Below are 57,671 nucleotides of genomic sequence, written 5' to 3'. Positions count from 1 at the left end.
GGATGCCGAGGTTATCCTTCTGGCCCTGGATTTCTATGCCAAGCTGGGTCTTAAGGACTTGACGGTGGAGCTGAACAGCATCGGTTGCCCGGTCTGCCGCACCGAGTATCGCCAGGCTTTGGTCGGCTACCTCCGTGCCCATGAAAAGGAGCTTTGCACCAGCTGCCTGGACCGTCTGGAACGCAATCCCCTGCGCGTGCTTGACTGCAAGGAAGAAGGCTGCCGGACGGTGACCCAGGGTGCGCCCGGACTGGCCGAATACCTGTGCCCGGACTGCCGGGAGCATTTTCGTCTGGTGCAGGAGTGCTTAAAGTCCGTGGGCGCCAGGTATGTGCTCAACCCGGCCTTGGTGCGCGGGCTTGACTATTACACGAAGACGGTGTTTGAGATTACCTGGGCCGGGCTCGGTGCGCAGACGGCTCTCTGCGGTGGTGGGCGCTATGACGGCCTGGTGGAGGAGTGTGGCGGCCCGCCTACCCCAGGGGTGGGTTTTGCCATGGGACTGGAACGGCTGCTGCTGGCGCTGGAGCAGGCCGGGATAGAGCTGCCGGGCAAAGAAGCCCCCGAGGTGTTTGTGGCCGCCGTCACCCCGGAGGAGAACCCGGCTGCCTTCAACCTGGTGACAAAGCTGCGCCGGGCCGGTCTGGCGGCCGAAAAGGACTACCTGCAGCGCAGCCTCCGGGCGCAGCTTAAGCAGGCGAACCGCCAGGGGGCAAGAGAGACCGTGATCGTCGGTGGCGAGGAGGCCGCCCGCGGCAACGTCTCATTGCGCAACATGGTAACCGGCACCCAAGAAGAGGTCCCGGTGCGGGAGTTGGTGGCCGTCCTGAAGGGGCGGCTGGGTAAATAGACTGCAAGGCTTGGATGGGAGTGAAAGAGCGTGACGATGGCACAAAAAGAGCCCTGGCAGCGTACCCGCACCTGCGGGGAACTCGGCCTGGACACTGTCGGGGAGGTTGTGGTGCTTGACGGCTGGGTGCAGCGGCGCCGGGACCACGGCGGGCTGATCTTCATTGACTTAAGAGATCGTTCCGGCATCGTGCAGGTGGTCTTCAGCCCGGAGCGGAGCAAGGACGCCTTTCATAGCGCCGAACAAGTGCGCAACGAGTATGTCCTGGCGGTGCGGGGCAGCGTGCGGCGGCGCCCGGAGGGAACCGCCAATCCAAAACTTTCTACCGGTGAGGTTGAGGTGCTGGCGGATGCCGTCTGGGTGCTGAACGCGGCCAAGACACCACCCTTTTACATTGAAGAGAAGGTGGACGTGGATGAATCCGTTCGCCTGCGCTACCGCTACCTGGACCTCAGGCGGCCGGAGCTGAAGCGCAACCTGATGCTCCGGCACCGGGCGGCCAAGGTGGTGCGCGATTTCCTTGACGCCCACGGGTTCCTCGAGATTGAAACCCCGATGCTGACGCGCAGCACACCGGAGGGCGCCCGCGACTTCCTCGTGCCCAGCCGGCTGAACCCGGGTGAATTCTACGCTTTGCCCCAGTCGCCCCAGCTTTTTAAGCAGCTGCTTATGGCGGCGGGCATGGAAAAGTACTTCCAGATTGTACGCTGTTTCCGGGACGAAGACCTGAGGGCGGACCGTCAGCCGGAGTTCACCCAGATCGATATCGAGATGTCCTTTATCACCCCGCACGACATCCAGCAGCTGATGGAAGAGATGATGGCAGCAGTCTTTAAAGAGACCATCGGGCGTGAGCTTGCGTTGCCCTTCCCGCGCATCAGCTACCATGAAGCGATGGAGCGCTACGGCAGCGACAAGCCGGACCTGCGCTTTGGGCTGCCCCTGGTGGATGCAGCGCCGGCTTTTGCCGGAACGGAGATTAAGGTCTTCCAGACGGTTCTGGCCCAAGGCGGCCGCATCAAGGGAATCAATGCCAAAGGCTGCGCCGGCTTTACGCGCCGGGAAATTGACGAGCTGACGGCGGTGGTGACGCAGCTGGGAGCCAAGGGCCTGGCCTGGATCGCCCTGGAAGGCGATGGGCACCTGCGTTCACCTCTGGCCAAGGTACTGCGCGCGACCGAGGCGGCGGAGCTTAAGCGCCTCTTTGCCGCGGAGCCGGGCGATCTGCTCCTCCTCGTTGCCGCTGACGCGCACACAGTTGCGTTGGCTTTAGGGCAGCTGCGGCTTTTCCTGGGACAAAAGCTCGGCCTGATCGACCCGCAGGCCCTGGCCTTCACCTGGGTGACCGATTTCCCGCTCTTCGAGTGGAGCGAAGAAGAGGGGCGCTATGTGGCCATGCACCATCCCTTCACCTCTCCCCGGGAAGATGACCTGCCCTTCCTCGAAAGCGAACCCGGTAAGGTGCGCGCCAAGGCCTACGACCTGGTCCTCAACGGTGTGGAGGTAGGGGGCGGCAGCGTCCGCATCCATACCCGGGCGGTGCAGGAAAAGATGTTCCGCGCCCTGGGGATAACCCCGGAGGAGGCGCAGGCGAAATTCGGCTTTCTCCTTGAGGCCTTCGAGTATGGCACGCCGCCCCACGGCGGCATCGCCTTCGGCTTTGACCGCTTGGTGATGCTCCTGGCCGGCGAGGAGAGTATCCGCGACGTGATCGCCTTCCCGAAAACCGCCTCCGGCACCTGCCTCCTCACGGGTGCCCCGGCCTCGGTCGAGCCGCGCCAGCTGGCCGAACTACACATCAAGACCACGCGGTCCTAAGGAAGCCGAGGCGTTTCCACCTCCCTCCCCTTGAAAAGAGACGCGTAATGTGCTAAGATAGGCCCAGAAACAAAAGATCCCTGCTGTGTGCGTGGCAGTCGGCATGTTTTGAGCCAACACCTTTGAAGCGGGAGCACAGTCTCTGATAGCGGCGTACATGCCCCGGTGGGGAAGTATAAGGCTGTCAGGCTGGCACCCACGTGCTTGAGAGAGCAGCTTCAAAAACGGTCGACCCACGGCATGGTGGGGTTTTTTTGTAGGGGGAAGCACCTTTTGCGTGCAGAGTTTAGTCGCAGCGCCCTTCTTATTGGTGAAGCGGGCCTAGCGCGCCTGGCCAGGGCCCGCGTCGCCGTTTTCGGCATCGGCGGGGTCGGGTCCTGGGCCGTCGAAGCCCTGGCCCGGGCCGGCGTGGGCCGCCTGGTGCTGGTGGACCACGACCGGGTAGCCGTAAGCAACCTTAACCGGCAGCTGGAGGCCACCTGGGCCACCATCGGCCAGCTCAAGGTAAAGGCCATGGCGGAGCGCCTGCACAGCATCAACCCGGAGGCCGATGTTGAGGCTCTGGCCGCCTTTTACCGTGCGGAAACGGCCGCACAGCTTGTGCGCCCGGATTACGATTACATCCTTGATGCCATGGACACGCTGAGCGCCAAGGTCGACCTGATCAGCCGCGCTTTGGCGCTGGGCGTACCCCTGATCTCCAGCATGGGCGCAGGCAACCGCCTGGAAGCGGGCGGCTTTCGCGTCGCCGACATCAGCGAAACATATGGGTGCCCGCTGGCGCGGTCGGTGCGCCGGGCGCTCAAGGCGCGCGGGATAACCCGCGGCGTAAAGGTGGTCTTTTCGCCCGATCCACCGCTGAAGCCCCGGCCGGCAGCGGAAGAACCGGCGCCGGGACGGCGGAGCATTCCGGGGAGCATCTCCTTCGTTCCGCCGGTGGCCGGGCTCCTCATGGCCGGGGAGTGCGTGCGCACCCTGCTGCGCGCGGCGTCTCTACCCGGGGAAAAGGGGGATACACTGTGACGCAGGAAGCAAAGGCCGAACTGCGGCGTAGGGTGCTGGCGCGGCGCGACGCTCTGGCGCCGTCCGAACGCCGAAGGTTGAGCCGCGCCATCACAGAACGGCTCCTGGCCTGGCCGCTATTCCAAAACGCCCGGGTGGTGCTGCTTTACGCCGGGGTACGTTCGGAGGTGGCCACGGAGGAGCTGACCAGGTCTTCCTTGGCGCTGGGCAAAGCGGTTCTGATGCCGCGCTGCCTGCCGGCGACACACGAACTCGTCCTTGTACCCATTGCCGCCTGGGAAGAGCTTGAACCTGGTTTTTGCGGGCTCCTCGAGCCGCCGGCGCCGGCTGAGCCGCCGGAGACGCCGCCCGACCTGGTGGTGGTGCCGGGGGTTGCCTTTGACCTTTCAGGCTACCGCATCGGCTACGGCGGCGGCTATTACGACCGGCTGCTGGCGCGTCTGGGCCGGGTACCCAGTGTGGGCCTGGCTTTTGAGGTGCAGGTTTTAGACCGGGTGCCGCACGGGGAGCATGACCGGCCGGTGGCCTTCGTTGCCACCGAAGCGCGGCTGGTCCCCGGCAGGGATTGGCCGGCGCACGTCGAAGCCATAAGATAAAGCAGCACGGAAAGGGAGAAGAGAGACAGTGCTAAAAGAGCCCGTTGACTTAAGAAGCGATACGGTTACCAAGCCGACGCCTGCGATGCGCCGGGCGATGTACGAGGCCGAGGTAGGTGACGATGTCTACCGGGAAGACCCCACGGTGAACCGCCTGGAGGAGGAAGCGGCCGCCCGCCTGGGCAAGGAAGCCGGCCTCTTTGTTACCAGCGGTACGCAGGGGAATCTGATCTCGGTGCTCACCCACACTGCGCCCGGCCAGGAGGTTATTTTAGAGAGCGAAAGCCACATCTTTTACTATGAGGTGGCAGGCAGCGCCCTCATCGGCGGTGTGCAAATGCGGCCCTTGAAGGGGAAGGCGGGCGCTTTAGACCCGGCGGAAGTGGAGGCGGCCGTCCGCCCGGAGAACATCCACTACCCGCCCACCGGTCTCATCGCCTTGGAAAATACGCATAACCGCGCCGGCGGGGCCGTCTTACCCCCGGAAAATGTTCAGGCCATCGCACAGGTGGCAGCCCGCCACCAGCTGCCCCTCCACCTGGACGGCGCCCGGATTTTCAACGCGGCGGTGGCTCTGGGCCTTAGCGCCGCGGAGCTGGCCGCTCCTTTCACCTCCGTTATGTTCTGCCTCTCCAAGGGTCTAGGCGCTCCCGTGGGATCGGTGATCGTCGGGCCGCGGGACTGGATTGAGCGGGCGCGGAAGTGGCGCAAGCGGCTTGGCGGCGGCATGCGCCAGGCCGGGGTGCTGGCGGCGGCCGGCCTGGTTGCCCTGGATCAAATGGTCGAGCGCCTGGCGGAGGATCACGCCAATGCCCGTCGGCTGGCGGAAGGTTTGGCGAATCTGCCTGGCTTGGAAGTGGTGCCGCCGCAAACGAACATGGTGCTGGTGGATGTGGCGGGGACAGGTTTGAGTGCCTCGGCCTTTACGGCTCGCCTGGCGGAGCACGGCGTGCTGGCAGGCGACACCGCTCCGACCAAGGTGCGCTTTGTCACCCACAAGGACGTTGACCGGAAAGGAATTGAGTACACACTGGCCGTAGTGGCAAAACTGATTAAGGGTGAGTAGGATGGATCTCTTTCAAGCTCAAGCGGCTCCCCGGGCACCTCTAGCGGTACGGATGCGGCCGCGGACGCTGGCGGAGTTTGCCGGCCACCAAAACGTGCTCGGCCCCGGGCAACCTTTGCGCCTGGCGCTGGAAAAAGACCGGGTGCCTTCGCTCATTCTCTGGGGGCCGCCGGGCTGCGGTAAGACCACGCTGGCCCGCATCCTTGCTCAGCACACGCGCGCGCATTTTCAGCCCCTCAGCGCGGTAAGCGCGGGGGTGGCCGAGGTGCGCCGGGCGGTGGAAGAGGCCCGCGAGCGCCGGCGTGCTTTTGGCCAGGAGACGATCCTGTTCCTCGATGAGATCCATCGCTTCAACCGTGCGCAGCAGGACGCCCTTCTTCCCCATGTGGAGGAAGGGCTTCTCACCCTCATCGGGGCCACCACGGAAAACCCGCACTTTGCCCTCACGGCACCCCTTTTGTCGCGCTGCCAGGTGATACGCCTGGAACCGCTCACCCCGGCGGACATCGCGACCATCTTAGAGCGGGCGCTCAAGGACAGCGAGCGAGGTCTCGGCGGCGAAGAGCTCACCTTGGCCCCGGAAGCGCAGGCGGCCATTGTCAACCTGGCCGCGGGAGACGCGCGCGTGGCCCTCAACATTTTAGAACAGGCGGCAGCGGTGCTGCGGCAGGAAGGGCCGGAGCGCACCGTCGGCCGGGAGCTGGTTTTGCGCGTGGCGCAGAAAAACCTGCCCTACGACCGGGCGGGGGACCAGCACTATGACACCATTTCGGCCTACATCAAGAGCCTGCGCGGCTCTGATCCCGATGCGGCCCTCTACTGGCTGGCGCGGCTTTTGAGCGCGGGTGAAGACCCGCTTTTCATTGCCCGGCGCCTGGTGATTGCGGCCGCCGAAGATGTAGGGAACGCCGACCCGCAGGCGCTCCCGGTGGCCGTAGCGGCGGCACAGGCTGTGCAGCTGGTCGGCATGCCGGAGGGACGTATCCCGCTGGCACAGGCCACGGTGTACGTGGCGACGGCACCCAAGAGCAACGCCAGCTACCTGGCTCTGGAGGCGGCCCTGAAGGACGTCAAGGAGCTGCCGGCGGAGCCGGTGCCGCTGCACCTGCGTAACCCGGCTTTCCGTGGGGCGGAAAAGCTCGGCTTCGGCACGGAATACAAGTACCCGCACGACTTCCCCGGTCACTTTGTGGTCCAAGAGTACCGCCCGGCGCAGGCGGCCGGCCGCGTCTACTACCGGCCCAGCAACAACGGCTATGAACGGGCGATTAGAGAGCGCCTGGAAAAATGGTGGCGAAGGTAAGAGGGTGTGCCGTGTACCGGCCTGACTTGACAAGGCCCGGCCGGCATGCTATCCTAAAATCGAGAAAGCAGAGAGGTTTACTTGGGATTGGGAGGTGGTGCGGTGCGGCTTTCCACCAAGGGGCGGTATGGCATGCGGGCGATGCTGGCCTTGGCTCGCTGGTATGGTGAAGGACCGGTGCCGCTCAAGTCAGTGGCAGAACAAGAAGGGTTGTCCGAACCCTACCTGGAACAGCTCATGAGCGAGCTGCGCAAGGCCGGGTTGGTAAAAAGCGTGCGCGGCGCGCAGGGCGGGTACCTGCTCGGCCGGGAACCGGCCGCCATTACCGCCGGCGACATCATTCGCGTCCTGGAGGGGCCCATCGGTCCGGTCCAGTGCGTGGTGGAGTTTCCCGGCGGCGAGGTGTGCGACTGCGCAGAGACCTGTGTGGAGCGCATCCTCTGGGAGCGCCTGCGCGACAGTATTGCTCAGGTGCTTGATGGCATAACCCTGGCGGACCTGTTGCTGGAAGAAAAGAAGCTTGCCCCGCTGGGCGAGGGCCGGGAACGAGGCTGTCAGCCGAGCTGAGGACCCGCCTGCGGTCCGCAGCACGCGGTGTCAAGAGAAAGGGTAAGGAGGCTAAGGCATGCGACGCGTTTACATGGATCATGCGGCCACCACGGCCGTCCATCCGGAGGTTCTGGAGGAGATGCTGCCCTACCTGAAGGGTGAGTTCGGCAACCCCTCCGCCATCTACAGCTGGGGACGCGAGGCAAAAGCAGCTATCGAAAAGGCCCGCGAGCGCCTGGCGCACCTTTTGGGTGCCGAGCCGGCGGAGATCGTCTTTACAAGCGGAGGAACAGAGTCGGACAACTTTGCCCTGCGGGGTGTGGCTGCGGCCAACCGCGACAAGGGCAACCACATCATCACCACCAAAATTGAGCACCATGCCATCCTGCATACCGCCGAACAGCTCGAGAAGGAAGGTTTCCGGGTTACTTACCTTCCGGTGGATCAAGACGGGCTGGTGCGGCGTGAGGATCTGGAGCGCGCGCTTACGCCTGATACTATCCTGGTGAGCATCATGTTCGCCAACAACGAAGTGGGGACCATCGAGCCCATAGCCGAGCTGGCCCGCATCGTGAAGGAAAAAGGGGTCATCTTCCACACGGACGCCGTGCAGGCCGTGGGCAATGTGCCGATTAACGTTAAGGAGCTGGGGGTGGACCTGTTGTCCCTTTCGGGCCATAAGATTTATGGGCCGAAGGGTATCGGGGCGCTGTACATCCGGCGCGGCACCAGGATCAAGCCCTTGCTCCTGGGCGGCGCTCAGGAGCGCAGATGGCGCTCCGGCACGGAGAACGTCCCCGGCATCGTCGGTTTGGGCAAAGCCGCGGAGCTGGCGGAAAAGGAGCTGCCCGAACGGAGCGCTCACCTGAGGGAGCTCAGGGACCTTCTTATCGACGGGGTCCTCGCTAAGATCGATCACGTGCGCCTGAACGGCCACCGTACCCGGCGCCTCCCTGGTAATTGCAATTTCTGCTTCGAATATGTGGAAGGGGAATCGCTGCTCCTTAACCTGGACCTGGCCGGGATCGCCGCTTCCAGCGGTTCGGCCTGCACCTCCGGATCGCTTGAGCCTTCCCACGTGCTGATGGCGCTGGGGATTCCGCCCGAGGTGGCCCACGGTTCGTTGCGGCTTACGCTGGGCCGGGAGAACACCCGCGAAGACGTGGAGCGCGTACTGTCCGTTCTACCCGATATCGTCGCCAAGCTGCGGAGCATGTCGCCGCTGGCACCTGAAGGAGAAGGGAAGAATGTATAACGAGAAGGTCATGGAGCACTTCATGCACCCGCGCAACGTGGGTGAGATTGAAAACCCCGACGGCACCGGCCAGGTTGGCAACCCGGTCTGCGGTGACATCATGAAAATCTTTCTGCGCATTAAAGACGGCCGCATCGAGGATATTAAGTTCAAAACGTTTGGCTGCGGCGCTGCCATCGCGACCTCCAGCATGGTGACCGAGATGGTGAAGGGCAAAACGTTGGATGAGGCGCTGGCCGTCAGCAACAAGGCGGTGGCTGAAGCCCTGGGCGGACTGCCGCCCCAGAAGCTGCACTGTTCGAACCTGGCGGCCGATGCCCTCCATGCTGCCATCGAAGACTACAAGGCCAGGCAAGGTAAGTAGGTGGTTCCAGTGCCGAAAAAGCGCGTAGTGGCGGCCATGAGCGGCGGCGTGGACTCGTCCGTCACCGCTGCCCTCCTTAAGGAGCAGGGCTATGAGGTCATCGGCATGACGATGCAGATTTGGCCCCGCTCCGAGGAGGACCCCACGCACGAGAATCCGGGCGGCTGTTGCTCTTTGAGTGCGGTGGAGGATGCCAGGGCCGTGGCGCACATCCTGGGCATACCTTATTACGTGGTCAATCTCCGGGAGACATTTGAACGGGAGGTCATCGACTACTTTTGCGCCGAGTACGCCCGCGGCCGGACACCCAACCCCTGCATCGTCTGCAACCACCGCCTCAAGTTTGCCGCCTTGCTGGAGAAGGCGCTGGCCCTGGACGCCGAGTACGTGGCCACCGGGCACTACGCGCGGGTGCGGTACGATGCAGGGCGCGGGCGGTATCTTCTTCTTAGGGGCGTCGACGCCCACAAGGACCAGAGCTATGCCCTCTACGGCCTCAGCCAGTATCAACTGGCACATACCCTCTTTCCCCTCGGTGGATTAACCAAGGAAGAAACGCGCCGCCTGGCCGCCCGCCTTAACCTGCCTGTGGCCGCCAAGCGCGACAGCCAGGAAATCTGCTTTGTCCTCGACAACGATTACCGCGGTTTCCTGAAGCGGCGCATACCAGGCAAGATCCACCCCGGCCCGTTTCTCGACGGGGAAGGCCACGTGCTGGGCACGCATCAGGGTCTTCCGTTTTATACCATCGGCCAGCGGCGCGGTTTAGGCATCCCGGGAAAGAGGCGGCTTTACGTTACCGGCCTGCAGCCGGAGCAGAACGCCGTTATCCTCGGTCCGCAGGAAGAGCTCTGGCGTACAGAGCTCGTGGCCGAGGCGGTGAACTGGGTAAGTATTGCCCCGCCGGCGGGGCCGACCGCGGCGCAGGTAAAGGTGCGCTACAACGGTCCGGCTGCGCCGGCTGAAGTCGCAGCGCACGGCCCCGACAAGGTGGTGGTGCGTTTTGCGCAGCCGGTGCGCGCCATTGCTCCCGGTCAGGCCGCCGTCTTCTACGCCGGTGACGAGGTTTTGGGCGGCGGGATCATCGCCTCCGTCGGCCGGGCCCCTGCTCGTTGAACACTCTGCCCCGGGGTGTTCTTTTTTTGGTTTGGCCCAAGAAGCAGACGGGCATACTAGAGGCAGAACCCGGATAGGGAGGCGAGAGGGTGCAAACCGCCTGGAGTTGTCCGGTGTGCGGCGGCCGCGCCGTTGGACGGGTAGGTCAAAATCAATACTTCTGCCGGGACTGTTCGTTGGAGTTTGCCCCGACCCCGGAAGGCTACCAAGTCTATGAGGTACAAGATGACGGTTCGCTTTTAGCTTGGGAAGACACCATTCAGGGCTAAAAGGGGGGGAAGGCTGATGCGCAAAAAGTTCTGGCACGGTTTCCTGGCAGGGGGAATCCTCGGAGGCCTGCTGGGCCTTATGAGCTATCCCAACCTCAAGCCGGAGACCAAGGGGCGCATTGTTCAGGCCCATGAAAAGCTCGGCCGTGCCAAAGAAGGACTGCTGGAGATGTGGCGCCGGCGGGAACGGGACTGAGATGAGAATAGGCAAGGTTTGGGGAACGCGTTTGCTTTTCCTCCTCGGCCTGCTCCTGGTGGGCCTTTTTCTTTTCCTGGTGCGCGCCACACTTCCCCCCTTTCTCTATGCCGGCATCATCACCTACCTACTGGCCCCGTCGGTTGAGCAATTGGAAAAGCGGGGGCTGCCGCGCGTGGCCGCGATCCTGCTGCTCTATGCGGCCGCCGGAGGGGTGGCGGCCCTGATTGTCACCGAGATCGTTCCCATTATCGTGGGGGAACTCAACGCTTTTGCCGACCGGCTGCCCTTTTATACCACCCAACTGGAAGGCCTGGTCCACTGGTTTCACCGCAACTACACCCGGGCGGAGCTGCCGGCCAGCCTGCGTCAGGTGTTGGACGAGACCATCTCCCGCGGCGAGCAGGCCCTCTTAGGGTACATCCGCGCGGCGGCCGGCATGGCCCTGGCGCTTTTCTCCCACGCCCTGGGCCTCATCATTGCGCCCATTCTGGCCTTTTACATGCTGCGGGACCTGAAAGTCATCAAAAGGACCCTGGCCGGTTTTTTGCCTGCCGGCGTGCGTAGCGAGGTGTTCTCGCTTTTGCACGAAATCGATGTCGTCCTAAGCGGCTTTATCCGCGGCCACCTTTTGGTCTCGCTGATCGTCGGCCTGTTGTCCTTTGTCGGCTTGGCCCTGCTGCACATCGATTTCGCCCTGGTGATCGGCCTGGTGGCCGGCCTCTTTGACATCATCCCTTACTTCGGCCCGGTGATCGGCGCGCTGCCGGCGGTGCTGATCGCCCTCCTGCAATCGCCGCTGCGGGCTCTTTACGTGGTGCTCCTCTTTCTTATCATCCACCAGGTGGAAAGCGCCGTTATTTCGCCGAAGGTGGTGGGGGAACGAGTGGGGCTGCACCCGCTGGTGGTGATCTTTGCCCTCCTGGTGGGGGGAGATGCGGCCGGCATCGTCGGCCTTCTTCTTGCCGTGCCGCTCACCGCCAGCGCCAAGGCCCTCATCGTTTACTTCCGGGAAAAACGCCGGGGCGACCACCCGGTACAAGTTGACAGGGAGTGACCTTTGGCTTATAATATTTGACAATACTGGAGTGTGAAGAAGGAAAGAGTACCTTGCGCTCACCCCTAAGAGAGGAAGCCGCCGGTGCGAGGCTTCTGGGAAGCGCCGGGGAAAGCCATTCCGGAGCTGGACGCGAGACAAGCGTTCCCGGTGCGCGCCGTTAACGCGTGGTGCTCAGCACCAGGTGAGGCTCAGGCCGTAAGGCGGAGTGAACCAGGGTGGTACCACGAGAGTGGCTCCTCGTCCCTGCGACGGGGAGCTTTTTGTTTTCTACTTTGCTTCTGAAAGGATGGTCGGGATGAAAGGTGACGAAATCCGCAGCCGCTTCCTCAAATTCATGGAGGGAAAGGGACACTTGATCCTCCCCAGCGCCTCGCTGGTGCCGCAGGATGACCCCAGCCTGCTCCTCATCGGTGCCGGCATGGCACCCTTTAAACGCTACTTCACCGGCCAGGCGAAACCGCCCCGGCACCGCATCGCTACATCGCAGAAGTGTGTGCGCACCGGCGACCTGGAAAACGTGGGGCGTACGGCCCGCCATCATACCTTCTTCGAAATGCTGGGCAACTTTTCCTTTGGCGACTACTTCAAGTCGGAGGCCATCCCTTGGGCCTGGGAGTTCCTGACTGAAGAGCTCGGCCTGCCCAGAGAGAAGCTGTGGGTCTCTGTCTATACCGACGACGACGAGGCCTATGAAATCTGGAGCAAAGAAATCGGAGTGCCGGCGGAGCACATTGTCAGGCTGGGCAAAGACACCAATTTTTGGGAAATCGGGCCCGGTCCCTGCGGACCCTGCTCGGAGATTTACATCGATCTCGGGCCTGAGCGGGGCTGCGGTTCTGCCACCTGCGGGGTCGGCTGTGATTGCGACCGCTACCTGGAGATCTGGAACCTGGTGTTTACCCAGTTTGACCGTGATGCCGAGGGCAACTACACCCCGCTGCCGAAGAAAAACATCGATACGGGCATGGGCCTGGAGCGCATTGCCTCTGTCCTGCAGGGGGTGCCGAGCAACTTCGATACCGACCTCTTACGCCCCGTTATTGCGGCGGCCGAAAACATCGCCCAGGTGGAGTACGGCCGGCAGACTAAAACCGACGTCGCCTTAAAGGTGATCGCCGACCACGGGCGCGCCATTGTCTACCTTATCGGTGACGGAGTCCTGCCCTCCAACGAGGGCCGCGGCTACGTGCTCCGCCGGCTGCTCAGGCGGGCCGTGCGCTTTGGCCGCCTCCTGGGCATTGCAGAACCGTTCTTAACCCGGATTGCCGAAGCGGTGGTGGGGGTAGGCCGGATCGGCTACCCGGACCTGGTAGAAAAAGAGGGCTACATTAAAGAGGTCATCGCCAGGGAAGAGGAGCGCTTCCTCAGCACCCTGGATACGGGGCTTTCCATCTTGACGAACTGGGTTAAGCAGCTGCGGGAGCAGGGCAGCACTGCCCTCACCGGGAAGGAAGCCTTTCGCCTTTACGACACCTACGGCTTTCCCCTGGACCTGACGCGCGAAATCCTGCACGAGGAAGGAATCCAGGTGGATGAAGCCGGGTTCCAGGCCGAAATGGAGGCCCAGCGCGAACGGGCCCGTGCCGCCCGCCAGGAGGCGGACGGTATGGGCGTTTTGGCAGGGCCCGGCGGCCGGCTGGCCGGCCTGAGCACTGAATTCACCGGCTACGGCTCGTTTGAGGATACGGGGCGGGTCGTGGCCCTGCATGTGGACGGTAATTGGGTCGACAGCGCCGAGGAAGGTGCCGCCGTGGAGGTGGTGCTGGATCGGACACCGTTTTACGCCGAAGCGGGCGGGCAGGTCGGCGACCAGGGCGTGCTGGTGAACGGCGAGGGGCGCGTTAAGGTCAACGCCGCCCAGAAGGCGGCTTCGGGCGCCATCATCCATAGCGGCCGGGTGGAAACTGGGTCCATCAAGGTCGGCGACACCGTTACGGCCAAGGTGGATGTTGCGCGCCGCCTGGCAGCGGCCCGGCATCACACGGCCACTCACCTCCTGCACCGGGCCCTGCGCCAGGTACTGGGGGAGCACGTGCACCAGGCCGGGTCCCTGGTTACTCCGGAGCGGCTGCGTTTTGACTTCTCGCACTTTGCGCCGGTCAGCCGCGCCCAGCTCCGGGAAGTAGAGCGCATCGTAAATGAAAAGATTTTGGCAGATATTTCCCTGGAAATATTTGTAGCCGACCGTACGGAAGCAGAGGCCATGGGCGCCATGGCGCTCTTCGGGGAAAAGTATGGGGAAAGGGTCCGCGTAGTTAAAATCGGCGATTTCAGCCTGGAGCTCTGCGGCGGTACCCATGTGGAGCGGACTGGCCAGATTGGGGTCTGCCGGATCCTGCAGGAGACCAGCGTGGGAGCCGGCCTGCGGCGCATCGAAGCTGTGGCTGGTTTGAGCGCCCTCACGGCCTGGCAGGAGCAGGAGAGCATTCTCCATGAGGCTGCAGCCCGGGTGGGTACTACACCGGACGAGCTGGTGGAGCGCCTGGGGAGCCTCGAGAGCCAACTAAAGGAGAAAGAGAAAGAACTTGACCGCTTGAACCGCACCTTACTGGAACTCAGGGCCAGGGAGCTCCTCGACCGGGCCCAAGAAATCGGCGGCATTCCGGTTCTGGCGGCCGAGGTGCCGGCGGGCAGCATGGAAGACCTGCGTCTGACCGTGGATGCCCTGAGGCCGCAGCTGCCTTCCGGTGTGATCATCCTGGGCGCACGCAGCGCCGGGCGCGTAAGCCTTCTTACCTATGTTTCCAAGGACCTGCTGGCGAAGGGACTTAACGCCGGTGAAATCGTGCGCGCCGCCGCAACGGTGGCCGGTGGCGGCGGCGGCGGCCGGCCGGAAATGGCCCAGGCCGGGGGCAAGGAGCCGGAAAAGCTGCCGGCGGCGCTGGAACAGGCCGTGGAAGTTGTCCGCAAAAAAGTCGGCTAGAAAAAAGGCAGGGCGCCGCCCCTGCCTTTTTCGGCAGGAAAACCTGGACGCCGGACCGAATATACTCCTTGTAACAGGGAACCTTGCCAAAGGAGTGAGGCGTGTGCGGGAAAACGGCAGGGACCAGACGCGGCAGTTTTCCATCAAGGAAGACGGAACGGCGGCACAGGCCATCTTGACCGCCGTCTACCAGGCCCTGAAAGAAAAAGGTTATAATCCTATCAACCAGCTGGTGGGCTACCTCTTGTCCGGCGACCCGGCGTACATCACGAACCACAATAACGCCCGCAACCTCATCCGCAGGCTGGAACGGGACGAGATTCTTGAGGAATTGGTACGCGCGTATCTGGAAAGGCAGCGCTGACCCGGTTTTGGACGAGAGGAGCGTCGCAGTTGGAGTACCGTCTCTTGGGGCGTTCCGGGCTCCGGGTTTCGCGCCTGTGTCTGGGCACGTTGACCATCGGGCCCCTGCAGGCCCATCTTTCCTTAACCGAAGGGGCTAAGGTAATCCGCACCGCCCTCGAGGAGGGTATCACCTTCCTTGAGACGGCAGAGCTCTATGATACTTACGACTACATTCGCCGGGGTTTGGCGGGCTGGCCGGGTGAAGTGGTTATCGCCAGCCGTTCATACGACTACACGTACGCTGGGATGCGCGCGCGGGTCGCCAAGGCCCTGCGCGAACTTAAGCGGGATTACATTGATATTTTCATGCTGCACGAGCAGGAAAGCCGGTTGACGCTTCGGGGGCACGGGCCGGCGCTCGAGTACCTGGCAGAGGCCAAAGAAAAAGGACTGGTGCGGGCCGTCGGGGTATCTACGCATGTGGTGGAGGTGGTCACCGCCTGTGCTCAGCACCCGCTGGTGGATGTGATCCAGCCCATCGTCAATTATGCCGGCTTGGGGATAAAGGGTGGTACGCTGGCGGACATGCTGGCGGCCATTCAAGAGGCCAAGGCTGCCGGCAAAGGAGTATATGCCATGAAGCCGCTGGGTGGGGGTAACCTCCTTAAGAACTTCCAGGCCGCCTGGGATTTTGTTTTAAGCCTGGACGCCCTGGACGCCATCGCGGTGGGCATGAAAACGCCGGCCGAGGTTAAGGCTAACGTTAAGATAGCAGCGGGGGAGCCTGTGCCAGCAGAGGTTGCGGCGGCGATCCGCGCCGAAAAAAAGGAGCTCTCCATCGCCGACTGGTGCCAGGGTTGCGGCCGCTGCCAGACGCAGTGCCGGCAGGGAGCACTCTACCTGAAAGGCGGAAAAATGCACGTGGACAATACGCGGTGCCTGCTCTGCGGCTACTGTGCCGCCGTCTGCCCGGAGTTTTGTATAAAAGTCGTGTAAAGGGGCTACGTTATGAGAGTAATGGGGCTGGACGTGGGAACGGCTACCATCGGTGTCGCCGTAAGCGACGAGCTGGGCTACACCGCGCAGGGGGTAGAGGTGATAAGGCGCACCGGCCTGAAGACGGACCTGGAGCGGCTGGGGGAGCTGGCCCGGGCTTACCAGGTAGAGTCGGTGGTGGTAGGCATTCCCCGGAATATGAACGGCACCTACGGACCGGCAGCAGAAGAGGTAAGGCGGTTCGCGCAGGAAATCAAGAAAAGACTCGGACTGCCCCTTTATGAAGAGGACGAACGTCTGACCACCGTGGCAGCAGAACGTGCTCTCCTGGAGGCCGATTTAAGCCGGCGGCGCCGGCGCCAGGTGGTGGATCAAGTGGCGGCGGTCTTGATTTTACAAAGTTTTCTCCAGCGCCGGCGACAAAAAGGTTGACAGCGTTTTCCTCCCCGGAGTACAATGGGCTTACTTTGAGGGAATTGAGGTGAGCAGGGATGACAGAGGAAAGGGACGACATCGTGATCCTGACGGACGAGGACGGAAACGAACACGAGTTTGAAGTCGTGGATTACTTCGAAGTCGACAGCAAGGAGTATGCCATCTTGCTTCCCCTGGAGGGTGAAGACGAGGAAGAGGAGGAAGAGGCCCTCATTTTCCGCGTTGAGGAAGATGAAGACGGTAATCAGGTGCTGGTCGAAATCGAAGACGATGACGAATGGGAAAAGGTGGCCTCTGCCTGGGAAGCCATGGAAGGCGAGGAAGAGGATGAAGAGGATGAAGAGGAATAAATTTCCTCTGAAAAAGCTGCCTTTTCCAGTATAAAACCTTGTTCCTGGGGCATCCTGTTAGTGAGGAAAGCTGCTTGTGGGGGAGCAATGTTAGAACGAGGTGGTGAGCCACCTCGTTCTTTTTATTGCCAAGCCTGACCGGCCGCACTATAATAGGGAGGAGGATGAGTTGGAGGTTACCTTAAAATGCAAGACTCTCCTGTTCAGACGAGAAGAGCGCGTAAACAGGTTGTACTGCTCGGACTGGTGGGGGCCTTTTTCGTATTTGTTACCGCTCTGGGAGCTTTGGAGCCGGTGCATCCCGGGCAGGCGGAAGCAACAGTAGTACAAATCGCCCCGGAGGCAACGGCCGGCGAAATAGCCGCTCTGCTGCAGGAAAAAGGGATAATCCGCAGCGCGCTTGCCTTTCGCCTGCTGGCCAAATTGACCGGGCAAGAAGCCAAGCTCCGGGCCGGCCGTTACCTGCTCTCTCCGGGACGTTCACCGGGCGAAATCCTCGCCGTGCTGGCTCAAGGTAAGATGCTGGAAGACCAGATCAGGGTGACGATACCGGAGGGTTATTCAGTCAGGCAGATCGCCGTGCTTCTCGGCACTCAGGGAGTGACGGACGAAGCCGAGTTCCTCTCTGTGGCCCGCGCGGGGGAACTGAGTTCCCGCTTTTTTGCTGATCCTCCGAGCCCCGAGGTGGAGTTTCGCTGGGAAGGCTTCTTTTTCCCCGACACCTATTTTTTCCACCCGCACACTCCGGCCGCCGAGGTGGCGCAGCGCATGCTCGCCCGCATGGACCAGGTATGGGTGGAAGAGACACGCGGCACACCGGAACTGCCTCTTGGGTTCCGGCCGCGCGAGGTTGTGACGCTGGCCTCGCTGGTTGAAAAAGAGGCCAAGGCAGAGTCGGAACGCCCTCTGGTGGCGCGCGTGTTCTATAACCGGCTTAAGGCCAACATGAACCTACAGTCGTGTGCTACCGTACAATACCTGTTGCCGGCCCCCAAACCCCGCCTCCTTGATGCCGATACGCGCCTCCCTTCGCCCTACAATACTTATCTTCACCCGGGGCTTCCCCCGGGCCCCATCGCCTCGCCGGGGCGCTCTTCGCTGCGTGCCGCGCTGAGCCCGGGAGAGGGCGCTTATCTCTACTTTGTAGCCAAGCCGGACGGCACCCATGCTTTCAGCCTTACCTACCGGGAGCACCTGAACAACCAGCAGCGCTACCAGAAATGACCGAGTTGCTGTAACTGCGGGCAATGCCGGCAATAAACTTCCTAGTTTAACTTTTGGCCTTACCACAGGAATACCGGGATACAAGCGCGAACTTTACTGCCGAAGCCGATCGCGATCCGGCACCAGTACTTTCCGTCGTCCCAACTCGGGCGGGGAAGAGCTGCAGAAGGGGAGTATTCAGCAGATGAAGTTCAACGCTTGGACCGTGTTCGTCGATTTTTCCATCATGGCTGCCCTGCTTATAGTCGGTCAGGTATTGCGTTCCAAAGTCAAACTTTTTCAAAGGCTGCTGTTGCCGGCTGCGCTTATGGGCGGCTTCATCGGTTTGGCCCTGGGTCCGAACGGGCTCAAAGTGCTTCCTTTGTCTTCTTCCCTGGGCACCTACGCCAGTATCCTCATTGTCCTCATTTTTGCCGCTATGCCCATAGGAGACAAGCCGACCAAGCAGCAACTGAGTTCGGCTGCCGTGGGCGGGATGTTTACCAACGTAACCGGAATCGCTCTAGCACAGTACGGCTTTGGCTTGGCCTTTTCGCTGTACGTGCTCAACCTGATCTGGAAGCTCCATCCTGGCTTTGGCCTGATGCTGGCCACTGGTTTTTACGGCGGCCACGGCACCGCGGCCGCTGTGGGTTCCATGTACAAGAACTTGGGCTGGAATGACGCCCTCGGACTGGGTATGACTTCTGCGACCGTGGGTATCGTCGGCGGGATCATCGGCGGCATGGCGATAATAAACTGGGGAACGCGCAGAGGGTATACCCACTATGTGACATCCCCGGAAGACCTGCCCCAGGAACTGAGGACCGGGCTTGTGCCCCCCGAGAAGCAAAAGCCCGGCGGGAAGGTTACTGTCTCGAGCATTGCAATCGACCCCTTGGCTTTTCATGCCGCTTTAATCCTCATCCCTTCGCTTATCGGGTACTACCTCTCACAACTCACTGAAGCCTTTATGCCCAATCTGACCATTCCGGCCTTTTGTTTGAGCCTTATCGTGGCCTTCGTTCTCCAGTTCTTCCTGGCCAAGTCCGGCGCCGATCGCTATGTGGACAGAGCTACTGTTTCCCGCTTAAGCGGCACCTGCACTGACTTCTTAATCATCGCGGGAACAGCATCCATCAAGCTGTCCCTTCTGGTAGAGTACGCTGCGCCGCTGGCGCTGCTTTTCGGCTTCGGATTCCTTCTTAACTGGGTGTGGTTCCTCTACGTGGGGATGCATTCGTCGCCCAAAGACTGGTTCGAGCGCAACATGATGGTCTGGGGACACGCAACGGGCGTTGTCGCTACGGGAATTCTGCTTCTTAGGGTTGTGGACCCGGAATTCAAGGCCCGTGGGGTAGAGGATTCAGGCATTGCAGACATCTTCAACCGCCCCATCATAATTGCATTGCAGGTGATACCGCCCGTGGTCTTAAGTTGGGGAGGAGCCTGGCCCCATATCACCACCTGGGTCATCATCGCTGCCACGGTTCTCCTCTTGATCATCGCCAAGGCCTTGGGCTGGTGGCATCCAGAGCTCAAGGTTAAACCGTACCGGCAGGAGCTGGTTTCTGCCTCCGGCAGGTAGGGTTCTCTGTCCAAGGAGGGTCGCCGCTATGGCGCCCTCTTTCTTCGTTTTCCCTTCTGTACAGGGCCGCAGTACCCGGTACCAGGCAGGAAATCCATTGCCACCGGCGAATCTTGTTCTTGGGGATAAAGGTGGGGTGACCTCCCTAGGAAAGCAGGCAGGAGGCGAGGAGGAGTTGCAAGAAAAGTTGCGCAGCCGGGTGCTCATGGATGGAATTACCGGGGCTTACCCCCGGGCTGTTTACCGCAGCATCGGCTTTACGGATGAAGACTTAGCGAAACCCCAGATTGCCATCGTCAATTCTTGGAGTGAAGCCACCCCCGGGCACTCCCACCTGCGGGAACTGGCCCGCTGTGTCAAAGAAGGCGTGTGGGCGGCAGGTGGTATGCCGGTGGAGTTTAACGTCATCGCTCCGTGTGACGGCGTGGCTCAGGGGGCCGGGATGCATTACATCCTGCCCAGCCGGGACATCATCGCCGCCTCCATTGAACTTATGGTCCAGGCCCACATGTTTGACGGGATGGTCATGCTCGCTTCCTGCGATAAGGTTGTCCCAGGGATGCTTATGGCGGCCGCCAGCCTTGACCTCCCGACAGTCTTTGTTCCCGGCGGCCCCATGCTGGCGCGCGAGTACGCGGGCGGTAAAATGGTCATGTCGGATATAAAGGAAGCGATGGGTCGCTACCAGGGCGGAGAGATTACGGCCGCGGAGTTCTATGATATAGAAGCCAACACTAATCGAACCTGCGGCGCCTGCGGGATGATGGGCACCGCCAACACCATGAGCTGTCTGGTGGAAGCGTTGGGCCTCTCCCTGCCCGGCGGCGGCACCATCCCGGCGGTGGAGGCACGTCGTTTGCACCTGGCCCGCAGGAGCGGCCGGCGCGCGGTGGAGCTGGTCCGCCAGGGAGTGACGGCGCGGCAAATGCTCAACCGCCGCGGACTTAGCAATGCCGTCCGGGTCACCATGGCTATGGGCGGCTCTTCCAACACCGTGCTGCACCTGCCGGCCATTGCCCGGCAGGCAGGGTGGGAAATGCCTCTTTCCGTCTTTGATGAACTGAGCCGTACCACTCCGCTGCTGGCCAAGTTTAAACCCGCTTCCTCGTTTACGCTGGAGGATTTCGATGCGGCGGGCGGGGTGATGGCCCTGATGAAGGAGTTGAGCCCCCTGCTTGATTTAGATTTACCCACCGTCGGCGGTGCGAGTCTACGCGACCAGGTGGCCCAGGCCCAGCTCAAGCGCCCTGATGTTATTCACCCTTTGCAGCAGCCGCTGGCCGGCGAGGGCGGTTTGGCAGTCCTGTATGGTAACCTGGCGCCTGGTGGCGCCGTCGTCAAGCAAAGCGGGGTTTCGCCTAAGATGCTTGTCCATCGCGGCCCGGCGCGGGTGGTCAATTCGGAAGAGGAGGTTAAGGCGCTCCTTCTCGGCGGCCGGGTAAAGCCGGGCGATGTCCTGGTGATCAAGTATGAGGGGCCGAAAGGCGGCCCTGGAATGCGGGAGCTGAGCATCCCGGCGGCGCTCTTGGTGGGCATGGGACTGGGTGATTCGGTGGCTATGATCACCGACGGCCGTTACTCCGGCGCGACCCGCGGCCCCTGCATCGGCTACGTCACGCCCGAGGCCATGGAAGGGGGCCCCCTGGCGGTGGTGGAGGACGGCGACACGATTGTCATTGACATCCCGAACCGCCGCCTTGAAATTGAGCTGACCGACGCGGAGATACAGAACCGGCTTCAGACCTGGTCACCGCCGCCAGCCAAGATAAAGCGGGGCTTTATGTGCCGGTATCCGGCCCTGGTTCGCTCCGTCCAAGAAGGGGCCTGCCTCTGGAGCAGTCCAAGCGCTGAATGAACAAGGCCTTACGAACTGCCTTGACCTGCCGGCCGGTGATCTCGGGGGGGCTCAGCCGTGCGTCCTTCTGCAACCACAAGGATTATGTACAGTCTGCTGAGAGCCCTGTGCAAACTGCTCTTGGCGGCCACCGGCGGGGTAAAGGTCGAGGGCATGACGAACCTTGAGGTGCAGGGTGCGCTTATTTTGGTTTCCAATCACCAAAGCCTTTTAGATCCGCTGGTGCTTATGGCATGCATACCGCGCCGCATAACGTTCCTCGCCGCGTCGTACCTTTTTCAAATTCCGGTTGTTGGGCAGGTCATAAGGTCAGCTGGTTCGATGCCGGTACATCAGAAAAAGAGTGACCTCGGCAGCATAAGGAAGTCACTCGCCGTACTTGAACGCGGGGGGACTATCGGTCTTTTCCCCGAAGGAGGGGTAAGTTCTGACGGCCGGCTGCGTCATCCCATGCCCGGTTGGGCTTATCTGGCTTTGAAGTCGGGGGCGCCGGTGCTGCCGATAGGTATAACAGGAAGCAGAGATGTTTTAGCCCCAGGTACTTTCATTCTGCGACGCCGTCGAATCTGCGTGAAAGTCGGCCGTCCCCTGATGCTCGCTAAAGCAGCTGTAATCCGTCACGAAGACTTGGCGGTATTGAACAAGAAACTGGAGCGGGAGCTGCTCAGCCTTCTTACTGATTAGGCCCCCGGCCCCTCAACCACCTACGCTGTTGTCGCCCTAGACCTTTCCGCTGCAGAGTTCGGCCAGGGCGTATTTTTCAATACCAAAGTCAAAGAAGCGGGAGATCCCTGCAAGGCAGGCGATGTTTCCCGCTACTTTTTTGCCTCTCTATCCTATCCACCCTCGGCTTGATGGTAAATTCGGCGATGGAATGCTGTGGAATAAATTCCACATTAAAGGTCATTCTCGTCTTGGGCCGCCCTTCTACTCTGCAGGAACGCGACAAAGTCAAGGACCTCATTCTGCAGATCGGGTGGAAGGGAACGAAATTGCTCAAGAAGGAACTGCTCCTTTTCCTGAGTGGCAAGCGAGCAACTGACGTTCCCTGTGAGCAACCAGTCAATGGAAACACCGAAGAAGGCCGCCAACCGAATGAGCGTCTCGGCCGTAGGTGCAAACTTGTCGAGTTCGTAGTTGCAGATGTTTCCTCTGGTAATACCGGTGGCGGTGGCGACCTGATACTGCGAGAGGCCCAGCCTAAGACGAAGCGCCCGCAATCGCTGCCCAATAGTCTCCATATTTCGACCTCCAACGCAAAATCGTGTTGAATTAACCAGATTTCTAGGCTAAAGGTTAGGAAAGAGAAGGAAAACCAGGAGGGATGTACCAAGATCACGCCATATCAAGCTTGACTGGTACCAAAGTCACGCAGTACAATGGACCCAACCTGGTAATCCATCATTCCTATTGTACTACCAATGGAGATTTATGCCATGGGCAAAATAACTTACTTCGGCTTGGCTGTAAAAAAAGCGTTGCTCGAAAGAGGTTGGTCCCAACGCGAGTTCTGCACGCGCTACGGAATCCCGGAAAACAGGTTTTGCGAGATGCTGCGCGGCATCAGGCCGGGATACAAATACCGGTCGCTCGTGGAACGTGTGCTGCAACTCGAGGTGCCAACTTCGGAAAGCCGCCGGGGGTGGGATCCAAATGCCTTCATCGGAGAACAGCATGCTTGTCCGGGCGTATTCGAAGGAAGAGGCCTTGCGCGCCGTTGAACGGCGCTTGAAAAAAGACAGGGCTGCCCTCCGGCTGACGATGGTGAGGCCGCCCAATTCTTGGTTTGGCATCCCTGTGCTCCCGGGCCTGTACCGCATATCTTGGAATCCCCGGCGCCGGCCGGAGGACGAACAGGGGGTCGGGGCGCCGAGAGACGGACTGGCGGGCATACAAAAGGGGGAGGTCTCCGTTGTTGATCCGATCGCAGGAGGTAAGCCTGCCGTAATAGTCCCGGGCGAAGGGGTTACGGTGAAAGTCAATGGGGTAGAGGTGTGGGGGCCGACGCCCGTAAGGGCCGGCAACTCAATCGAGCTCCAGGTTCCTTCCCCCAGGAAAAGGGAAGGCGGATTCGCACTGGATGTGTCGCCGGATGATATGAGCGTAACGCTCAAGGTGTTTCCAGAGGAAGTAGTTACTTATCACCTGCTGGACCAGGCTCCCACCTACTATTTAATAGCCAGATGTGAGCGGCGGGTCGAAAAGAGAAACACGGTGACTTTTACTGAAGTTATGAAAGCGCTTCAGGAAAAGCGGATAACCTGTGGCATAGACGAAGTGGCCATTCAACGGGCGGTCCTCGCCGCCGATGGTGAACCTACGCTCGTGGCCCGCGGCGTCCGACCGCAGCCCGGGAAGAATGGCCGGGTTCGCTTTGTGAAGCCCCTGACGCTGACCCGTATCGAACACGGCGAAGCAGCAAAGGTTAATTACTGGGAGAAGTGCCAGCTGCCGACAGTCCAGCCGGGTGAGGTAATCGCGTGTGTGGAACCGGCGGTTGTCGGCAAAAGCGGGATAACGGTCAAAGGAGTGGTTCTCCCCAGTGAGCCGGTTAAGGAAGCCGCATACGTTTTGCGTGAAAACGAAGTGATCTTGGGTCCAGACGGCAAGAGCATAGTAGCGCAGAAGTACGGGCGCCCGGTGAGGCGCGTGACGCACGGCGGCATTGAGATTGGAATAATGGACATCTACGTTCATGCTGGAGATGTTGACTTGCACACCGGCAATCTGACCTTCACCGGGGACGTCTTGGTCCTGGGGAACATCGAGCAGCGCGCCAAGGTAGAAGCGGGCGGTAAGTTGGTAGTGAAAGGCAATGCCTCCAATGCCTTTCTGTTGGGAAACGCCGGGATCGACGTAGACGGGTGTTTAATAAGTTCACAGGCCTGTGCCGGGCGTCTGAGTTGGTTCGCGACAGAAGCTTTGGCGCTGATAAGGCCGCTAAGCTCCATCTGGCAACAGGCCACGGAACGGAATTCCCTTGACGAAGGCCAGCTCAAACTTTGGCAGCTTTACATCTTCGATCTTGCCCGGACTTACCAGGAACTAGACGAGCGTTACTTCGACGAAATAGCCGTGATTACCGCCCAGTCTGTAACGGCAATCACCTTCTTTAAACGACATCGCATTTTCCCGCAAGAAGATTTACGTTCGATAGGCCACAACTTAAAGAAGGTGGAAGAAAAACTCCTCGCGACACGCCGCGACGAGGCCGATCTGGCCCTCCGGTGGGCGTGGGGAAGCAACCTTAAAGCAGCCTCCTCCATTACTGTGACCGATGACAAAGGATGTTTTGACTGCCGGATCAACGCAGGCAGAGAGGTTACAATTAAGGGTACAGTAAGGCGCAGCTGGATCCATGCGCGCGGTGACATCCGCATCCTGGGTGAAGTCGGCTCACCGTTCTCTGAAGAAGAGGTAGTCCTTGAAACGACGGCGGAAGGTTCTATCTATGTCGCCAAAGCCTATCCAGGCATACAGATACGCTTCGGAAACAGGAGCCTGCGCCTCCAGGAACAAGTTTCATCCAGCTTGTTTTACATTAATGAAACCACCCATGAGATAGTGCGTAAATAATCTTCAGGGAGTGGCGCCGATGAAGCGGGAAGCTCTCTTGGCCTTGGCGACCAAGCTGAAAAACAGCGGAGCGGGCTTATGGCGCCATTCCCTGAACACAGCGAACTTGACCTTAATGTTGGTGGAGTTGCTCCCACCAGGCGTCTTGGATGTGCGACGGGAGGAGCTGTACACGGCTGCTCTTCTTCACGACATCGGCAAAATAAAACTTGAACAGGGTCTTCTGTCAAAATCCGGCCCTTTAACGCCTGACGAGTGGCTGGCAATCAGGCGGCACCCTCCCCTGGGCGTTGCCATCGTCCGGCAGATGGACCCCGAAACCCCTGCGGGAATCATCGGTTCGATCCTTTATCACCATGAGCGCTGGGACGGCAAAGGCTATTTTGGACTTGCAGGAGCTGACATTCCTGTAGGAGCTCGAGTGCTGGCGGTGGCGGATGCATTGGATGCCATGATATCAAATCGCCCTTACAGGCCGCGCCTGAGTTGGGAAGAGGCGCTCGCAGAAATCGAAAGAAACGCCGGGACGCAGTTTGACCCGGATTTGGCTGCCGGGGCGGCCCGGTATTTACATAACATTGTTGAAACTAGGTTCCGCACCGCCGCTTCTTGCCTTTAAAGCCGGCGGTCGACTTCATTCCTTCCTTATCCGCGCCGATGGCTTCATAGGGTGATGCTTCTGCCCGCAGGCGCCTGAGGGAACGAAGATGCATCGAAACTTCCCCAAGCCCGCAGGGGCCGCCGGCGAACGGCTCACCTGCCGATAAATAGGCCCTGGGCAACCTCCATTGGGAAGCCCAGGGCCTTATGAGTTTAACCGAGCACCAGCGAAACATTCGTGAGGCTCGGTGAACCGCCCGTATAACGAACGGTACGTATGGTGAGAGAGAGGCGCGGCCAGCCGCTACTGCTGCTCGGTTCGTGTCGTATTCGCCAGGGTCTTTTTTGTTTTACCCCAGTTGGCGCGGCCGGCTGCCTTGTGGTGTGAAATGCAGACGGGGATGTTCGCCGCCTCGCCGATGCGGATGGCTTCTTCTACCGCCGGCACGAGCCGATCGCCTTCGTTGCGGATGTGGCTGGTGTACACCCCGCCGGCGGCTGCGGCCGCGCGGGCAAGTTCGACGAGTTCTTCCGTCTCGGCGAAGCAGCCGGGCGGGTAGATCAGGCCGGTGGAGAGGCCAAAAGCGCCCGCGGCCATGCTTTCGGCCAAGAGGGCCTTCATCTTCTCCAGCTCGGCCGCCGTCGGCTCCCGGTCTTCGAACCCCATCACCGCCAGGCGCAGGGTCCCGTGGCCGACCAGGAAGGCGAGGTTGGTGCTGTTGCCCTGCCTTTCGATGCGGCTCAAATAATCATCCAGGCTCTGCCACGACCAGTCCGGTTCCACTCCCTTGGGGATGAACGGGGCGAGGTAGGCTTGGAGATCGGCCAGAGTCTTCGGGTTTACCGGAGCCTGGGCGAGGCCGCACTGCCCCACCACCTCCGTGGTGACCCCTTGCATGATTTTACTTTCGGCAGCGGGGACGGCGGCGCAGACGAAGTCCGCGTGCGAGTGGCTGTCGATAAAGCCCGGGGCGACCACGAGCCCGTCGGCCTCGAACACCGCGCGGGCCGGGCCGTCTGCCCGGCCCACCTGGACGATGCGCCCGTTCTCTACGGCCACGTCGCCGTAGAACCAGGGGTTCCCGCTGCCGTCGACGATCTTGCCGTGCCGGATCACAATGTCGAACATAGCCGCTACCTCCGATGGCGCAGGACTCTACCCGGATGGGCGCCGGTCGGCCGGCCGTGGTCCAGCACCAAGGTACCGCCGACGAAGACATATTCGATACCGGTAGGTGCCGCCGTAGGCTCCTGGTAGGTGGCGCAGTCGCCTACGGTCTCCGGATCGAAGACGACCAGGTCGGCGTCGCCGCCCGGTTGGATGAGGCCCTTTTGGAAAAGGCCGAGCCGCCTGGCGGGCAGGGCGGTCATTTTGCGCACGGCCTCTTCAAGGGTCAGGACTTTTTCTTCGCGCACGTAGTGGCCCAAAATACGCGGGAAGGTACCGGCCATGCGCGGGTGAGCCTTGGCTCCCGGAGGCGCCGGAATTCCATCGGAGCCGACCATCACCGCCGGGTGGCGCATGATGTTTTTGACATCGTCCTCGTGCATCATGAAAACGCAGCAGGCGGCGCTGCCCTCGTTGGCGAGGACGATATCCAAGGCCAGGTCGTCCGGCGCCTTCCCTGCGAGCTCGGCGGCTTCAAGCACGGTCTTGCCTTCGTACTCCGGCGTTTTGGGTGCCGAGGTAATGAGAACGCCGTCCCAGCCGCCGCTGAAGAGGACCAGGTTCTCCCAGTTGCTCTCGTGGGCGATGGCGTCTTTGATCTTGAGCCGGGTGCCTTCGTCGCGCAGCCGCTCGAGCAGCGCCTGCACTCCGCCCGCCTGAGCCCAGGGCGGCAGAACCGCGCTCAACGTGGTGCTGCCGGCGGTGTACGGGTACTGGTCCAAGGTTACGTCTTGTCCCTCAGCCCGCGCCTTCTCAATGAGGGCCAGCGTTTCCCGCGACTGCCCCCAGTTGGGTTTGCCGCCTACCTTGTGGTGGGCTATCTGAACAGGCATGCCCGCTTCCCGCCCGATGCGCAGCGCTTCTTGCAGGGCAGCGAGCTGCCGGTTGGACTCGTTGCGCATGTGGGTGAAGTATATCCCGCCCCGGGCCGCCGCCGGCCTACACACCTCGATGAGCTCTTCGGTGGAGCAGTAAACGCCCGGCGGGTAGATGAGGCCCGTACTCACGCCGAAGGCGCCGCAGTCCATACTTTCGGCGACCAGCTCCTGCATTCGGGCCAGCTCTTCCGGCGTCGGGGTGCGGTCGGCGAAGCCCATGACCGCAATCCTTACGCTGCCCTGGCCGACGCAGGCGGCCACGTTGAGCGCGAGGGGCAGTTTTTCGAGCTCGCTAAGGTAGTCCCCGAAGCTGCGCCAGTGCCAGCTGCAGCTCTGTCCGGCCTGGACGAACCCGGTGTAGCGGCGCAGTTCGTCCAGGTATTTTTCCGAGACCGGAGCTGCCGATAAGCCGCAGTTGCCGTTCACTTCCGTGGTGACGCCCTGCAAGAGCTTCGGCGTGTTTGCCGGGTCACTGAAGTAAACGAAGTCGGAATGGCTGTGGATGTCGATGAACCCCGGCGCCACCACCTTTTCCTGCACGTCGATGCTTCGGCGCGCAGGCGGGGACTCAGGGCCCACGTACACGATTTTGCCTTCCTGGATGCCGATGTTCCCGTGAAACCAGGGTCCGCCCGTACCGTCCACAATGCGCGCGTTCTTAAGGAGCAGATCCAGCATGTTTAGTCCTCCTTTGCCTGAACCGATGGACCTCTTTCCGCAGGCCCCTCGGCAACTTTTTACCTTTCTTCCGGTACGCCTTTGCCGAAGTAGGTCAGGACGACGCGTTTGCTCGGTTGCGGCGTGAGCAGGCTGACGACCACAACGAGAAGACCAGACACGGCGAGGGAGGTCACGATGGGGTCCATCCCGAAGGCCAGAGCGGGCAAGATCTTACCTTTAATCAACATATAAGTAACAAGACCGCCCACCATCCCGGCGACGGCGCCGTACTCATTGGCCCGCCACCAGTAGAGGCCGAGCAGCATGGGGAAGAAGTAGCTGGAGGCCAGGCCGCCGATGGCGAAGACGATGACCCACTCGAGGGCCTTGGGCGGGTTGAGGGCCGCCAGGAAGACTACAGCGCAGATGGCGACCGTGGTGATTTGGGTCACGGACTTCAGCTGCCGGGCGGTCGCCTTGGGGTTGATGAAGGCGAGGTAGGCGTCGCGCACGATCGCGGCGCTTATTACGAGGATCATGGCGCCGACCGTCGATTGAATGGCTCCCGCCACTCCGGCGAGGACGACGCCGGTAAGCCAGGGCGGCAGCACCGTCATGGCCAGGCTGGGAATGGCGTGGTCCGGTACTTTGAGGTTGGGGATGAGGGCACGGGTGAGGTTGCCCATCCAAATGAGCATCAGCGTCCAGAGAACCACAAAGACGGTCCCGAGGACGATGGCGCTGCGCATGGCCTTGGTATTCTTGTAGGTTAAGGCGGGCAGCACGCCGTGCGGAAGACCGAGGGTAACGAGTCCGAACACAACCCACATGGAGAACTCATACTCAGGTTTCCAGGTCCAGGGCGAAATCAGCTTAGGATCGAGCTGCCCGATCCTGCGAATGGCAGGTTCGAGCGGCATAAGCCTTCCCATGGCGGCGAAGAAAAGGACGAGTACGGCGATGGTCATGACCAGGCCTTGGACGATCACCGCGAGCGAAACGCCCTTCATGCCGCCGAAGGCAGCATAGATGAGCACGACTACCGAAAAGAGGACGAGGCCGAGCCAGTAGGGGAAGCCGGTCATGCTTTCGAACAGGCGGGCACCGCCGACGAACTGGGAAGTGACGTACGCTCCCATGAAAACGACCATCGAGAGCACTCCTAGGAGCGCGACAACCGGGTTACGCTCGTAGCGGTAAACGAGGATGTCCAGGTAAGACTGGGCCTTGATGCGCCGGGCCACTATACCGATCTTTTTTCCTACTTCCCCCAGGACGCAGAAGTTCATGAAATTCTGGGAGAAAGCAGCCAGCGCCCAGGCCAGGCCGACGGCGTAGCCGAGCCCGGGACCGCCCAGAAACGTTCCGGCACTGCACAAACCGGCGGCGATCATGATGGCTACCACCAAAGCGCCCATGCCTCGGCCGGCCGTGTAGAACTCATCGACGTAGTCGGCGAGGGCCACCTTTTGCATGCTGCGCTGGGAGTAGACCCCTATGCCCAAGAGGACGGCTGTATAGAGAAGAAAAGTGCCGAAGATGATCATCCTTAGCTGCGCGGGGACTTCCATCTAGCTCATGACCTCCTTGTGCGCCGTTTAGTTGTTCCGGTTACGAGTTGTTAGGGTCTGGGTCGGCTCATCTGTTAGTTCGACATCGGTAAAGACAAACTGCGAAATGTAAATTACGATCACGGCGAAGATTGCGGATACGACAACGGCACCGAACCACCACGCAGGCATCCCGAGTACGTACGTGTACTGGTCTACGGGGCCTTTACCCAAGGTATACGCCACCACCAGGCTAACAACCATGAAAAGGAACCAGACCCCCAATGTTAGAAGCATCTCTTTGTAGGCAATCTTAAAACGGGGGTCGATTTCGATATCACGGATGTCATAATTGCGGCTGTCCAGGTCTTTCATCCGGTTTGTGTACCTCCCCTGCACTAGGCTGTTGCTTCTTCCTGCTGCTTTGGTTCCGTGGTCAATCTCGACCCGGCTACCTCGTCCGGCGTCTGAGCAGGCGCCCGGGCCGTTCCCCGGTGTACTCGCCGTGGTCTATCACCTTGACGCCGTTCACAAAAACATAGTCGATGCCGGCGGGCGGGAGCTGGGAGTCGGTGTAGGTGGCCCGGTCGATGATGGTTGCCGGGTCGAATATCACGAGGTCGGCATCCTTGCCGACCGCAATCTGGCCTTTGTTTGTGAGTTTCAAACGGGCGGCCGGGAAGCCGGTCATTTTGCGCACGGCCTCTTCGAGGGGCATCACCTTTTCGTCGCGCGAGTAGTGCCCGAGGACGCGGGGGAAGGTGCCGTTCATGCGCGGGTGCGGCTGAGCCGAGGGCGGCGTAGGGATGCCGTCAGAACCCACCATCACCAAGGGATGGCGCATCACGTACTTTACATCATCCTCGCAGAGGGCAAAGTAGCAGGCGGTGGCGGCGCCGCGGTTGGCTTTGATCACATCGAAGGCGAACTCCAGCGGGTCGCCCCCTCGCTCCTCGGCCGCCGCCGCGACGGTCTTGCCCTGCACCTCCGGGGTGGCCGGCGCGTAGATTATGAGGATGCCGTCCAGGCCGCCGCAGGAGACGATCTGGTTTTCCCACCCGCCGCCGTGTTCAATGTCCTCGCGCATGCGGGCGCGCTCATCGGCGTCGTCCAGCCGGGCGCAAAGCGCCTCTACGCCGCCTACCTGCGCCCAGGGGGGCAAAATTGCGCTGAGGGTAGTGCTGGTGGCGGTGTAAGGATACTGGTCTACCGTGATGTCCAGGCCGCGGGCGCGGGCTTCTTCGATGAGGCGCAGGCTTTCCCGAACAAGGCCCCAGTTCTGCCGGCCGCAGGCCTTGTGGTGTACGATCTGCACCGGGATGCCGGCTTCTTCGCCGATGCGGATGGCTTCTTTTACGGCCTCGAGCAGATGATCGGACTCATTGCGCATGTGGGTGAGGTAGACGGCGCCGTAAGGGGCGGCTGCGCGGCACACCTCTATCAGCTCTTCTGTGTCGGAGTACATGCCGGGCGGGTAGATGAGTCCGGAAGAGACGCCGAAGGCGCCGTCTTCCATGGCTTCCCGCGTGAGCTCCTGCATTTTCGCCAGTTCTTCCGGCCCGGCTTTGGCACTGCTGAAACCCATGACGGCCAGGCGGATGCTGCCGTGCCCGACGCAAAAACCGACGTTGATTCCGAGGCGGGCGTCTTCGACCCGTTTCAGGTAATCCCCGAGGCTGCGCCAGCTCCAGTCGAGCTCGGCCCCGGCGTGCAGAAAGCTGGTGTACTGCTTGAGCAGGTCTTTGTACTCTTCGCTTACCGGAGCAGGGGTGAGGCCGCACTGGCCCACAATCTCCGTTGTGACGCCCTGGCGCAGCTTACCCAGGTCGGCAGGGTCACGCAGCAGCAGGAAGTCCGAATGGGCGTGGATGTCGATGAACCCGGGGCTTACCACCTTGTCGCCGGCGTCGACCACTTTAGAAGCGTCCGCCGGCGCTGTTTCCCCCGGTGCGCCGATATAAGCGATCTTGCCGTCTTTTACGGCCACTTCACCGCGGTACCAGGGGGCACCTGTGCCATCGACAATGCGGGCATTTATGACGAGCAAGTCAAAGCGGGCCATTTGTTTCCCTCCTTTGCTTGTAATCGTTCTATCTTTTAGTGCATTTACCTTTGACCACCCTGACCAAAAACTTAGCCAACAATTTCCCTCTGCGATAAAAAAGGCCGGAGGTTCTCGACCACCTCCGGATGAACTTCGCAGGCTGTCGCGGTCCGCCGGCAGCCCTATTGAAAGCCGTAGAACCTTTTCGTTTTTACCTAAGCTTCCTTGCCGTCGAGAAGGGCCAGAGCCATAAAAGCGACGGATAGGTTCAGCCTGTTTACGGGATCGGCCAGATCGACCTGTAAGATGCCTTGTATCTTGCGCAGCCGGTACTGCAGCGTCCGCCGGTGCAGGTACATGGCTTCAGCGGCCGCGCTGATGTTTCCCCCGTGCCGGAGGTAGGTGCGCAGCGTCTCAAGGAGGTTCGCTTTTTGCTTCGCCTGGCACTCCAGGAGGGGTCCCAAGTATTGCCGGGCGAAAGCGGCCAGCCGTTCCCGCGACTGGTTGCAGAGCAGGCGGTAGACACCCAGGTCGTCAAAACAGGTCACCGACCCCGGACCCTTGAAAGCGCGCCCAAAGGCGAGCGCCTCTTTGGCCTCGGTGTAGCTGCAACGAAGATCGGTGATTTCCCGGTAATAGGCGCTCAGCCCGGCGGAGGCGGTAAAAGGGGTCAAAACGCGGGCCACTTCGGCTACGAGCCCGGTGACGGCTTCCGCAACCTGGGCCTTGAGCTTGGAGGATGCAGTTTCTGTCGGCCCCAGGGTAATAATGAGGACCCGGTTGCCGTGATCGGAGACGACGGCCTGCGGCAGGCGGCGGGAAAACTCTTTCTTGGCCAGCTCGAGGAGCTGGTCCCTTCTCATGCGGTAAACGTCGGCGTTGCCGTGCTCCAGCAAGTATTCGTTGAACTGATCGATTTCCACCAGAACCGCTATGTGCCCCCAGGCGAAGTTCCAGCCGAAGACCTGCGCCCGTCTCAGCACTACTTCTTTCGAATCAAAGTTGCCGTTTAAAAGGTCGGTGAGAAATTGATTTTCGTACCTTCTTTCAACTTCCCTGATCGCCTGTTCCTTGAGGAACTCTAGAGCGATGGCTGTGAGCGCTTGGTTGATGGTGACGGTGTCGAGCGGAGTTATGGGACCCGCCGCGTAAACGATTAAATACCCCGCCTTGGCCTTGGGGAGGAAAATGGGATAGGTTAACCCGGGGCCTTCGGGCGGCGCACCTCGTGGCGTCCGGCCGGGTGGGAAGGCGCGGGCCAGCTCCTCGTGGTAGGCATCGAAGACGGCTACCGGAGACATTATCATCTCGCTCAGGCTCTGAAGCAGGGGGGTCAGGCCCTTGTTTTTCAAGAGAATTTCGATGAAGTGGGCGTTGACCTGCTGCGCGTGATAACGCCTCTTAGTTTCCTCGTCAAGCAGGTAATGGTAAAGCGGTTTCAGGATGTCAATCCAACCGCAGTCATAAGGGATGGTGAGCACCGGGAAACCCAACCGGTCCGCCTTTTCCCGGACGGCCTGCGGCACGTCCGATAGGTAGCGCTTGAACTTGATCCCCAGGGCGGCCGCACCCCTTCGCGCCAGCTCTTCAACTAGCGGGGCAAGCAGCTCAGGCTTGTCTTTGTACATGTAGCCGATGGTCAGCGCCAACTCATTTCCTTTTATCCATTCATAACTGTCCGGAGCTTCCAGCACGGTGACGGTCTTTATCACACGGTCGAGCCCGGACGAGCCGGCGAGCACCGCGCTGTGCACCAGCGGGCCGATGGTAAGCGCTTCCCTGACCGTTATCGCCATGGTCTAGTCACCACCTTTTTTCCACGGGGAGGAGTGAGAAGAAATCCGGCGCTCGTGTTTCTTCTACCAGCAGCTTCATCAACCGTCCTGGACTCCTCGGCCAGTTTTTGCAATCTTCCGTGTTCACGCCCCTCTGGTCCCGGCGGCGGCAAGGTAATCGTTCAGAGCGCGGACGTCCGGCCGGGAAGCGGGCGCAGCCTCGAGGGCTAAGATATAAGCGCGCAGGGTGTCCAAAGAGGTGAAGCAGGGGATCCCGCTTTCGATGGCTGCTCGGCGGATGAGAAAGCCGTCTCGTCTGGCGTCTTGGCCCTGGGTAGTGGTGTTCACGACGAGGTCGACCTCGCCGGCACGAAGATGGGTGAGGAGGTTGGGTGTGCCTTCCCGAATTTTGAGCACCTTACGGGAGGTTACTCCGTGCCGCGCCAGGAAATCGGCCGTGCCTTGGGTCGCCGACAGGCGAAAGCCTCGTTGGGCCAGGTCGGCGAGATAAGGCAGAGCTTCCTCTTTGTCCCGGTCGGCGATGCTCGCCAGCACGGTGCCTGCGCGGGGCAGCTTCAAACCGGCAGCCAGGAAGCCCCGCCAGAGGGCGGTGGGGAGGTCGAGCCCCAGGCCGAGCACTTCCCCGGTCGAGCGCATCTCGGGTCCCAATGCCGCTTCGACTCCAGGCAGCTTGTGCGTGGAGAAAATGGGCAGCTTCACGGCCACATGCTGTCTTGCCGGTGCAATTCCGGTGCCGTAGCCGAGCTCCGCCAGACGCCGCCCCAGGGATACCTGTACTGCCGACTTAACCAACGGAATACCCGTTACCTTGCTCAAGAACGGCACGGTACGGCTGGCGCGGGGGTTGGCCTCAATCACGTAGACACACTCTTCGTGAAGCACAAACTGCACATTGATTAGGCCCCGCGCGCGAAGGCCCCGGCTGAGCAGCTCGGTGTACCTGAGTATGGTCGCGGCCTGGGCGGCGGAAAGGTCGGGGGCGGGGTAAACGGCGATGCTGTCACCCGAGTGGATGCCGGCCCGTTCGATATGCCGGAGGATGCCCGGGATGAGGACATTCGTGCCGTCGGTCACTGCATCCACTTCGAGTTCAATACCCGGGAGATAACGGTCAATGAGCACCGGTTCTCCAGGTGAGGCGGCAAAAGCCCAGCGGGCATACGTTTCCAGTTCTTCTTCGCCCTCCACTATCTGCATGGCCTGTCCCCCCAGTACGTACGAGGGCCTGAGGAGAAGGGGGTAGCCTAAGGCGGCGGCCACGGCGCGTGCCTCGTCCGGTGTACGGGCTGTGCCCCCGGCCGGCTGGGGGATGCCGAGCTCGGCGAGAAGGGCGCGGAAGCGCCGGCGGTCTTCAGCCAGATCGATGGTCTCCTGACCGCTTCCGCACAAGGGGTAGCCCGCCTGAGCCAGCGCCGCTCCCAGCTTGATGCTGACCTGGCCGCCGAACTGGGTGAAGACGGCGGCCGGGTTTTCTTTTGCCAATACATTTTTAACGTCTTCTGGAGTAAGCGGTTCAAAGTACAAGCGGTCGGAGACGTCGCAGTCGGTGGAGACGGTTTCAGGGTTGTTGTTGATGATGATGCTGGTGTAACCTTCCTCGCGCAGAGCTTCTACTGCCTTTACGCTCGAGTAGTCGAACTCGATTCCCTGGCCGATGCGTATCGGACCGGCGCCCAGCACGACGGCTGCGGGCTCAGGGAGAGGGGGTGCCTCATCTTCGCTTCCGGCGCAGTCAGAGTAGTAATATGGGGTCCGCGCAGGAAACTCGGCGGCGCAGGTGTCTACAGTCCTATAGACAGGCCTAAGTCCGGTCTGAAGCCTTAGCTCAGCAACCTGCTCTTCTCTGCACCGGCTTAGGTGCGCGATGTCGGCGTCGCTGAAACCGAGGCGTTTGGCCTTAAAGAGGAGATCTGCTGTGAGCTTGGGGCCGGCTGCACTCAGCTTGTTTTCCACTTCCGCAATCCGCGAAAGTTCGGCCAGAAACCATGGGTCGATGCCAGACCATTCTCTAAGTGTGTCCGGCGACAGCCCGCGCCGAAGGGCTTCGTCCAGGGCGAAGAGCCGGAAATCGGTGGCGCGGCTGATCGCTTCCCTAAGTTGGGCCTCGCTCCAAGCTGCCAGGGCGGGCAGGACAAGCCCGGCCGTCTTTAACCCTGTGGAACGCACGGCTTTAAGGAGTGCGGCAGGGAAGGTGCGCGCGAGGGCCATGGCTTCCCCGGTGGCCTTCATCTGCGTTCCCAGGTAACGGTCGGCCAGGGGGAACTTGTCGAAAGGCCAGCTCGGGAACTTCACCACCACATAGTCCAGTGCAGGTTCGAAGGCGGCAGAAGTGACGCCTGTGACTGAGTTGGCAAGCTCAGGTAAGGTGCAGCCGAGGGCGATCTTGGCGGCCACCTTGGCAATAGGGTAGCCGGTGGCTTTGGAAGCGAGGGCGCTGGAACGGCTTACCCGCGGGTTGACCTCTATTACGTAATAAGATGAACTCGCAGGGTCAAGGGCGAACTGTACGTTGCACCCGCCCTCGATGCCCAGGGCACGGATGATGCGAAGAGCCGCCTTGCGGAGCAGCTGGTACTCTTCGTCACGGAGAGTCTGCGTGGGGGCCACGACAACGCTGTCGCCCGTATGCACGCCCATGGGATCAAGGTTTTCCATGGCACACACGGCGACCGCGTTGTCCGCACCGTCGCGCAAGACTTCAAACTCGATTTCCTTCCAGCCGCCGAGACTCTTTTCCAGAAGCACCTGGTGCACAGGCGAGGCGGTCAGACCTCGCCCCACCACTTCTTCCAGTTGCTCCAGGGTGGCTGCTATGCCGCCTCCTGTACCGCCGAGGGTAAAGGCAGGGCGCACCACCAGCGGAAGACCGACGCGGAGGGCGAAGGCCCGGGCCGCCTCGAGGTCCGATACGGCGAGGCTCTCCGGCACCGGCTCGCCCAGAGCCAGCATGGTGCGCTTAAAGAGTTCCCGGTCTTCGGCCCGGCGGATGGTTTCAAGCGGCGTCCCCAGAAGGCGGACGCCGTAACGCGCGAGCACTCCCTGCTCGGCCAGCGAGACCGCCAGGTTGAGGCCGGTTTGTCCGCCCAGGGTGGGGAGAAGGCCGTCCGGCCGTTCCTGGGCTATGACGGCGGCGACGAACTCAGGCTGCAGTGGTTCCAGGTACACCCGGCCGCCCACTTCGGGGTCGGTCATGATGGTGGCCGGGTTGGGGTTCACGAGTACAACCTCAATTCCCTCTTCGCGCAAAGCGCGGCAGGCCTGCGAGCCGGAGTAGTCGAACTCTGCCGCCTGGCCGATGACGACGGGGCCGGAACCGAGGACCAGTACTTTGCGGATTTCCGGCTGTTTAGGCACAGAGAGTACCACCTTTCCGGCCGGCGATAAGTTCCAGAAACTCATCGAAGATGCCGCCCGTATCCTTTGGACCGGGACCGGCCTCCGGGTGAAACTGTACTGAGAGAGCTGGGAACGACTGGGAACGCAGGCCTTCCACCGTGCCGTCGTGGAGGCTGACATGGCTGATCGCCAGTTGGGAAGGAAGGCCGGCTGCCGATACGGCGTAGCCATGGTTTTGCGAAGTTATGTGAACACGCCCCGTAGCCAGCTCGCGGACGGGATGATTGGCACCGCGGTGCCCGAACTTAAGCTTGTACGTTCTCGCCCCCAGAGCGAGCGCCAGCAGCTGGTGACCCAGGCAGATGCCGAGGATGGGGGCCCGGCCGATTAGCGAGCGCACTGTCTTGCTTGCGGTAACGAGTTCGGCCGGGTCGCCGGGACCGTTGGAAAGCACAATACCATCCGGTTTGAGCTCTAAGATTTCTTCGGCAGAAGTCGCTGCCGGGACGACCGTAAGCCGTAGGCCGCGGGAGACGAGCGCGCGCAAAATCCCTCTCTTGGCCCCAAAGTCGACGACCACGGCATGGATCTGCCCGGTGCCCAAGGTATAATGTCGGCGGGCTGTTACGCGCCCGACGAGTTCCTCGGAAGACGGCAGAGGGTGGCTCCTGACCCGTTCCAGAAAGCCTTCTGGGTCCTTAGAAGTGATGCCGCCGCGCATGGTACCGGCCTCACGCAGACACAGCGTCAGGGCGCGCGTGTCGACACCGGCCAAGGCGGGAACTCCGTGTTCGGCAAGAAAGGCGGCCAGGCTTTTTTCGGCGCGCCAATTAGAAGGGTGCAGGCAGAGCTCGCTCGTAATCAGGGCCGCAGCTCCTACGGCGTCGGATTCCATGTCTTCACGGTTGGTACCGTAATTGCCTATGAGGGGATAGGTCAGGGCCACAAGCTGACCGGCGTAAGACGGATCGGTCAAGATCTCTTGGTAGCCGGTCATGCTGGTGTTGAAGACCACCTCGCCGATAACTCCGCGGTGTGGTCCAACGAGGACCCCGGGGAAAACGCGGCCATTTTCCAGAACCAGGTATCCAGGCTTAGGCATTCTCCTCAACTCCTTTCCGCTCAAACACCACTCGGCCGTTCACCATGGTGAGTACCGGTAGGCCCCGGATGCACCGGCCGGCGAAGGGGGTGTTTCGTTCTTCCGGTGGTAGGGCGGCCGCGGAGATTACTTCCTCCTTTTCCGGATCGATCACGGTGAGGTCGGCCGCCGAGCCGGGGGCGAGGGTGGGCTCTTTCTGGCCCAGGATGCGGGTCGGTCCGCCGGTGAGACGGGCCACGAGAGTATTGAGTGTGATCTTGCCCGGGAGGACCAGGTAGGTGTAGAGAAGGGGGAACAGGGTGGCGAGGGAGCTCGCTCCCCACGCTGCCTGTTCGAACTCCACCTCTTTTTCCTCAGGGCTCGCCGGCGTATGATCACTTGTCACCGCCCCTATTGTGCCGTCGGCGAGGGCGGCCAAAAGCGCTTCCCTATCTTCCGCCGTGCCCAGAGGCGGCCGCACCTTGAAGTTGGTGTCGTAATCCGGAATGTCGGCCACCGTAAGGAGGAGATGATGGGGGGTGACGGCCGCGGATGCGGCCACACCTTCTTCTCGTGCCTGCCTGAGTAGTTTGACGCTCCCTGCCGAGGAGAGGCCGAGGAAGTGTACGCGCCCGCCGGAGTGCTCAGCGAGGAGAAGGTCCCGAGCCACGGCGATTTCCTCGGCGGCCGCCGGAATGCCGTGGAGGCCTAAGCGGGTAGATTCCGGGCCTTCGCGCACCACGCCGCCTTGCGCCAGGGACGCGTCTTGCGGGTAAAGAAAGAGGGGTAACCCGAAGTAAGCTGCATACTGGAGGGCGAGATACAGAAGCCGCGCGCTGGAGAGCTGCCGGTCGCCGTCCGAAGCGGCAACCGCCCCGGCTTCGGCCAAGCTGCCAATGTCCGCCAGCTCTGCGCCGGCCAGGCCCCGGGTGATGGCTCCCACCGGCCGCACTTTGAGCGGGGTGACCGTTCGGGCCAGGCCACGCAGGCTGTAGACGGCAAGAGGGCTATCGAGAGGAGGATCGGTGTCCGGCAGGACGGTGACGGCCGCAAACCCGCCCCGAGCCGCCGCGGCGGCGATCCGGGCCAAACGAGCGGGGCTCAGCCGCCGCGGGTGCACGCCGAGATCGCAAAAACCCGGTAGAACCAGCTTTCCGGAAACATCAATGACGCAGGCTTCGCTGGGAGGCTCCAGCCTTCCGGCGGCCACGATCGTTCCGTTTTCCACGAGCAGGGTGCGCACCTCGTCGACGCCGGCGGCCGGGTCGATGACGCGACCGCCTTTAAGAGCGAGAGGCATACGTGTCCCCCCCTAGAAGGAGATTGAGGAGTGCCAGCCGCACTACTACCCCGTTGGTTACCTGGGTAGTAAAAAGCGCCTGCGGCGACCGCGCTACACCGGCGCTTACCTCCACGCCTATGTTGGCCGGGCCGGGGTGAAGGACTAGGACTTCCGGGCCGGCCGGAGCGAGCCGTTCTTCGTTGACCCCCCAGAAACGAGAATACTCCGCTAAAGAGGGCAGGTGGGCGGCGGAGCTGCGTTCCTTTTGTACTCTGAGGAGGTAGACCACGTCTGCATCGCGCAGGGCTTCCTCCGCGCTGCTCTTAACCTCCGCGCCGAGAACCGCAAGGCCGGGCGGAAGGAGCGTGGGTGGGCCCGCCACACGCACCCGTGCCCCTAAGCGGGTGAAGGCCGTGATGTTCGAGCGGGCCACCCGGCTGAACCGGATGTCCCCGATGATGGTTACTGTGAGGCCGTCGAGCGTACCCAGCCTTTCCCAAAGGGTGAAGGCGTCGAGGAGGGACTGGGTGGGGTGGGAGTGAGCGCCATCGCCGGCATTGATTACGGGCACCGGTACGTGCCGGGCCACGAGCGCCGGCGCCCCTGCCGCAGGGTGGCGCAGGACGAGGGCGTCGGCACCTGCGGCGACCAGCGTGCGCGCGGTGTCTACCAAGCTTTCGCCTTTAGCTGCGCTGCTCGTGGCGGCGAGCACGGTATGCGTACGCGCGCCTCCCAGCTGAGCCGCCTCCTCGAAGGATACGCGCGTGCGGGTGCTCGGCTCGTAGAAGGCCAGTGTCACGTTCTTGCCTGCGAGCAAAGAAAAACGTTCGCCTTGCGCCAGGCGGCGTTTCAGTTCACAGGCGTGGTTTAAGACCTCTTCTATTTCCTCACGCGACCAGAAGTCTAGGGAAAGGACGTCCTTGCACCTCATTGCTTTTCCCCCTTTCGAATCTTCCTCGTGTGTCTTCTTCCAACCCCCGTGCGGTCAAGAAAAAACTCCCCGGCCGTGAGCCAGCCAGGGAGCGTAGGCCTGCTCCGCACCCTTTCCGGCCTCACAGGACCGCTTTAAAGGGGTAGTAAAAGTGCCTCTTTGCCGGGCAGGCCAAGAGGCAACACGATACAAACCGTATGTCTCCTTGCCACTCTCCCGGAATGGCTTAAAGGATCACCTTTGTTGTCATTTTATTACGTATACCTAATCTTGTCAACAGCAGATTTTCTGCCGCTGCGCCGGCGATGCGGGAGGCCGCCAGCCGGGCGGCAAGCGCTCAAGACCTGGTCGGAGCGCGTAAAGCTTAGGATCAAGGAGTAACTGTGATTTTTGTCATCATTCCGCCGGGAAATCGGTCGTCACTTACCAGGTGTCGGTATTCCCGGTCGTAGACATAGAATTCGCCCGGATGAGGAGGGGTAACAAGGAGATCGACGCTTCGGCCGGGCCCGACGGTCACCGCCGTTTTCTCGTAGGTGGCGTCGCTACTGCCGATCTTGAGCGGATAACCATCTTCGGCTATTACCCTGCCGGTCAGGGCCCCGAGGGCAAGGGTGTGGGCTTGAAAGCCGGCATTCAGGATTCGCAGAAGCACCCGCTGCCCCACGCGGCACGTTATCGCCGAGCCGTAAGGCTGGCTGGAATCGTCGTCCGGGGCGATGCTGTGTGGAAAGGAGCGGCCGTTGATCACCCAGCAGTCGGGGCGGAAGTCGAGCAGGTTGTAGTCGGCCCTTGAAACGACGCTGTTGTGCATGGCGCTGTCGATTTCGCCCAAGACCAGGATTTTCTCGATATCGTGCCTGGACGCAGTATCCCGGCCGTACGCCGTGCGGAAATCTGGATGCCACGGTTGGCCGTAACCTACCGGCCGCACTACTATTACTCCGTAGAGGCCCATTTGCACTTGTTCGGCCGAATTCGTACCGCTCTCGTAGAGATAAATGCCGGAGCGAACGGCTCGGAATCTGTACTCGATCGCCCCGATCTCACCCGCGGCCAGGTAGTCGGTCAAAGAAACCATTTTTCCATCGGCATATTGCGGCTGTACGGGCCGAAACGGAAAGCGGGGAATACTGCGCACCTCAACGCCTTCCTGCCCCGGGAAAATGATGGACAGATCTTCCCCGAAGGGAGCGTTGGGCCGGACGACCAACGCCATTCTTATATAGTCGCCGGCCGTCGCCTGGATAATAGGGCCGGGCAGCTGCGGCCGCGGCCGCGGATGGTAAGCGTACGAAAAACCCCAAAAAGGGATGCTCTTTCCGGCCAGGGTTATCAATCCGGGTACGACTTGCAGGCTGCTAAACACTATTCCCATAGCCCGTACCCCTTTCGCTCTCTTTCAACACGCCCCTATCGGGACTTAAATGCGGATGAACGGCGATCATGGTCATCAGGCCGCCGGGAAATTCCCCCCAGTTGGTTATCTGAAACTCTTGGTGGGAATGCAACATGAAATAGTACTCACCTTCCTCGTTGAAGGAGACTACGCCCTGGGGGATGTCTCCTTTGAGGCCGAGATAGGGACTCCCGCTCCACATGGTCCAACCGGCGTCGCCGATGCCCAGGTTGCGCAGGTTGGGTAGAACTGTGGGGATCGGGTTTTCCGGCGAATAGCCCAAGCCGAACCACTGGTAAATCTGGTCACAGGTCTGACCGGCGCCGACGAGAACCGTAAACCGCTCGTAGGAGCGGTCGAAGGCGCCGTTCCGGAGCAGCCTCCCGTCCAGGGCCAGGACCCGCGTGTGGTTGCCGTGCGGGTGCAGCGGGTGGTGCGCGGTTCCCGCGCCGATGTACCGCAGCAGCACCTTTTCTCCGGGTTCGGCCATGATCATGGCGCCGTAGGGTTGATGCGGAAGGTGGGCGGCGCTGTCCGGGAGCATGGTGTCCGGCGCCGAGCGGCCGTTGAGCGTCCAGTAGCGGGGTTTGTAGCGGCTTAGCTCGTAAGGGCGGCCTTCGGCTGCGGCCTGGTGGAACTCAGGGTCGATTTCGCCCGTGATTAAGAGGTACTCACGGTCGAAGGCCGTATCGGTCCCGTAACCGTAGGCCGTCTTGTACTCCTTGATTTCCGGATTATAGTCGGCGGGCCTCACCACCAGAGCCCCGTACAGGCCCAAGGGTACCTGCTTGGGCGGATTCGACCCGCTTTCGTAAAGGAACGTGCCCGGGCTGGTTGGCGCAAGAGTGTAGGACACGCTTTCTCCGGGGAGGGCGTGGTTGGTGAAGGAGACCAACTTTCCGCCTTCGTACTGAGGTCTAACCGGGCTTCCGTCCACCGTCACCCCGATTTGCCCTGGGAAGGAAAGCGAAACCGGTTCCGGCAGAAGGTTGACCAGCCTGACGGTGAGGGGTTCTCCCTGCCTGGCGATTATCGCGGGCCCCGGCAACTGGGCCTTGCCTTCACGGCTGCGCGCAAAACCCCAAAAATAGATGCTGTTGCCGTCGGGAGTACTTACGTAACCGTCTTTGGCCCAAAGCTCTACAGTCGGCATTTTCTTTCCCCCAAGACGATTAAATTCTACCCGGCGGGAAGCCGGGCGGCCACAGTTACGGCACCACTCTGAACTCGGTGACCATGCCGCCGAACGTCAGCCCGGCATTGGTGTTTTTATGGTAGCTGCGGTTATAAAGAGGATAAATCCCCGGGCGGGAAGCGGTAACCAGAGCGTCGACGGTCTGCCCGGCGGCAAGGGTGAGGCCTGTTGCCGAATGGCTCAGGTCTTCCCCGTGGTATCCGCGCAGGAGCTTGGCGTCCTGCCCGATTATCCTGAGGGGTAGGCCCAAGAGCTGTAAGGTGTGCAGCTCATAACCGAGGTTGATGAAGCGCAGGAGCACTTTTTCCCCCGGCTGCGCGGCGATGAGCGCAGAGAAGGGCTGGCCGGGTAAGGAGGGGTCGTCGGCGGGCTTTACGGTGTCCGGGTAACTCCGCCCGCTGATCAGCCAATAGTGCGGCCGGTACTCCGTCCAGTCGTAGGGTTGGGCTGCGGCCACCCGGCTGTGGGCGACGGCGTCCAGCTCCGTGAGCAGAAGGATGACCTCACGCTGGTACTCCGTAGCCGTGTCGTTGTAGGCAAAAAGCCGGCCGGCGAAGGCGGGGTTTTTTTCCAGGGCCGGCCGGACGATCAAAGGCCCCAGCATTCCCATCTGAATGTGTTCGACCGGCTCGAAATGGCAATGATACATGTAAGTGCCGGGGTCGGCCGGCTTAAAGTAATAGGTGAAACTTCGGCCGACGGGCACGGAGATGGAGGTCTCCGGCACCCCGTCCCACAGCGGTATCTGGTTGGGGAAGCCGTGCCAGTGGATGGTGTGCGTGTCGTCGAGTTCCGGCCTTCCCGGAAAACCCAGGTTGGTCAGGGTAAGGTAGACCTCATCCCCTTCGTCGACCTCGAGTAAAGGCCCCGGCAGGGTGGCTCGGCCGCGGTAGAGCGCCGGCCGTTCTTCGGGAACGCCGGTGAGGTCGACGAAGCCGAAGATATAATGCTCGGTGCCGTCGGGCATCTTAATCCAGCCGTCGGTGGCCCCGAAGCGCTTATCGATTCTGGCCATGGCCGTAAGCTCCTTTCTCGTCCACGTGCTAACCCGCAGCTACCACTTCGTCGGCGCCGATGTCGTACCCCGCCCCCTGGGGCCTCCGGTGGCCGTCAAAATCGTCGGCGGGGGCGGAAAACACTTCTTTATCCCTTACGACCTGTGCGGCGCCCCGGTCGATGACCGGCGAGGTGCTCTTCAAGTGGTAATCTCCTTCGAGTTCGGGGACGGCCGTCACTATTTTGACCGAGCGGAAGTCGGGTTCCATATTGAAGGCCACGGCCGTAAGGCGGGTGTCGTATTCCGCTACAAACGCGGGGTTGCCGGTAAGATTGTTGCTGCCGCCCTCATATGGTTGGGACAGGCTGCAGTATTCGGGATTGAGCTTTCCGGGAGCGCCGAAGACCTCCAGGTCCAGCACCCTAACCGGTTCCGGGTCCCCGGGAGCGCCGATCCCGGCTATACCGCCCCGGCCGCCGTTAAGGGACTGGTTGTAAGTGCCCGCCCGGTTATCCCAGAAGATGTTGTTGAAAAGAACCGGGTTGCTGAAAGCCGGCGAGCCCGGCGGAAGGTAAGCCTGGAAGGCGGCGCTGTTCGCTTCGCTTACCAAGCCGGCACCGTGGGGCCGGCCGTCGCTGTCCTCGGCGGTGGCGGTGCTGATATTCTTGGCGATGGTGTTGTTAAAGATGGCGACATTGGACGCATCGTCGAGGGCCAGACCGCCGCCCAGGTCGGTGGAGACGTTGTTGGCGATGATGTTGTTATAAATGTTGATCCGGAAGTCCAAAGGCTGCAGGAGGCGGATGCCGCCGCCGTCGTCGTTGGCGATGTTGCCCTGGATCAGGTTGTTGAAAATCTCAACTTCCCCGGACCCCCTGGTCAGCGTCGCGGGCGGTACCGGTTGTTCGCCGCCGATGAAGATGCCCCCTCCTTCGTCGAAGGAGGCGTTAAAGAGCACGCGGTTGTGGTGGATTTTCCCGCCAGGGCTGTAACCGTAGTGGGAGATGCCGCCGCCGTATTCCGCCGAGTAATTGCCGCAGATATCGTTGTACTCGATATGGTAGTTCCGTGCCCCGTTAAAGATGCCTATTCCTCCCGCCAGGCTGATACCGCCGTTGTTCAACACGCGGTTGTGATGGATATGGATGTTAGCATTGTAGTTGTCGCCCGCGTAAGCCCGGCCGATGGTGATGCCGCCGCCGAAGCCTCCCCCGTTGCTCTGGATGATGTTGTTGCTGACGACCAGGTAATCAGCGTGGGCATGGATGTAGATCCCGCCGGCGTCTTCGCCCCGGGTGCCGGTAATGGTAAAGCCGTCTATCTGCGGCGCGAAATCGGCGCGGAAGGCTCCGGACTTAGCTACTACTGTGATCGCTTGGCCGCTGCTTATATCTTTAACCTGGCCGGGCGGCACCTGTTCCGGCCCGTCAAAATCGATGCTTTCCAGCTTTGCCAGCCACTCTTGCTGGTAAGAGAGGAAAAACCTGCCGTCAATAACCGAGCCCTGCACGCCGGAACCGTCCGCCCTGATCCCTCCGCTGCCCATGCCCTGGAGCTTGATGTTCTTGTAGAGGATCGGGCTTTCATAGTAGATACCCGGCTTAACCACCACCACCGTGCCGTCTGGTTCGTTGTCGATGGCCGCCTGAATGCTGCCGTAGCGGCCGGTCCCGTCCTGGGCGACGACGGCCAAGTTGGGCCGGTAGACGCCTTCCATTAAGAGGTGCATGGTGATACCGGTGCAGCTCCCTTTGCCCGCGGCGTTGGTCAGGGAAAGTTGCGCCGGGCCGGCCGGCTGAAAACCATATGGAACCAGAGCTCTTACGTGGAAGGGCGTCCACTCCAGCACCGGGATGGCCTGGCCGTTTAAGGTGACCCTGCCGGGCGCGTCCCCAAAACCCGTGCCGAGGATGTCGAAAGTCCTGGGCCCGTCATCGAGGGAGAGCAGGTCGACGTACACTTGGCTTACCCGGAAGATCTGCGGTGTGTCCGGACTCACCCGGCACTGAGGCGGTTGGGCAAACTGCACCCCCGGGGCGGCGACAAAGGCGGTTATCGGGAAGAGAGCTACGTCGGCGTAAGTGGTCTTACCCGGCCAAACGTCGAAGACCATTTTCAGCGACTGGTAGTTGGGGTTGTAGTTCGGGTTGGGGCTGTCCGGGTCCCCCGGATCGTTCCCGACGACCTGGTACATGCCGGGAGCGATGCCGGAGGGAGTGGGAAGGTTACAGGTATAGGTGGACGGCAACAGTACTTCGAATATCCCGTTGATATCCGAATGCACCGTGGTCAGCAGGCGGCCGGTGAAGTCTCTGATGCCCACCGGCGTATTCGGAATGCCGCGCTTTTCGCCGTAGTAAATGAAAGCCGGATCTGTCTCCAGGTTTACGTCGTCCAGCAGGAAACCGACTATCCGGCCCGGGACGGGGACGTCGGTGTACAAGAAGAAGTCGGCGGTGGCATTAAGCCCGTTTGCCACCCGCACTACCCTTTTGGTGAACTCAAAGAACGGAGGCGGTGGTGAATAAAACGGGGGCGGGGCGATGCGCAGTTGGCTGCCTTCAGGCCGACCCGGCAACCGGTCTGCCCTGGGAGAGGGGACAAAGACGTCACCCTGCTCCTTGTTGGTGGACCCGCCTTCGCCCAGGGTTTTATAGCCGGGCGGGGGAACGACCTCGACGATGTAAGAGCCAGGCGGAAGCGGTTTTTCCACGGCACCGGGCGCACCGTAAAAGGGGTCCCAATAAGTCTCAAAGGCATAGCTTCCGTCAAAAACGCCCGGGCGGATCTGGTTGGAGATATTCGGAACCTCTGTGCAGTTCACGGAATTGCCGTCGTGGTCTATGCAGCCGGTGGGGTGTTCCCACGCATCGGTGATCGTCGTGTTGATGAGCTTTCCTTGGACCACCTGACCGGTTTCCGGGTCAACGTCGGCTCGGTAAAGATTGAGCGTTACGGCGGGTATGCCGGGTTCGTAGTCTTCGGCTATCGCATACCGGGGGTCGGTTTCATTGCGCATGGTGGCGTAGTACACCATGCCGGAGATGCCGCCGTTTTCTGCCGCCATGTAGGGCCTCTTACCCCAGTCGATCCGGTTCGTCTTCGCCGCCCAGGTGAGCTCGGCCAGGGTAAGCGCTTTCGGATAGGTTTCCGGGCAGCGCACGTAATGCCCGGCCTCATCGCGGCACAGCCCGCCCGGGTTGGCGGGGTCAACCAGGGGAATGCCGAAGTCCGGCGTGCCGGTGGCTCCGGTGCGGGCCAGGCGGGTGAAGCCGACTTCCGCCACGGCGAAACGCTCCAGCTCGAACACTTCGTCCAGCCGATAGTCTCCCCGCGGGTCGGTCACTGTGGTGTACTGCACGCTGCCGTCTTTGAAGCGCGTCTTGACGGCGACGTTGGGGATGCCCGGTTCGCCCTCTTCCCGCACGCCGTCGCCGTCGGGGTCGATAAATACCGTGCCCTGAATATACCCAAACCAGCGCGGAATGCCGATTTCACCGAGATCCACGGTTTGGTTCGGCCCCACCTCCACTGTGCGGAAGGAAATGATGTGATCCAGCGGCTCATCCCAGATGGCGAGCTGGTACACGCCCGGCGGTACGTTGGGAATGAGAAAGGTGCCGTCGCTGTCGCCCCGCCCGGTGTAGACCTGCTGGTCGTCGGCGCCGATGTCGCTGAGGGCCAGCCAAGGGCGGTCTACCGGCTCTCCCAAGGTTAACGGTTTAAAGGGGGGTATAAACTCGATGATCGTGCGCACTCGCCCTTTTATCGTACCGGTGTTCTCTGACCCGGGCGACGGGAAATCCAGCGGCCGCACGAATCCTATCCAGACCAAGGGGGCCTGAAAGCCTTCCCGCGGGCTGTAGCCGTCGTTGCCTTCTTCAATCCAAGCATCGATGACATGGGTTCCCTCAATTGTAGTGGTTTGGATCCAGTCCGTCCCATCCGGCGGAATGGCCTGGACCCCGTACTTACCGGGAGCCAGATTATCGATGAGCGCGTTCCCGGCGGCATCGGTGAGAACCACCCCGCCCGTGCCCGGAATAGGGACCGGCCGGCCGAACTCATCCAAGACGATATTTCCCTCCGGGGTACGCTCGTACGCGGTGCCGAGCGGGTTGCCGAAATAGTCGACGGTGACTTCTCCGACGGCATCAGTAACGGTAATGCGAAAGCCTTCCAGCCCCATCTCCAACGGAAAATCGTCTTCGCCGTTCACCGGGTGGTTGTCGTGAAAAACGTGCACCCGTATGCGCGACAGGGGTAGGGGATGAGGATGGAGCTTGACCTCGGCCGTCACGTCCGCACCGGGCGGTACCGTCACCCATGTCCCACCCAGTTTAAAGCCCGGGGCCAGGACGGTAACCAAGTACTTGCCGGCAGGCAGGGCAAATATCGCCGTAGACATCCCCCGGGCTTCCCCTGCCAGCACAACAGGGCTGTAACTCGCACCCGGTTTCAAGGAGGGAAACAGGCTGGGGTCGCGCTCGTCTTCGGGCAGTTCAACTTGGGGATCGCCCACGTTGTCCTCGTTCACGAGATAACGGAACTCCGGTACCTGGACTCCCGTCAGCACGTCCCGGACGTCGAGAGCGAGGTTCCCGTAGGCCGTGGGGCTAGATGTGGCAAGCGACACAGAGCTGTCGTCCATATTGCAGCCTCCTCAATGGAGTGTTCCGGCGCCGTAGTCGATTCCTCACAGTATATTATGTTGCCGGCGATGCCTCTGCCTCCAGGAAGACGTGTGTTTCTTGGTCCTACTACCTTGGGCTCTACTATAATCAGCCTCGCTTTGCTTCTTGTCACCATGAACGCTGGAAAGGCAAAGGCTGCATGGGGACTTGCAGGGGCCGACATTCCGGTAGGAGCCTGAGCGACTGGTGGAGGAAGATGCATTTGATTTCCACGGCTCGCCAGGGATCAGCGCCCCTTGACTGCATTCCTGGAAGGAGAGGGGTACGTTTCCTCGCGCAAAAGTTCGCCGCAGAGCTTGGCCAGAGCGCGCTTTTCAATGCGAGAGACGTAGGAGCGGGAGATCCCTAGAAGGCGGGCGATTTCCCGCTGCGTTTTCTTGCCGCCGCAAGGAAGGCCGTAACGGAGCTCCAGGACCTTGCGTTCCCGCCGACCCAGGCGGCGGATCTTCTCGTAGAGCTTTTCTTTTTCAAACCGGCTCTCAATGAGGTCGGCCACCACGTCCGCGCTGGTACCGAGCACGTCCAAAAGCACGACTTCATTCCCTTCCTTATCCACGCCAATGGGGTCATAGAGGGATACTTCTGCCCGCGAGCGCTTGAGAGAACGAAGGTGCATCAGAATCTCAATTCCGAAGTCTAGACGTTGCTAGGGGAGTCACTCCCGGATGAAGGACAGGCTATTTCCTCTGGTCTCAAGACAAAAAACCAGGCGCCGTGCGGGCTGAAGGCCTGCACGGCGCCTGAAATGCCCTATGTTATGCGAAATAACGGCAGACAGAAGGTATACAGCGTGTACATAGGGCCTAGAGCGGCTTTTTCCAGGAGCAATGCTACAACGGTTGGATGTTGGTCACCCTACGAGGGTATTAATTCGGCAGTAGACAAAAGTGAAGGGAAGGTGGGGGCCATGATGATCGTCGGTGGGAGAAGATGGCCGGTGTGTTGCTCTCGGGCACAATGTGCCTTAACGGAGGCTTTCCCCTGCCGCTCCCCCTTGGTTTCAATCGCCTGGTCCAGGACGTGGTACTGCAGGGCCTTCTGGTATCTATAGCTTATCTTGGCTGCTTTGGAGAATCGGCAGAGGAGACCTTGGGCCAGCGGATAAGAAAGGCGCGCTTGTGCAGGGGACTGATGAAGGTGGAATTTGCCCAAATCCTCGGCGTGAATCTGAAAAACCTGAGAGAGTGGGAGATATACAGGCAAAAGCCTTTGCGAAAGCACTTGGATGTATGGATGATTACCTGTACCAGTGGTGTGAGTAAGGCGTTCGTTTTTTCAAGGGATTTGCCATATGGGTGGGCTGAAATGTGAGTGCAAATCCTTTGGGTACATTGGGCCGGGTGTAGAACGCATCCGGCTTTTTGTTGCTTCCGAAGAAGGAGAAAGGCGATTCCGGCGTGAACTCTTTAGCCGCATGGAAGCCAGAACAGCATAGGGTTGGGTATGAGCACAAGACAAAAGCAGCTGACGCAGGCGGTGAAGATAATGCTGCTTGCTAATGTGGCGGATTACTACTCCACCGTGTTCGGATTACGGCATAGACTGGTCAAGGGCAATCCGCTGGTTACCCACATCGCCACTGCGGCGTATTCCCACTGGATCAAGCTCGGAGTGCCCCGAGGTCGCAGGTACATATGCCATAGCGCGGGCGTTCCTGAGCAAGAACAAAGGGTACAACGACTGGATGGTGTTCACCCTATCATGTATTAACAATGTCGCACAAGTCTTTTTAATCAATCCCTAGGCGAGAAAGGGACGGGTTACATCCCGTTTATTTCCTTAATGTGTGCTTGAAGGCAGCCTGGCGCTGGTGAGTGTGAAGGAAACAAAAGCGACTTTCACCGATAAAAGAATGGGGGCGCTTGTGGGATTAGCGATGATTGCTTCCTTTTTCGTGGTCAGCATTGCGGCTGGCTGGGATCATTAGCAAACGATCCAACCAGGTTCCTTTCTAGCTGGCCTTTGTCTGAACGTTCCCAGTTCCTTTTGTTATGTTGTTAACAAGCTACTTTTGCGTGTGGCCAGACTCTTAGATCACTGCTCTTCCCATTGTTTTCGCGGGTAGTTGTGGCGGAGCGGTTTTGGGCCTAGCGCTGTGCCGTAGAGAACTGGTGAGAAACTTGGGGGGTCTGGAATGAAAAAGGGAAAAACAGTGGAGATTGCCGATCGTCCAAAGATATGTATTGCCACGTACACACTGAGGGTAGGTGAGGTACTGAGAACTCAGCTTGAAGCTTTCCTGGGGAATCGCGTAGAATTCGAAGTGCACCCACTGGTATCAGACGTCTGCTGCCCTATTAAGGGGGATCTCATTCTCGTGCCTGGTGAAAGGTGGGTTGGGGAAGTTGCTAGAGTAGCAGACCGGGGGACTCCCATCCTTGCAATTCGCCGCACTCTGCAGCGTCAGGGGTGGGAACAGGTGATCAATCTGCCATCAAGGACTAGGGCGATGCTGGTAAACAACGAGCAGGAAGCTGCCGTTGAGACTGTGGCTTTGCTTTATGAACTCGGGGCACGCCACATCCAGCTGACTGCAGTGTATCCAGGCAGCCCGGTTCCTAACCTTGGCATTGCTATCACCCCTAATGAAATGCAATGCGTACCGAGCATTGTCTCCAAAGTAGTAAACATCGGGGACAGAGTTATTGACGCGAGTACCCTTCTAGACATTGCTACTCGGCTCCAAATCCTTGACCTCGATCTTAGCCGTACTATAGCTAAACACTACCAGGAAACTGTACCCAGGAACCCAGGGTTGCTAGCGATACTTGACCGCCTTGTCGCGACGAGAAAGGAGTTAGAACTAGTCCTTGACTTGGTGCAAGAAGGTATCATCACATTTGATGAGAATGAGAGGATCAAGCTTTTTAATAAAGCTTCTGAGAAACTGCTGAAGAAAGAGGCGTGGCAATCAGTTGGCAAAACGCTTTGGGAAGTGGTACCTATATTCCCACTGAGAACCAGGGACCATGTGCTGGACGAGGTGTACAGCCTGGGGCGGAACGCATTCGTCGTCAACAAAGCATGGGTCGAGCAGGACGGTAAGAAAACCACCGGCGTTATCACATTAAGGAAAACTGAAGAAATACAGGAACTCGATGCCAAGGTACGCCGTGCGCTCCGCAGGACGGGATATATTGCGAAATATTCTTTTGAGGACATAGTTGGTAACAGCGACGCCATCCGAAAATGCGTAACGATGGCCAAGAGCATTGCCCGTGCGGACGGAGCGGTGCTGATATGCGGGGAGAGCGGTACGGGCAAAGAATTGTTCGCGCAAGCGATTCACAATGCGTCCGCGAGGGCACGCTATCCGTTCGTTGCGATAAACTGTGCCGCACTGCCTGACAGTTTGCTCGAAAGCGAGTTGTTTGGCTATGATGAGGGCGCTTTCACCGGTGCAAAGAAGGGGGGCAAGCCTGGCCTATTCGAGCAGGCGCATTGCGGGACGGTGTTTCTTGACGAGATAGGTGACATCTCACCTTGTCTACAAGCCAAGTTGCTGCGTGTTTTACAAGAAAAGGAAGCGATGAGGGTCGGCGGAATAGGCTTGGTTCCGGTGGATGTCAGGATCATATGTGCGACCAACAAGAATCTCCTGGAGATGGTGCAGCAAGGGCTGTTCCGCAAAGACCTTTACTATCGAATCAACGTGCTGCCGTTGACTCTCCCCACCCTGGCACAGCGTATCGATGACATCCCCGCGCTTGTTTCCCACATTATGAAGCGCAAGGGAGACGAGCGTCAGGTGTCTCCGATGGTGCTAGACCTGTTCAAACGGTACAGGTGGCCAGGTAACATCAGGGAACTGGAGAACTGCATTGAGTATATGATGTCGATGACCGATGCTGATTTGACCGTTGAAGACGTACCCGACTACATAGCTAAATCCGGCATGTCGGATTCCTGCTCCAATGACCAATCTGGTCAAAACGCGAGCATTGAGCCTGATGTTCTTTCCGTTCTTACTAAAGCATACCAGATGGCCCAGCAGGGAAAAAGCGTTGGTAGGCGGTCAATAGCAGCAGCAATGCAAGCAGATGGCATTCCTATTACTGAAGCTCGGGTTCGTACCTGCATAAAAGAATTGAGCCTTGCAGACTACGTGCAGGTGCAGAAGGGGCGTGCTGGCATACGGATTACCGCGAAGGGGGTCCATCTTGTCGAATCCGTCTGTCCCCATTTGCCCCATTATCACCAGTAACACCCATATTGTCGTCCCGTTATAACCCAATGAGTCACTGGGCCTGCGAGAACTCGTTGTGTGGCTAAACGCGTATCCTGGTATAGAAGTTGCATGGGAGCTATGACAACCTCACTATTGCGCGGTGATAGCAGTGGAGGATACATTAGAGCTCACAAAGGCGTTCATACGTGCAAGAACAGATAATGAAGAAGGAGTAATTAACGCTATCGGCCTTGCGGAATCCTGGCTGAGAGCCAAGGGGGTGAGAGTCTACCGGGAAACGAATTGCGGCCTGCCTATGCTTGTGGGTTTCGCCGGAAACCAGGGGAGCTCGAAAGAACCTGTTGTGATGCTCAACGGCCACCTTGACGTGGTACCAGCCAAACCGGAGCAATTCGAACCATTGGAGAAAGACGGCAGATTATTTGCCCGAGGGTCATATGACATGCTTGGGGCGGCTGCTACCATGATGCGATGCTTGGCCGATTGGGCAGGAAGTGGCCGGGGACGAGGAGTAGGACTGATGCTTGTACCAAGCGAAGAGACTGCTGGTGAGATCGGTACACAGTACTTGCTTGACAAAGGTTACGGGGCGGAATTTGCTATCTGTGGAGAACCGACTGATCTCGGTATTGCCGTGGAGGCAAAAGGTGTGTTGCAGGTAGAGATAGTGCTTAGGGGCAAGTCGGCCCATGGCAGCAAGCCATGGGAAGGGGAAAACGCTATTGAGGCTGCCTTCGAAACCTACGAACGTATTCGTCAATCGCCGTTCATGAAAGAGCGCACGCAGAGCTATCCAGGTCCATCTCTCAATCTAGCAAGAATCGAGGGCGGAGACGCCATTAACAGGGTACCGGATAGGTGCATGCTGACTGTAGACATCCGGTATCTACCCTGCCAGTCCTGTGATGAAATCGTGAGGCAGATCAACTCAGCTGCCCAAGGTGCCGTGGTTCGTGTAATCAATGTGGGGATACCTGTGTCCGTGTCAAAGGATAATCCTCATGTGACAACACTGGCGCAATGCGTGTATGACATTTGTGGATCGAATCCCACATTCGTTTCGCAGCATGGCTCCGCTGACACCCGCTTCTTCACTGCCAGGGGTATCCCTGCTGTCGAATTTGGCCCCGTTGGGGCAAACCACCACGGAGACGATGAATACGTCCAGCTTGATTCTCTCGCAATCTACAGACGCATCTTAGACCAGTTCATTTGGAAGGAGGTTAGCCACCGAGATGACTATCGTTGATTCTGCCATCTTCTATGTTTATCTAATGAGCAACCTGCTAATCGGATGGTATTTTTCGAAACGAGCCACAAGCGCAGACGAGTTCATGGTAGCGGACAGATCCTTGGGACTGTCGGTGTATATTGCTACAATGGTAGCCACGTCAGTCGGGGGTGGTACCACCATGGGATACGTCGGGACAATATACAAGGGTGGCTTGCTACTCGTCCCGTCGATCCTGCTTTTCTACGTGCTCCAGGTAATCATAGCTCTAAGCCTCGCAGAACGTCTCAGGGAGTTCGCCGGCTATACGGCACCGGATGTTCTTGGAAGGACGTATGGAAGATGGGCCCAGCTGATCGGTGGAATCGAGAGCATGATTTACATGCTTGGCACAGGTCCTGCCCTACAGGCTCTTGCTTTGGGAACATTGATTCGTATGATAACCGGCTGGCCTATTGCTTATGGTGCCATACTTGCAATGGGCATCATTATTGCCTATACGTATGCAAGTGGTATGTGGGGCGTTGCTATGACTGACTTTATGCAATTTATCATCTTAGGAATTGGGTTGGCCGTATGCACAGTTCTGGCACTAGACAAAGTCGGTGGATGGTCTGGTATTGTCAACTCCGTACCTGCCGATTACTTCAGCGTAAAGACGAGTGGTAAGGCCATTGTTGAGCTAGCGTTTGCTTTGTCTTTACCTGGACTGATCGACGGCAACAGGTATCAGCGGTTCTACGCTGCTAAAGACAAGAACGTTGCCCGGACTGGTTATCTCCTGGCTATTATACCATGGCACCTCATGTTCACCATGATTTTCATTTGCGGATTTACTGCTCGAGTGCTAGTCACTGGCGCAACAGGCGATGAGATCTTTCCGGCGCTTATACTCAGCACTCTGCCCACAGGCGTTCGTGGTCTCATATTTGCTGCTTTGGCAGCGGCAATAATGTCCACTGCAGATTCCTACATGCTCGTCGGGGCGACCAACTTCAGCGAAGATGTGTATAAGAAGTTCATTAACCCAAAGGCAGCTGACAATGACATGGTGCGAGTAACTAAGTGGAGTGTCCTTGTCCAGGGACTGCTGGGCCTTACACTGGCTCTAACAGTGCAGTCGATAATGGGCGTGTGGACGCTGGCGTCAACGGCATATGTTGGAGGGTGTTTCGTGCCTATGATGGCTGCACTTTTCACACGTGGTCCTAAGTCTGAAACAGCCTCCCTTGCCTCAATGATAGTGGGTGGAGGAAGCGGTGTGTACTTGAAACTAGCCAACAGGACCATCCTCGGTCAATCTCCCATAGTGATAGGGGTGTTGTTAAGCTTGATCGTATTTGTGATGGTTCAGGCTGTAATGCGCAAGACACAACCGATCCGAGCCACTTCTTAAGGAGGGAAGACGATGGATGCCGTAATCTATGTCCACGCTGCAGCTCTAGTCGCATTTTCGATTTGGATGGGGTGGGTGTTTGCAACGAAGGAATGGCGTCAGAATTACGCCAAGAAGTAACCGGTTAGGACCTACGGTAGTTTGGGGACAAGCCAGCGTACACAAGCCCGATAATTCAGACCAACAAGGAGTGTGTGAGGCGTGGATTACTGTGAGGCTCTACGCACGATGAACTATCAAGACATCTGGTCAAAGCTATACTATCACCTGGCCAGAGGGTTGGTAGGAGAATACGCCCTGGATGGAGAGATAGTACTACGTAAAGCTATCAGGGATTATGGGATTATTAGAGGAAAAGCCTTAAGGGAGAAGCATTGTAGAGCTGGGTTAAAGCTCAATCTATATAACTTGTTCACCTACTACGACCTACCTAACGACCCCAGGTTCAGAAGGAACAAGATAAGTCTAACTCCGCAGCAGAGACTTTCGGAGACACTTGTGTGTCCGATAGCCGACCTCTGGAGTCAGATGGATGGAGGAAAGAGCCTGGGGCGGATCTACTGCGAGGAATTCCACCATGCCATGTTTCAAGCATATGCTCCCAGAGCGCAGGTGAACCTGTCACAGACCTTGACACAAGATGGGGATGACCACTGTAGGTTCTCGGTTTATTTGAGGCCAGCTAACATGGACGAGGAAGAAAGGAGGGCTTCGTTTGCAGAAGGTGATGACGCGAACTTGTCATCACACCGTCACGATTACCTTGTGCCCGACCACCGAAGTGGTTTTGGGGCGCTGTGCGCTAGACTGTACTACTCTGTCTTCAATGCTACCCGAGGGCGGTTTGGTCAGCCTGGCGTCGAGATGTTGAAAAGGGCGACTAAGGAATTCGCCGACGATGTGTTCGCATTCCTGAGAGAGAAGGCTTCCAGTTTAGGACAGACGCTGGACGCACAGTTCGTGCGCGACAACTGCCCCATAGATTCTCTGGAAAGTGGTCAGCTAGCGGGAGTATGGGAGGATTTCGCTGACCGGGAACCAGAAACAGTGTTCATCAGCCAGTTCGTTAAGGTGCTGGACGAATTGGTAGCTCATTAACATAGAGAACAGTAATTGAGGAATGTTTGTCTGTTGCGGGGTTAGTGAGCAATCACCAGCACAATCGTCCGTTTCCTGATAGTTGCATTCCTAACCGCCTGCCTAAATCGCCACCGCGGCGCACTTCCCCTGGGTCAAGCTCGGAGTGCCCCTGGTGGCAGGTACATATGTCATAACGCGGGCGTTCCTGAGCAAGAACGAAGCGTATGAGTTCTGTACACGATAAAAGTGAACCAAAAAGGACCGCAGTTGCGTTGTCAACGCCAGCGTATCAGATACCTGTTTGCAGTTCAAGGCCTGTCGCAGCGGGCCATAGCTCGGGAGCTGGGGATCTCCCGCAACACAGTGCGCAAGTACTGCGCTGGGGCTCAACTTCCGGTCCCCAAGCCGCGCAGGCGCACCAGGCCGGTGATCACCGATGAAGTCAAGGAGTGGATTCAAGGCTACCTGGAGGAGGATGAGCAAACGAGCCAGTCCGCGGAGCCACCAAACAGCGGCACACCGCATGGCGCATCTACGAATGCCTGCGTGCAGAGCACGCCTTCTCCGGCAGCTATGAAGCAGTGGCGCGCTTGGTACGAGAGCTCCGGCCCGAAGGGAAGGAGGTCTTCATCCCGCTGGCCTGGGATCCCGGGGATGCCATGCGGGCCGATTGGGGACAAGCCGTCGTCTCGTCTTCTTGGCCGGGAAACCGGTCAAAGTTCACTTCTTCTGCGCCCGGCTTTGCCATAGCGGTCTGCCGTTTGTGGCCCCTGCATCCCGCTGCGGGTTCCAGCTCCTCGAAGCACACTACGCCTTCACTAGTGAGTTCTGCAATCCAGGCCAGGGCCACGAGAAAGGCCTGGTCGAAGGGCTTGTAGGCTGGGTGCGGCGCAATATCCTGACCCCCGTCCCGCACGCGGACGACTGGGAACAGCTGAACGACCTGCTCTGGCAGCGGTGCCAGGATTATCGTCAGCACACCCCAGGAGGGCGCAGACAAACAGTCGCAGCCGCCTACGAACAAGAGCGTCCCTGCCTTCTGCCCCTGCCTGCCAAGCCCTCGGAAACCTGCCGGGTGCAGACCTGCCGCGTACGGCCGGAAGCTCTGGTCCGGCTGGACAACAACCACTACAGTGTTCCGAGCCGCTGGGTTGGCCAGTGGGTGACGGTGAAGGCCTATCCCTTCCGCGTGGAGGTCTGGGCGCGGGGGAAAGGTGGCCCAGCACCGGCGCTCCTTTGAAGCGGGGCGGACTCTCTACAACTTGAGCCACTACATCGCCGTGCTGGAGCGCAAACCGCGGGCGGCCGGCCAGGCCAAGCCCGTACGGGAAACCGTGGCCGCCCGCATTCAAGCTGTACGCGCGCGCCTGGCCCAGGGGCCGGTACCTTTGCATGGACTCCCTCTTTAGAAAGGTCTTGTAGGTGTTG

49 protein-coding genes and 1 other RNA gene (1 of these 50 only partly in view) are annotated in these 57,671 nt (G+C 60.2%); 34 read left to right on the top strand and 16 right to left on the bottom strand.

Going from position 1 to position 57,671, the window contains the following annotated elements:
- From hisS to K5554_RS09840, 23 genes are all read left to right on the top strand, one after another.
- A protein-coding gene (gene hisS / locus K5554_RS09950; protein WP_221038331.1) for a histidine--tRNA ligase crosses the window boundary here: on the top strand, window positions 1-850 show its 3' portion. Its footprint begins 416 nt before the window's first position; 850 of the gene's 1,266 nt are visible here — the last part of the coding sequence; its start codon lies beyond the left edge, outside the window; it ends in the stop codon at window positions 848-850.
- 36 nt (window positions 851-886) lie between these two features.
- The gene (gene aspS, locus K5554_RS09945) at window positions 887-2,668 is read left to right on the top strand and encodes an aspartate--tRNA ligase (RefSeq protein WP_221040590.1); all 1,782 of its coding nucleotides are present in this window, start codon (window positions 887-889) and stop codon (window positions 2,666-2,668) included.
- A gap of 74 nt (window positions 2,669-2,742) precedes the next feature.
- Window positions 2,743-2,922, top strand: a non-coding RNA gene (gene ssrS / locus K5554_RS09940) — 6S RNA.
- 19 nt (window positions 2,923-2,941) lie between these two features.
- Window positions 2,942-3,691, top strand: coding sequence for a ThiF family adenylyltransferase (locus tag K5554_RS09935; RefSeq protein WP_370636874.1), 750 nt, complete (start codon window positions 2,942-2,944; stop codon window positions 3,689-3,691).
- The gene (locus K5554_RS09930; protein ID WP_221038329.1) at window positions 3,688-4,287 is read left to right on the top strand and encodes a 5-formyltetrahydrofolate cyclo-ligase; all 600 of its coding nucleotides are present in this window, start codon (window positions 3,688-3,690) and stop codon (window positions 4,285-4,287) included. Before K5554_RS09935 ends, K5554_RS09930 begins: the two co-directional genes overlap by 4 nt.
- 28 nt (window positions 4,288-4,315) lie before the next feature.
- A complete protein-coding gene (ltaE, locus tag K5554_RS09925; protein ID WP_255565368.1) occupies window positions 4,316-5,353 on the top strand; it encodes a low-specificity L-threonine aldolase in 1,038 nt (345 codons plus the stop codon).
- 1 nt (window position 5,354) lies between these two features.
- Complete coding sequence (locus K5554_RS09920) at window positions 5,355-6,656, top strand: replication-associated recombination protein A (RefSeq protein ID WP_221038328.1); 1,302 nt, start codon at window positions 5,355-5,357, stop codon at window positions 6,654-6,656.
- A 102-nt stretch (window positions 6,657-6,758) separates the two neighbouring features.
- Entirely contained in the window at window positions 6,759-7,223 is a 465-nt protein-coding gene (locus tag K5554_RS09915; protein ID WP_221038327.1) for an Rrf2 family transcriptional regulator, read from the top strand.
- Window positions 7,224-7,281: 58 nt separating this feature from the next.
- A complete protein-coding gene (nifS, locus tag K5554_RS09910) occupies window positions 7,282-8,460 on the top strand; it encodes a cysteine desulfurase NifS (RefSeq protein WP_221038326.1) in 1,179 nt (392 codons plus the stop codon).
- On the top strand, window positions 8,453-8,824 hold the full coding sequence (gene nifU / locus K5554_RS09905) for a Fe-S cluster assembly scaffold protein NifU (protein WP_221038325.1): 372 nt from the start codon (window positions 8,453-8,455) through the stop codon (window positions 8,822-8,824). The genes nifS and nifU overlap by 8 nt, the downstream gene beginning before the upstream one ends.
- 9 nt (window positions 8,825-8,833) lie before the next feature.
- Window positions 8,834-9,940, top strand: coding sequence for a tRNA 2-thiouridine(34) synthase MnmA (gene mnmA / locus K5554_RS09900; RefSeq protein ID WP_305038856.1), 1,107 nt, complete (start codon window positions 8,834-8,836; stop codon window positions 9,938-9,940).
- An 89-nt stretch (window positions 9,941-10,029) separates the two neighbouring features.
- A complete protein-coding gene (locus K5554_RS09895) occupies window positions 10,030-10,209 on the top strand; it encodes a hypothetical protein (RefSeq protein WP_221038323.1) in 180 nt (59 codons plus the stop codon).
- Window positions 10,210-10,225: 16 nt separating this feature from the next.
- Window positions 10,226-10,405: a hypothetical protein gene (locus K5554_RS09890; RefSeq protein WP_221038322.1), complete on the top strand. Its 180-nt coding sequence runs from the start codon at window positions 10,226-10,228 to the stop codon at window positions 10,403-10,405.
- A gap of 1 nt (window position 10,406) precedes the next feature.
- Window positions 10,407-11,462: an AI-2E family transporter gene (locus tag K5554_RS09885; RefSeq protein ID WP_221038321.1), complete on the top strand. Its 1,056-nt coding sequence runs from the start codon at window positions 10,407-10,409 to the stop codon at window positions 11,460-11,462.
- A gap of 298 nt (window positions 11,463-11,760) precedes the next feature.
- On the top strand, window positions 11,761-14,388 hold the full coding sequence (alaS, locus tag K5554_RS09880; protein WP_305038855.1) for an alanine--tRNA ligase: 2,628 nt from the start codon (window positions 11,761-11,763) through the stop codon (window positions 14,386-14,388).
- A 103-nt stretch (window positions 14,389-14,491) separates the two neighbouring features.
- Complete coding sequence (locus tag K5554_RS09875) at window positions 14,492-14,752, top strand: IreB family regulatory phosphoprotein (protein WP_221038320.1); 261 nt, start codon at window positions 14,492-14,494, stop codon at window positions 14,750-14,752.
- Window positions 14,753-14,781: 29 nt separating this feature from the next.
- Window positions 14,782-15,729 (top strand): aldo/keto reductase, encoded by a 948-nt coding sequence (locus K5554_RS09870; protein ID WP_221038319.1) that lies wholly within the window; start codon window positions 14,782-14,784, stop codon window positions 15,727-15,729.
- A 12-nt stretch (window positions 15,730-15,741) separates the two neighbouring features.
- The gene (ruvX, locus tag K5554_RS09865; protein WP_221038318.1) at window positions 15,742-16,161 is read left to right on the top strand and encodes a Holliday junction resolvase RuvX; all 420 of its coding nucleotides are present in this window, start codon (window positions 15,742-15,744) and stop codon (window positions 16,159-16,161) included.
- A gap of 59 nt (window positions 16,162-16,220) precedes the next feature.
- Window positions 16,221-16,514: a DUF1292 domain-containing protein gene (locus tag K5554_RS09860; RefSeq protein WP_221038317.1), complete on the top strand. Its 294-nt coding sequence runs from the start codon at window positions 16,221-16,223 to the stop codon at window positions 16,512-16,514.
- Window positions 16,515-16,700: 186 nt separating this feature from the next.
- Complete coding sequence (gene mltG / locus K5554_RS09855; protein WP_221038316.1) at window positions 16,701-17,738, top strand: endolytic transglycosylase MltG; 1,038 nt, start codon at window positions 16,701-16,703, stop codon at window positions 17,736-17,738.
- A gap of 184 nt (window positions 17,739-17,922) precedes the next feature.
- A complete protein-coding gene (locus K5554_RS09850) occupies window positions 17,923-19,305 on the top strand; it encodes a sodium/glutamate symporter (RefSeq protein ID WP_221038315.1) in 1,383 nt (460 codons plus the stop codon).
- Window positions 19,306-19,492: 187 nt separating this feature from the next.
- Window positions 19,493-21,160, top strand: a complete 1,668-nt coding sequence (ilvD, locus tag K5554_RS09845; RefSeq protein WP_370636980.1) for a dihydroxy-acid dehydratase — start codon at window positions 19,493-19,495, stop codon at window positions 21,158-21,160.
- Between the two features lie 57 nt (window positions 21,161-21,217).
- The gene (locus K5554_RS09840; protein ID WP_221038313.1) at window positions 21,218-21,844 is read left to right on the top strand and encodes a lysophospholipid acyltransferase family protein; all 627 of its coding nucleotides are present in this window, start codon (window positions 21,218-21,220) and stop codon (window positions 21,842-21,844) included.
- A gap of 212 nt (window positions 21,845-22,056) precedes the next feature.
- Here the strand turns inward: K5554_RS09840 and K5554_RS09835 are convergent, their stop codons facing one another.
- Window positions 22,057-22,401, bottom strand: a complete 345-nt coding sequence (locus K5554_RS09835) for a helix-turn-helix domain-containing protein (RefSeq protein WP_221040587.1) — start codon at window positions 22,399-22,401, stop codon at window positions 22,057-22,059.
- A gap of 195 nt (window positions 22,402-22,596) precedes the next feature.
- Between K5554_RS09835 and K5554_RS09830 the strand changes: the two genes are divergently transcribed.
- The 3 genes from K5554_RS09830 (at window position 22,597) to K5554_RS09820 (ending at window position 25,355) form a co-directional block, all read left to right on the top strand.
- Window positions 22,597-22,881: a hypothetical protein gene (locus K5554_RS09830; RefSeq protein ID WP_221038312.1), complete on the top strand. Its 285-nt coding sequence runs from the start codon at window positions 22,597-22,599 to the stop codon at window positions 22,879-22,881.
- A gap of 250 nt (window positions 22,882-23,131) precedes the next feature.
- Window positions 23,132-24,736, top strand: coding sequence for a FapA family protein (locus K5554_RS09825; RefSeq protein WP_221038311.1), 1,605 nt, complete (start codon window positions 23,132-23,134; stop codon window positions 24,734-24,736).
- 43 nt (window positions 24,737-24,779) lie between these two features.
- Complete coding sequence (locus K5554_RS09820) at window positions 24,780-25,355, top strand: HD-GYP domain-containing protein (RefSeq protein WP_221038310.1); 576 nt, start codon at window positions 24,780-24,782, stop codon at window positions 25,353-25,355.
- A 285-nt stretch (window positions 25,356-25,640) separates the two neighbouring features.
- Here K5554_RS09820 and K5554_RS09815 read toward each other — a convergent pair whose 3' ends face one another.
- The 15 genes from K5554_RS09815 to K5554_RS09745 all read right to left on the bottom strand — a co-directional run bounded on the left by K5554_RS09815 (window position 25,641) and on the right by K5554_RS09745 (window position 48,963).
- Complete coding sequence (locus K5554_RS09815; RefSeq protein WP_221038309.1) at window positions 25,641-26,465, bottom strand: amidohydrolase family protein; 825 nt, start codon at window positions 26,463-26,465, stop codon at window positions 25,641-25,643.
- A gap of 5 nt (window positions 26,466-26,470) precedes the next feature.
- Window positions 26,471-28,060 (bottom strand): amidohydrolase family protein, encoded by a 1,590-nt coding sequence (locus K5554_RS09810; protein WP_221038308.1) that lies wholly within the window; start codon window positions 28,058-28,060, stop codon window positions 26,471-26,473.
- 59 nt (window positions 28,061-28,119) lie between these two features.
- Window positions 28,120-29,613, bottom strand: coding sequence for a sodium/pantothenate symporter (panF, locus tag K5554_RS09805; protein ID WP_221038307.1), 1,494 nt, complete (start codon window positions 29,611-29,613; stop codon window positions 28,120-28,122).
- Window positions 29,614-29,640: 27 nt separating this feature from the next.
- On the bottom strand, window positions 29,641-29,967 hold the full coding sequence (locus K5554_RS09800) for a YhdT family protein (protein WP_221038306.1): 327 nt from the start codon (window positions 29,965-29,967) through the stop codon (window positions 29,641-29,643).
- 76 nt (window positions 29,968-30,043) lie between these two features.
- A complete protein-coding gene (locus K5554_RS09795; protein WP_221038305.1) occupies window positions 30,044-31,654 on the bottom strand; it encodes an amidohydrolase family protein in 1,611 nt (536 codons plus the stop codon).
- 197 nt (window positions 31,655-31,851) lie between these two features.
- Window positions 31,852-33,432, bottom strand: coding sequence for a PucR family transcriptional regulator (locus K5554_RS09790; RefSeq protein ID WP_221038304.1), 1,581 nt, complete (start codon window positions 33,430-33,432; stop codon window positions 31,852-31,854).
- Between the two features lie 123 nt (window positions 33,433-33,555).
- Window positions 33,556-36,786 carry a carbamoyl-phosphate synthase large subunit gene (gene carB, locus K5554_RS09785; protein WP_221038303.1) on the bottom strand — a complete coding sequence of 1,077 codons (3,231 nt, stop codon included), beginning with the start codon at window positions 36,784-36,786 and terminating at the stop codon, window positions 33,556-33,558.
- A complete protein-coding gene (carA, locus tag K5554_RS09780) occupies window positions 36,779-37,870 on the bottom strand; it encodes a glutamine-hydrolyzing carbamoyl-phosphate synthase small subunit (RefSeq protein ID WP_221038302.1) in 1,092 nt (363 codons plus the stop codon). The genes carB and carA overlap by 8 nt, the downstream gene beginning before the upstream one ends.
- The gene (locus K5554_RS09775; RefSeq protein ID WP_221038301.1) at window positions 37,863-39,149 is read right to left on the bottom strand and encodes a dihydroorotase; all 1,287 of its coding nucleotides are present in this window, start codon (window positions 39,147-39,149) and stop codon (window positions 37,863-37,865) included. The genes carA and K5554_RS09775 overlap by 8 nt, the downstream gene beginning before the upstream one ends.
- Window positions 39,133-40,062: an aspartate carbamoyltransferase catalytic subunit gene (locus K5554_RS09770; protein WP_221038300.1), complete on the bottom strand. Its 930-nt coding sequence runs from the start codon at window positions 40,060-40,062 to the stop codon at window positions 39,133-39,135. The genes K5554_RS09775 and K5554_RS09770 overlap by 17 nt, the downstream gene beginning before the upstream one ends.
- A 370-nt stretch (window positions 40,063-40,432) precedes the next feature.
- Window positions 40,433-41,440, bottom strand: coding sequence for a ferroxidase (locus K5554_RS09765; RefSeq protein WP_221038299.1), 1,008 nt, complete (start codon window positions 41,438-41,440; stop codon window positions 40,433-40,435).
- Complete coding sequence (locus K5554_RS09760; protein ID WP_221038298.1) at window positions 41,424-42,614, bottom strand: multicopper oxidase domain-containing protein; 1,191 nt, start codon at window positions 42,612-42,614, stop codon at window positions 41,424-41,426. The genes K5554_RS09765 and K5554_RS09760 overlap by 17 nt, the downstream gene beginning before the upstream one ends.
- 55 nt (window positions 42,615-42,669) lie before the next feature.
- On the bottom strand, window positions 42,670-43,671 hold the full coding sequence (locus tag K5554_RS09755; RefSeq protein ID WP_221038297.1) for a multicopper oxidase domain-containing protein: 1,002 nt from the start codon (window positions 43,669-43,671) through the stop codon (window positions 42,670-42,672).
- A 28-nt stretch (window positions 43,672-43,699) separates the two neighbouring features.
- Window positions 43,700-48,304 carry an SdrD B-like domain-containing protein gene (locus tag K5554_RS09750; RefSeq protein ID WP_221038296.1) on the bottom strand — a complete coding sequence of 1,535 codons (4,605 nt, stop codon included), beginning with the start codon at window positions 48,302-48,304 and terminating at the stop codon, window positions 43,700-43,702.
- Between the two features lie 269 nt (window positions 48,305-48,573).
- Window positions 48,574-48,963 (bottom strand): sigma-70 family RNA polymerase sigma factor, encoded by a 390-nt coding sequence (locus K5554_RS09745; RefSeq protein WP_221038295.1) that lies wholly within the window; start codon window positions 48,961-48,963, stop codon window positions 48,574-48,576.
- A gap of 314 nt (window positions 48,964-49,277) precedes the next feature.
- On the opposite strand from K5554_RS09745, the gene K5554_RS09740 reads away from it, so the two are divergent.
- The 8 genes from K5554_RS09740 to K5554_RS09705 all read left to right on the top strand — a co-directional run bounded on the left by K5554_RS09740 (window position 49,278) and on the right by K5554_RS09705 (window position 57,652).
- Window positions 49,278-49,658 carry a hypothetical protein gene (locus K5554_RS09740; RefSeq protein WP_221038294.1) on the top strand — a complete coding sequence of 127 codons (381 nt, stop codon included), beginning with the start codon at window positions 49,278-49,280 and terminating at the stop codon, window positions 49,656-49,658.
- An 823-nt stretch (window positions 49,659-50,481) separates the two neighbouring features.
- Window positions 50,482-52,551, top strand: coding sequence for a sigma-54-dependent Fis family transcriptional regulator (locus tag K5554_RS09735; RefSeq protein WP_221038293.1), 2,070 nt, complete (start codon window positions 50,482-50,484; stop codon window positions 52,549-52,551).
- A 280-nt stretch (window positions 52,552-52,831) separates the two neighbouring features.
- Window positions 52,832-53,785, top strand: a complete 954-nt coding sequence (locus tag K5554_RS09730; RefSeq protein WP_370636979.1) for a M20 family metallopeptidase — start codon at window positions 52,832-52,834, stop codon at window positions 53,783-53,785.
- Window positions 53,772-55,163: a sodium:solute symporter gene (locus K5554_RS09725; protein ID WP_221038291.1), complete on the top strand. Its 1,392-nt coding sequence runs from the start codon at window positions 53,772-53,774 to the stop codon at window positions 55,161-55,163. The genes K5554_RS09730 and K5554_RS09725 overlap by 14 nt, the downstream gene beginning before the upstream one ends.
- 201 nt (window positions 55,164-55,364) lie before the next feature.
- Window positions 55,365-56,261 (top strand): L-2-amino-thiazoline-4-carboxylic acid hydrolase, encoded by an 897-nt coding sequence (locus tag K5554_RS09720; RefSeq protein ID WP_221038290.1) that lies wholly within the window; start codon window positions 55,365-55,367, stop codon window positions 56,259-56,261.
- A gap of 228 nt (window positions 56,262-56,489) precedes the next feature.
- Window positions 56,490-56,993 (top strand): helix-turn-helix domain-containing protein, encoded by a 504-nt coding sequence (locus K5554_RS14730; protein WP_255565365.1) that lies wholly within the window; start codon window positions 56,490-56,492, stop codon window positions 56,991-56,993.
- 13 nt (window positions 56,994-57,006) lie between these two features.
- Window positions 57,007-57,483 carry a hypothetical protein gene (locus tag K5554_RS09710; RefSeq protein WP_221038288.1) on the top strand — a complete coding sequence of 159 codons (477 nt, stop codon included), beginning with the start codon at window positions 57,007-57,009 and terminating at the stop codon, window positions 57,481-57,483.
- The gene (locus K5554_RS09705; RefSeq protein WP_221038287.1) at window positions 57,458-57,652 is read left to right on the top strand and encodes a hypothetical protein; all 195 of its coding nucleotides are present in this window, start codon (window positions 57,458-57,460) and stop codon (window positions 57,650-57,652) included. The genes K5554_RS09710 and K5554_RS09705 overlap by 26 nt, the downstream gene beginning before the upstream one ends.
- Window positions 57,653-57,671: the final 19 nt, after the last annotated feature.

This window comes from Gelria sp. Kuro-4 (genome assembly GCF_019668485.1).
GTDB lineage: Bacteria > Bacillota > DTU030 > DUMP01 > DUMP01 > DUMP01.
Note: the sequence above shows the minus strand (reverse complement) of the source record. Positions and strands in the feature narration are given on the sequence as shown.

Bases quoted from the DNA above. Each gene is read 5' to 3' on its own strand.
- aspS (WP_221040590.1), top strand. From the start codon at position 887: ATGGCACAAAAAGAGCCCTGGCAGCGTACCCGCACCTGCGGGGAACTC.
- K5554_RS09920 (WP_221038328.1), top strand. From the start codon at position 5,355: ATGGATCTCTTTCAAGCTCAAGCGGCTCCCCGGGCACCTCTAGCGGTA.
- nifS (WP_221038326.1), top strand. From the start codon at position 7,282: ATGCGACGCGTTTACATGGATCATGCGGCCACCACGGCCGTCCATCCG.
- nifU (WP_221038325.1), top strand. From the start codon at position 8,453: ATGTATAACGAGAAGGTCATGGAGCACTTCATGCACCCGCGCAACGTG.
- K5554_RS09890 (WP_221038322.1), top strand. From the start codon at position 10,226: ATGCGCAAAAAGTTCTGGCACGGTTTCCTGGCAGGGGGAATCCTCGGA.
- K5554_RS09885 (WP_221038321.1), top strand. From the start codon at position 10,407: ATGAGAATAGGCAAGGTTTGGGGAACGCGTTTGCTTTTCCTCCTCGGC.
- alaS (WP_305038855.1), top strand. From the start codon at position 11,761: ATGAAAGGTGACGAAATCCGCAGCCGCTTCCTCAAATTCATGGAGGGA.
- ruvX (WP_221038318.1), top strand. From the start codon at position 15,742: ATGAGAGTAATGGGGCTGGACGTGGGAACGGCTACCATCGGTGTCGCC.
- K5554_RS09860 (WP_221038317.1), top strand. From the start codon at position 16,221: ATGACAGAGGAAAGGGACGACATCGTGATCCTGACGGACGAGGACGGA.
- mltG (WP_221038316.1), top strand. From the start codon at position 16,701: ATGCAAGACTCTCCTGTTCAGACGAGAAGAGCGCGTAAACAGGTTGTA.
- K5554_RS09850 (WP_221038315.1), top strand. From the start codon at position 17,923: ATGAAGTTCAACGCTTGGACCGTGTTCGTCGATTTTTCCATCATGGCT.
- K5554_RS09835 (WP_221040587.1), bottom strand. From the start codon at position 22,401: ATGGAGACTATTGGGCAGCGATTGCGGGCGCTTCGTCTTAGGCTGGGC.
- K5554_RS09830 (WP_221038312.1), top strand. From the start codon at position 22,597: ATGGGCAAAATAACTTACTTCGGCTTGGCTGTAAAAAAAGCGTTGCTC.
- K5554_RS09815 (WP_221038309.1), bottom strand. From the start codon at position 26,465: ATGTTCGACATTGTGATCCGGCACGGCAAGATCGTCGACGGCAGCGGG.
- K5554_RS09810 (WP_221038308.1), bottom strand. From the start codon at position 28,060: ATGCTGGATCTGCTCCTTAAGAACGCGCGCATTGTGGACGGTACGGGC.
- panF (WP_221038307.1), bottom strand. From the start codon at position 29,613: ATGGAAGTCCCCGCGCAGCTAAGGATGATCATCTTCGGCACTTTTCTT.
- K5554_RS09800 (WP_221038306.1), bottom strand. From the start codon at position 29,967: ATGAAAGACCTGGACAGCCGCAATTATGACATCCGTGATATCGAAATC.
- K5554_RS09795 (WP_221038305.1), bottom strand. From the start codon at position 31,654: ATGGCCCGCTTTGACTTGCTCGTCATAAATGCCCGCATTGTCGATGGC.
- K5554_RS09790 (WP_221038304.1), bottom strand. From the start codon at position 33,432: ATGGCGATAACGGTCAGGGAAGCGCTTACCATCGGCCCGCTGGTGCAC.
- carA (WP_221038302.1), bottom strand. From the start codon at position 37,870: ATGCCTAAGCCTGGATACCTGGTTCTGGAAAATGGCCGCGTTTTCCCC.
- K5554_RS09775 (WP_221038301.1), bottom strand. From the start codon at position 39,149: ATGCCTCTCGCTCTTAAAGGCGGTCGCGTCATCGACCCGGCCGCCGGC.
- K5554_RS09770 (WP_221038300.1), bottom strand. From the start codon at position 40,062: ATGAGGTGCAAGGACGTCCTTTCCCTAGACTTCTGGTCGCGTGAGGAA.
- K5554_RS09765 (WP_221038299.1), bottom strand. From the start codon at position 41,440: ATGGGAATAGTGTTTAGCAGCCTGCAAGTCGTACCCGGATTGATAACC.
- K5554_RS09760 (WP_221038298.1), bottom strand. From the start codon at position 42,614: ATGCCGACTGTAGAGCTTTGGGCCAAAGACGGTTACGTAAGTACTCCC.
- K5554_RS09755 (WP_221038297.1), bottom strand. From the start codon at position 43,671: ATGGCCAGAATCGATAAGCGCTTCGGGGCCACCGACGGCTGGATTAAG.
- K5554_RS09750 (WP_221038296.1), bottom strand. From the start codon at position 48,304: ATGGACGACAGCTCTGTGTCGCTTGCCACATCTAGCCCCACGGCCTAC.
- K5554_RS09745 (WP_221038295.1), bottom strand. From the start codon at position 48,963: ATGCACCTTCGTTCTCTCAAGCGCTCGCGGGCAGAAGTATCCCTCTAT.
- K5554_RS09740 (WP_221038294.1), top strand. From the start codon at position 49,278: ATGGCCGGTGTGTTGCTCTCGGGCACAATGTGCCTTAACGGAGGCTTT.
- K5554_RS09735 (WP_221038293.1), top strand. From the start codon at position 50,482: ATGAAAAAGGGAAAAACAGTGGAGATTGCCGATCGTCCAAAGATATGT.
- K5554_RS09730 (WP_370636979.1), top strand. From the start codon at position 52,832: ATGCTTGTGGGTTTCGCCGGAAACCAGGGGAGCTCGAAAGAACCTGTT.
- K5554_RS09725 (WP_221038291.1), top strand. From the start codon at position 53,772: ATGACTATCGTTGATTCTGCCATCTTCTATGTTTATCTAATGAGCAAC.